Source organism: Bradyrhizobium sp. 87 (genome assembly GCF_023073015.1).
In the GTDB taxonomy this organism is placed as follows: domain Bacteria; phylum Pseudomonadota; class Alphaproteobacteria; order Rhizobiales; family Xanthobacteraceae; genus Bradyrhizobium; species Bradyrhizobium canariense_D.
The window spans coordinates 1-57,671 of the sequence record NZ_JADPIQ010000003.1 but is presented as its reverse complement, the minus strand read 5'-3'; the positions used below and the strand labels follow the sequence as shown (position 1 = coordinate 57,671).

The 57,671-nt window shown below is 59.3% G+C and carries 41 protein-coding genes and 8 pseudogenes (1 of these 49 running past the window's edge); 22 read left to right on the top strand and 27 right to left on the bottom strand.

All coding sequences use genetic code 11. The features are described 5' to 3' along the window. Positions 1-229, bottom strand: the 5' end (the start) of a protein-coding gene (locus tag IVB50_RS00600) for an aminotransferase class I/II-fold pyridoxal phosphate-dependent enzyme (RefSeq protein ID WP_247293687.1). It extends 1,055 nt beyond the left edge of the window; the window shows 229 of its 1,284 coding nt (coding positions 1-229); it begins with the start codon at positions 227-229; its stop codon lies off the left edge, out of view. Between the two features lie 461 nt (positions 230-690). Between IVB50_RS00600 and IVB50_RS00595 the strand changes: the two genes are divergently transcribed. Continuing rightward, on the top strand, positions 691-1,926 hold the full coding sequence (locus IVB50_RS00595; RefSeq protein WP_247293632.1) for an acyl-CoA dehydrogenase family protein: 1,236 nt from the start codon (positions 691-693) through the stop codon (positions 1,924-1,926). Positions 1,927-2,077: 151 nt separating this feature from the next. Then, positions 2,078-3,136 (top strand): phosphotransferase family protein, encoded by a 1,059-nt coding sequence (locus tag IVB50_RS00590; RefSeq protein ID WP_247293799.1) that lies wholly within the window; start codon positions 2,078-2,080, stop codon positions 3,134-3,136. A gap of 142 nt (positions 3,137-3,278) precedes the next feature. Here the strand turns inward: IVB50_RS00590 and IVB50_RS00585 are convergent, their stop codons facing one another. After that, positions 3,279-4,013 carry a formyltransferase family protein gene (locus IVB50_RS00585; RefSeq protein WP_247293630.1) on the bottom strand — a complete coding sequence of 245 codons (735 nt, stop codon included), beginning with the start codon at positions 4,011-4,013 and terminating at the stop codon, positions 3,279-3,281. A 444-nt stretch (positions 4,014-4,457) separates the two neighbouring features. Here IVB50_RS00585 and IVB50_RS00580 point away from each other — a divergent pair, with 444 nt between their 5' ends. The 5 genes and pseudogenes from IVB50_RS00580 to IVB50_RS00560 form a co-directional block, all read left to right on the top strand. Further along, complete coding sequence (locus tag IVB50_RS00580; protein WP_247293628.1) at positions 4,458-5,588, top strand: ABC transporter ATP-binding protein; 1,131 nt, start codon at positions 4,458-4,460, stop codon at positions 5,586-5,588. A 2-nt stretch (positions 5,589-5,590) separates the two neighbouring features. Next, on the top strand, positions 5,591-6,457 hold the full coding sequence (locus IVB50_RS00575) for an ABC transporter permease (protein ID WP_247293626.1): 867 nt from the start codon (positions 5,591-5,593) through the stop codon (positions 6,455-6,457). Positions 6,458-6,512: 55 nt separating this feature from the next. Then, the gene (locus IVB50_RS00570) at positions 6,513-7,316 is read left to right on the top strand and encodes an ABC transporter permease (protein WP_247293624.1); all 804 of its coding nucleotides are present in this window, start codon (positions 6,513-6,515) and stop codon (positions 7,314-7,316) included. 163 nt (positions 7,317-7,479) lie between these two features. Further along, positions 7,480-7,769, top strand: a pseudogene (locus IVB50_RS00565) (IS701 family transposase); the annotation flags it as partial. 38 nt (positions 7,770-7,807) lie between these two features. Further along, positions 7,808-7,983 (top strand): annotated as a pseudogene (locus tag IVB50_RS00560) (IS701 family transposase); the annotation flags it as partial. Positions 7,984-8,808: 825 nt separating this feature from the next. On the opposite strand, the gene IVB50_RS00555 reads toward IVB50_RS00560, so the two are convergent. The 4 genes from IVB50_RS00555 to IVB50_RS00540 all read right to left on the bottom strand — a co-directional run bounded on the left by IVB50_RS00555 (position 8,809) and on the right by IVB50_RS00540 (position 12,952). Continuing rightward, positions 8,809-9,564, bottom strand: a complete 756-nt coding sequence (locus IVB50_RS00555) for an SDR family oxidoreductase (protein ID WP_247293622.1) — start codon at positions 9,562-9,564, stop codon at positions 8,809-8,811. Beyond that, complete coding sequence (locus tag IVB50_RS00550) at positions 9,561-10,616, bottom strand: ABC transporter substrate-binding protein (protein WP_247293620.1); 1,056 nt, start codon at positions 10,614-10,616, stop codon at positions 9,561-9,563. The genes IVB50_RS00555 and IVB50_RS00550 overlap by 4 nt, the downstream gene beginning before the upstream one ends. After that, positions 10,606-12,015, bottom strand: coding sequence for an MmgE/PrpD family protein (locus tag IVB50_RS00545; RefSeq protein ID WP_247293618.1), 1,410 nt, complete (start codon positions 12,013-12,015; stop codon positions 10,606-10,608). Before IVB50_RS00545 ends, IVB50_RS00550 begins: the two co-directional genes overlap by 11 nt. Positions 12,016-12,226: 211 nt before the next feature. Next, the gene (locus tag IVB50_RS00540; protein ID WP_247293600.1) at positions 12,227-12,952 is read right to left on the bottom strand and encodes a hypothetical protein; all 726 of its coding nucleotides are present in this window, start codon (positions 12,950-12,952) and stop codon (positions 12,227-12,229) included. 861 nt (positions 12,953-13,813) lie between these two features. On the opposite strand from IVB50_RS00540, the gene IVB50_RS00535 reads away from it, so the two are divergent. The 3 genes from IVB50_RS00535 (at position 13,814) to IVB50_RS00525 (ending at position 17,277) form a co-directional block, all read left to right on the top strand. Next, complete coding sequence (locus IVB50_RS00535) at positions 13,814-15,166, top strand: aminotransferase class III-fold pyridoxal phosphate-dependent enzyme (RefSeq protein ID WP_247293598.1); 1,353 nt, start codon at positions 13,814-13,816, stop codon at positions 15,164-15,166. Positions 15,167-15,349: 183 nt separating this feature from the next. Next, complete coding sequence (locus tag IVB50_RS00530) at positions 15,350-16,222, top strand: tripartite tricarboxylate transporter substrate binding protein (RefSeq protein ID WP_247293596.1); 873 nt, start codon at positions 15,350-15,352, stop codon at positions 16,220-16,222. An 8-nt stretch (positions 16,223-16,230) separates the two neighbouring features. Then, a complete protein-coding gene (locus tag IVB50_RS00525) occupies positions 16,231-17,277 on the top strand; it encodes a hypothetical protein (RefSeq protein WP_247293594.1) in 1,047 nt (348 codons plus the stop codon). 603 nt (positions 17,278-17,880) lie between these two features. Here IVB50_RS00525 and IVB50_RS00520 read toward each other — a convergent pair. From IVB50_RS00520 to IVB50_RS00505, 4 genes are all read right to left on the bottom strand, one after another. Beyond that, positions 17,881-19,977, bottom strand: a complete 2,097-nt coding sequence (locus IVB50_RS00520; RefSeq protein ID WP_247293592.1) for a 3-hydroxyacyl-CoA dehydrogenase NAD-binding domain-containing protein — start codon at positions 19,975-19,977, stop codon at positions 17,881-17,883. Between the two features lie 76 nt (positions 19,978-20,053). Next, positions 20,054-20,191 (bottom strand): hypothetical protein, encoded by a 138-nt coding sequence (locus tag IVB50_RS00515; protein WP_247293590.1) that lies wholly within the window; start codon positions 20,189-20,191, stop codon positions 20,054-20,056. Positions 20,192-20,829: 638 nt separating this feature from the next. Beyond that, a complete protein-coding gene (locus tag IVB50_RS00510) occupies positions 20,830-22,059 on the bottom strand; it encodes a CaiB/BaiF CoA-transferase family protein (RefSeq protein ID WP_247293588.1) in 1,230 nt (409 codons plus the stop codon). Positions 22,060-22,222: 163 nt separating this feature from the next. Then, positions 22,223-22,450, bottom strand: a complete 228-nt coding sequence (locus IVB50_RS00505; protein ID WP_247293586.1) for a hypothetical protein — start codon at positions 22,448-22,450, stop codon at positions 22,223-22,225. 1,006 nt (positions 22,451-23,456) lie between these two features. Here IVB50_RS00505 and IVB50_RS00500 point away from each other — a divergent pair. After that, positions 23,457-24,629 (top strand): thiolase family protein, encoded by a 1,173-nt coding sequence (locus IVB50_RS00500; RefSeq protein WP_247293584.1) that lies wholly within the window; start codon positions 23,457-23,459, stop codon positions 24,627-24,629. Positions 24,630-24,906: 277 nt separating this feature from the next. On the opposite strand, the pseudogene IVB50_RS00495 reads toward IVB50_RS00500, so the two are convergent. Next, positions 24,907-26,976 (bottom strand): annotated as a pseudogene (locus tag IVB50_RS00495) (3-hydroxyacyl-CoA dehydrogenase NAD-binding domain-containing protein). Between the two features lie 1,190 nt (positions 26,977-28,166). On the opposite strand from IVB50_RS00495, the gene istA reads away from it, so the two are divergent. The 4 genes from istA (at position 28,167) to IVB50_RS00475 (ending at position 30,891) form a co-directional block, all read left to right on the top strand. Next, positions 28,167-29,069 carry an IS21 family transposase gene (gene istA / locus IVB50_RS00490; protein WP_247293582.1) on the top strand — a complete coding sequence of 301 codons (903 nt, stop codon included), beginning with the start codon at positions 28,167-28,169 and terminating at the stop codon, positions 29,067-29,069. Then, the gene (locus IVB50_RS00485) at positions 28,996-29,667 is read left to right on the top strand and encodes a hypothetical protein (RefSeq protein ID WP_247293580.1); all 672 of its coding nucleotides are present in this window, start codon (positions 28,996-28,998) and stop codon (positions 29,665-29,667) included. The genes istA and IVB50_RS00485 overlap by 74 nt, the downstream gene beginning before the upstream one ends. Then, positions 29,657-30,154 (top strand): ATP-binding protein, encoded by a 498-nt coding sequence (locus tag IVB50_RS00480; protein ID WP_247293578.1) that lies wholly within the window; start codon positions 29,657-29,659, stop codon positions 30,152-30,154. Before IVB50_RS00485 ends, IVB50_RS00480 begins: the two co-directional genes overlap by 11 nt. A gap of 329 nt (positions 30,155-30,483) precedes the next feature. After that, positions 30,484-30,891: a nuclear transport factor 2 family protein gene (locus tag IVB50_RS00475; protein ID WP_247293575.1), complete on the top strand. Its 408-nt coding sequence runs from the start codon at positions 30,484-30,486 to the stop codon at positions 30,889-30,891. 817 nt (positions 30,892-31,708) lie between these two features. Here IVB50_RS00475 and IVB50_RS00470 read toward each other — a convergent pair. The 3 genes from IVB50_RS00470 to IVB50_RS42230 form a co-directional block, all read right to left on the bottom strand. Then, the gene (locus IVB50_RS00470; RefSeq protein WP_247293573.1) at positions 31,709-32,968 is read right to left on the bottom strand and encodes a Glu/Leu/Phe/Val dehydrogenase; all 1,260 of its coding nucleotides are present in this window, start codon (positions 32,966-32,968) and stop codon (positions 31,709-31,711) included. Between the two features lie 236 nt (positions 32,969-33,204). Next, on the bottom strand, positions 33,205-33,531 hold the full coding sequence (locus tag IVB50_RS42235) for an enoyl-CoA hydratase-related protein (RefSeq protein WP_253076210.1): 327 nt from the start codon (positions 33,529-33,531) through the stop codon (positions 33,205-33,207). After that, positions 33,510-34,007, bottom strand: a complete 498-nt coding sequence (locus IVB50_RS42230) for an enoyl-CoA hydratase-related protein (protein WP_253076209.1) — start codon at positions 34,005-34,007, stop codon at positions 33,510-33,512. Before IVB50_RS42230 ends, IVB50_RS42235 begins: the two co-directional genes overlap by 22 nt. 612 nt (positions 34,008-34,619) lie before the next feature. On the opposite strand from IVB50_RS42230, the gene IVB50_RS00460 reads away from it, so the two are divergent. Further along, complete coding sequence (locus IVB50_RS00460; protein WP_247293571.1) at positions 34,620-34,790, top strand: hypothetical protein; 171 nt, start codon at positions 34,620-34,622, stop codon at positions 34,788-34,790. Positions 34,791-35,171: 381 nt separating this feature from the next. Here IVB50_RS00460 and IVB50_RS00455 read toward each other — a convergent pair whose 3' ends face one another. After that, positions 35,172-36,704 carry a porin gene (locus IVB50_RS00455; RefSeq protein WP_247293569.1) on the bottom strand — a complete coding sequence of 511 codons (1,533 nt, stop codon included), beginning with the start codon at positions 36,702-36,704 and terminating at the stop codon, positions 35,172-35,174. Between the two features lie 477 nt (positions 36,705-37,181). Here IVB50_RS00455 and IVB50_RS00450 point away from each other — a divergent pair, with 477 nt between their 5' ends. Further along, the gene (locus IVB50_RS00450) at positions 37,182-37,664 is read left to right on the top strand and encodes a MarR family transcriptional regulator (RefSeq protein ID WP_311739364.1); all 483 of its coding nucleotides are present in this window, start codon (positions 37,182-37,184) and stop codon (positions 37,662-37,664) included. 292 nt (positions 37,665-37,956) lie between these two features. On the opposite strand, the gene IVB50_RS00445 is transcribed toward IVB50_RS00450, so the two are convergent. The 6 genes from IVB50_RS00445 to IVB50_RS00420 form a co-directional block, all read right to left on the bottom strand. Continuing rightward, positions 37,957-39,027 (bottom strand): hypothetical protein, encoded by a 1,071-nt coding sequence (locus tag IVB50_RS00445; RefSeq protein ID WP_247293566.1) that lies wholly within the window; start codon positions 39,025-39,027, stop codon positions 37,957-37,959. Between the two features lie 329 nt (positions 39,028-39,356). Then, complete coding sequence (locus tag IVB50_RS00440) at positions 39,357-41,135, bottom strand: ABC transporter permease subunit (RefSeq protein ID WP_247293564.1); 1,779 nt, start codon at positions 41,133-41,135, stop codon at positions 39,357-39,359. Between the two features lie 22 nt (positions 41,136-41,157). After that, positions 41,158-42,303 (bottom strand): ABC transporter ATP-binding protein, encoded by a 1,146-nt coding sequence (locus IVB50_RS00435; protein WP_247293562.1) that lies wholly within the window; start codon positions 42,301-42,303, stop codon positions 41,158-41,160. 79 nt (positions 42,304-42,382) lie between these two features. Next, positions 42,383-43,423, bottom strand: coding sequence for an ABC transporter substrate-binding protein (locus tag IVB50_RS00430; protein WP_346771291.1), 1,041 nt, complete (start codon positions 43,421-43,423; stop codon positions 42,383-42,385). Beyond that, on the bottom strand, positions 43,380-43,868 hold the full coding sequence (locus tag IVB50_RS00425; protein ID WP_247293558.1) for a hypothetical protein: 489 nt from the start codon (positions 43,866-43,868) through the stop codon (positions 43,380-43,382). The genes IVB50_RS00430 and IVB50_RS00425 overlap by 44 nt, the downstream gene beginning before the upstream one ends. Before the next feature lie 2 nt (positions 43,869-43,870). Then, the gene (locus IVB50_RS00420; protein ID WP_247293556.1) at positions 43,871-44,104 is read right to left on the bottom strand and encodes a CoA transferase; all 234 of its coding nucleotides are present in this window, start codon (positions 44,102-44,104) and stop codon (positions 43,871-43,873) included. 871 nt (positions 44,105-44,975) lie between these two features. On the opposite strand from IVB50_RS00420, the gene IVB50_RS42605 reads away from it, so the two are divergent. Continuing rightward, positions 44,976-45,371 (top strand): hypothetical protein, encoded by a 396-nt coding sequence (locus tag IVB50_RS42605; protein ID WP_346771290.1) that lies wholly within the window; start codon positions 44,976-44,978, stop codon positions 45,369-45,371. Between the two features lie 442 nt (positions 45,372-45,813). Here IVB50_RS42605 and IVB50_RS00410 read toward each other — a convergent pair whose 3' ends face one another. Further along, on the bottom strand, positions 45,814-46,944 hold the full coding sequence (locus IVB50_RS00410) for a M20/M25/M40 family metallo-hydrolase (RefSeq protein WP_247293787.1): 1,131 nt from the start codon (positions 46,942-46,944) through the stop codon (positions 45,814-45,816). A gap of 306 nt (positions 46,945-47,250) precedes the next feature. Beyond that, positions 47,251-48,009 (bottom strand): annotated as a pseudogene (locus IVB50_RS00405) (IS5 family transposase). A gap of 488 nt (positions 48,010-48,497) precedes the next feature. Here IVB50_RS00405 and IVB50_RS00400 point away from each other — a divergent pair. After that, positions 48,498-50,411 carry a UbiA family prenyltransferase gene (locus IVB50_RS00400; protein ID WP_247293551.1) on the top strand — a complete coding sequence of 638 codons (1,914 nt, stop codon included), beginning with the start codon at positions 48,498-48,500 and terminating at the stop codon, positions 50,409-50,411. A gap of 136 nt (positions 50,412-50,547) precedes the next feature. Next, a pseudogene (locus tag IVB50_RS00395) lies at positions 50,548-51,188 on the top strand (IS3 family transposase); the annotation flags it as partial. A 23-nt stretch (positions 51,189-51,211) separates the two neighbouring features. Here IVB50_RS00395 and IVB50_RS00390 read toward each other — a convergent pair. Both IVB50_RS00390 and IVB50_RS00385 read right to left on the bottom strand, forming a co-directional pair. Further along, positions 51,212-53,281: a recombinase family protein gene (locus tag IVB50_RS00390; RefSeq protein WP_247293541.1), complete on the bottom strand. Its 2,070-nt coding sequence runs from the start codon at positions 53,279-53,281 to the stop codon at positions 51,212-51,214. Continuing rightward, positions 53,271-53,441 (bottom strand): hypothetical protein, encoded by a 171-nt coding sequence (locus tag IVB50_RS00385; RefSeq protein WP_247293539.1) that lies wholly within the window; start codon positions 53,439-53,441, stop codon positions 53,271-53,273. The genes IVB50_RS00390 and IVB50_RS00385 overlap by 11 nt, the downstream gene beginning before the upstream one ends. A gap of 1,336 nt (positions 53,442-54,777) precedes the next feature. Between IVB50_RS00385 and IVB50_RS00380 the strand changes: the two genes are divergently transcribed. Both IVB50_RS00380 and IVB50_RS00375 read left to right on the top strand, forming a co-directional pair. Then, positions 54,778-55,548: a methyltransferase domain-containing protein gene (locus IVB50_RS00380; RefSeq protein ID WP_247293537.1), complete on the top strand. Its 771-nt coding sequence runs from the start codon at positions 54,778-54,780 to the stop codon at positions 55,546-55,548. A gap of 58 nt (positions 55,549-55,606) precedes the next feature. Further along, positions 55,607-55,804, top strand: a pseudogene (locus IVB50_RS00375) (transposase); the annotation flags it as partial. A 61-nt stretch (positions 55,805-55,865) separates the two neighbouring features. Here the strand turns inward: IVB50_RS00375 and IVB50_RS42600 are convergent. Both IVB50_RS42600 and IVB50_RS00365 read right to left on the bottom strand, forming a co-directional pair. Continuing rightward, positions 55,866-56,404 (bottom strand): annotated as a pseudogene (locus IVB50_RS42600) (plasmid pRiA4b ORF-3 family protein). Between the two features lie 59 nt (positions 56,405-56,463). Continuing rightward, positions 56,464-57,506: pseudogene (locus IVB50_RS00365) on the bottom strand (IS66 family transposase); the annotation flags it as partial. Positions 57,507-57,671: the final 165 nt, after the last annotated feature.

The following is a 57,671-nucleotide window of genomic DNA, read 5'->3' as shown; positions in this document are numbered from 1 at the left end:
TGTCGAGGCCCAAGTAGGAGCACCGCACGAAATCAAGTACCAGTGGTCGGCTATCAAGCGGGCCGCAACCCAAAGCAAAAGCCCGTCCGATCGTTGAGCGTCCATGAATACCCATGAGGCCAGCCGCGTGCGCGGCATCGAAATAGCTCCTGCTCTCCTCGATCACGTAGGCGGTGTTACGAAAGTGTCCGGTCCGCCCACCACTAGAGAGCACATTTTGTTGCTGCATTGCATTCACCATTCCATCTGCGAACCAGTCGCTCTCGATAAGCGCGGCGCAATGTGAGGTCTAACGAAATCGGCCGAACTTAAGATCCACCGCGAGGCATTGCGGACAGCTCTCTCGTCTGCTCCGGCTACCAAACACTACCGACGTCGCTCGTGCAGCTACTAATTCAGATGGGTTGGCCAAATCGAAGCGCCTCGCGATGTATAGATGATCAGAAACGATCGCGCACCGGCCAGAGGTCGGTGTAGCAGATGTCTTCGCCACGGTATCCAAGTGACGGGCTGTAGTGCCCTTACTCTGCTCCTTGAACGACGAAAGCGATTTGGTATCTCAGCCTGGGTCGTGGGCGCCTCTTAGTGTATGTCCAGTTTTCTGCAACTTTTGGTGAGTATAGATTTGTCAGCTAGGAAAGAATGGAGAACAACACTGCAGGCCACATTCTCAAAGTTCAGGAGGCTCTCATGGATTTCACTATCTCGCCCAAGCAGAAGGAATGGCTCGACCGCGTGCGGTCTTTCATGACCAAGCACGTTCGCCCGGCGGTGCCGGTGTACGACCAGCAGGACAAGAGCGGCGACCGCTGGAAGGTGATTGCGATCCTGGAAGACCTCAAGAAGAAGGCCAGGGCGGAAGGCCTGTGGAACATGTTCATGCCGCCGTCCGAGCACGAGGACGACGAATTCCGCGGCGCGGGGCTGACCAATCTCGAATACGCGCTGCTGTCGGAAGAGATGGGCCACATCACCTGGGCCTCGGAGGTGTTCAACTGCTCGGCGCCGGACACCGGCAACATGGAGGTGTTCATCCGCTACGGCACCAAGGAGCAGAAGCGCAAATGGCTGCGCCCGCTGATGGACGGCGAGATCCGCTCCGCCTTCCTGATGACGGAACCGGCGGTGGCCTCGTCGGACGCCACCAATATCGAGACCCGCATCGAGAGGGACGGTGATCACTACGTCATCAACGGCCGCAAATGGTGGTCGTCCGGCGTGGGCGATCCCCGCTGCAAGATCGCGATCCTGATGGGCAAGACCGATTTCAAAGCGGCCAAGCACCAGCAGCAGTCGCAGATCCTGGTTCCGCTCGACACGCCCGGCATCAAGGTCGAGAAGATGCTGCCCGTGTTCGGCTTCGACGATGCGCCGCACGGCCATGCTCAGGTGCTGCTCGAGAACGTGCGGGTGCCGAAGGAGAACATCCTGTTAGGGGAAGGCCGCGGTTTCGAGATCGCGCAGGGCCGGCTCGGCCCTGGCCGCATCCACCACTGCATGCGCACCATCGGCAAGGCCGAGGAGGCGCTGGAGAAGATGGTGAAGCGGCTCGCCTCGCGCACCGCCTTCGGCAAGAAGATCGTCGAGCACTCGGTGTGGGAGCAGCGCATTGGCGAGGCCCGCACCAATATCGAGATGACGCGTCTTCTGTGCCTCAAGGCGGCCGACATGATGGACAAGGTCGGCAACAAGACTGCGCAGGCTGAGATCGCCATGATCAAGGTCGCAGCCCCCAATATGGCGCTGAAGATCATCGACGAGGCGATCCAGGCCTTTGGCGGCGCGGGCGTGTCGGACGAGGCCGGTCTTGCCAAGGACTACGCCCACATTCGCACGCTGAGGCTCGCCGATGGTCCGGACGAGGTGCACAATCGCGCCATTGCCAGACTTGAACTTCGGAAGTATGCAAACTCTCCAAGTCACTAAAATGAAGCGGGAGAGCCGGACGGCGCTCCCGACTTGAAGAAACGACAGGGCATGATCCGCGTCGGATGACCGCTTGACGCAAGTGCGTCAGTGGTTACCGATTAGGATCATGCTCGACCTGAAATGGTCAGGACTAAGAGGGAGCGTCATCGTGGCTGACGGCGTCAGGAAAGACGAGGAGTTCTCGGGCACCAAGCCGGTCGAGGAGCGGCATCGTTTCGACGAGCTACGGCTCGAGGCCTGGATGCGCGACAACGTCGAAGGCTATGAGGGCCCGCTGGTCGTGCTCCAATTCAAGGGCGGCCAGTCCAACCCGACCTACCGGCTCGACACGCCGAACCGTTCCTATGTGATGCGCCGAAAGCCATTCGGCAAATTGCTGCCTTCGGCGCACGCCGTCGATCGCGAATACCGCGTGATCGCAGCGCTTGGAAAGCAAGGCTTTCCGGTGGCACGCGCCTATGCGCTGTGCCAGGACGATAGCGTCATTGGCGCTGCCTTCTACATCATGTCGATGGAAGAGGGCCGCGTGTTCTGGGATCCAACGCTGCCGAGCCAGAATGCCGATGTGCGCCGAAAGATCTTCACCAGCAAGATCGAGACGCTGGCGAAGCTCCACATGTTCGATCCGGTTGCGATCGGCCTCGGCGACTTCGGTAAGCCCGGCAATTATTTCGCGCGCCAGATCGACCGCTGGACCAAGCAGTACCGTGCCTCCGAAACCCAGCACATTCCGGAGTTCGAGAAGGTCGCCGAATGGCTGCCCAAGACCTTGCCGGAGCAGGCGCGCGTCTCCATCGTCCACGGCGACTATCGCCTCGACAACATGATTTTCCACGCGACGGAACCGCGGGTGCAGGCGGTACTGGACTGGGAGCTGTCGACGCTCGGCGATCCCATGGCCGACTTCACCTACCTGTTGATGCAGTGGATCATGCCGGGCCTCGAGGGTGCCGACCTCAAGGCGCTCAACATTCCGAGCCTTGAAGAGGCCGCGCAGATCTATTGCAACGTCACAAAGATGACGGTGCCTGATCTCAACTGGTATTTCGCCTACAACCTGTTTCGTCTCGCCGGCATCACCCAGGGCATTGCCGGCCGCGTCCGCGACGGGACCGCCGCCAATGCCAGGGCGCCAGAGTCAGCCAAGCGCGCCGTGCCGCTGTCAAAGGCCTCATGGGAATACGCGCAGAAGGCCGGCGCGGTATAGAGAACGCTGCCTAACAATCCCACTGTCGCTTGTCCGCAAAGCGCAAGCTATGCACAATTGAGGCGAGATCGTCCTATGTTGGCGAAGCGTCGTGGTAAGAGGGCGGGCCCAGAACCACGAGAGCTTCTCGTCGCGTTCGAACCTAAGCCTCGGAATCGCTACCGGAATGAATGCCTAACCCTCCATTTGCCTGAACCCGTTCAACGAGCCACTTGGGTGGCGAGATGCGTGGAGGAAGAAACAGGGCACGGTAAAGCTGGTTGAGTTGTTCAGGGCTGCGAGGAATGTCCGCCGAATCCAAGAGCTCGGACATCATGCACTTGGAATAGAAGCGCGGCTCGCGCTTACCCTCAGCTATCAACGCGGCCTGAGATTGACTTGTAACGGATCCATCTAGTAGGCGCAGCCACACCTCACAGAAAAGCGCGTATGCATAGTGTTGGGCTCTGGTTTCGAGAGAGAGAGCAGTCTCTAACGGCAACACGGGGAACTGTAACTCACCGATAATATCGCCCCTATCAGCCAGCTCGGAAAGGTAATGAACGGTCACTCCGAAGCTCTTGTCGTTATTGAGTATGGCATGCGTCCGCGTAAAACTGCCGCGATACTGGGGCAATGGAGCCGGATGGAGATTAATTCCTCCTTGATCAAAGCGCGCAAGAGTATGAGCGGAGAAGATCTTGGGCCAAATCACGCTAACAAGAAGGCTTCCGTGGCAGGAAATGTCGTCGATTGACTCGAAATAGGGTATTCCATATCGGTCTGCGACTTCCCAAAGCTCTTCGGCGGTTTCGTCGCTCCACCACGTTTTCTCGTTTCGGTTTGCACCGAGAATTGCCGAGACTGCACCTTTTCCGCAGGTTTCGATGATAAACAAGATGCAACGGCTCGCGAGTCCCCTGGTACCAACAAATACCACCCCCTTATCTATAATGGACATTCCGGACCTCATCTCCTGCTGAACAGCGATGATCGGGCAACCCGCTAGTCAGCACGCCGCCCGACGTCGTAAGATGCATCACAAACTTCCTCCTCTTCGGGAAGCTTGCAAACCGTACGATCAACTTAGTTCGCATCATCCGACGAGACCAGAAACTACCATTTCTAGCCGCTTGAAAAGCCTCAATGGCAGGGCAACGTTGCACCACACCCGTTCGCTCATTGTCCCAGCGAGCGCGGTTGCGGTCCGTGCGGTTGCTGGCGAGCGTGAAATCCCATTATGAATGATACACCAAAAGACAAAAAACGCAGACGTAGCCTTCTGGACTCAGTCTGTCACGATTCCAAGTGCTGTCCTGCATCACTCAAGATCGTCAGTTAGATGTTGAACAGCGTGTACTCCCGGGTCTCCAGCCAAGTGCCCATCAACAGCGGGACGATCACGTTTCGCGGCATCACCAAGCGATTCGGCTCGGTCGCTGCCGTTGATGGGATCAACTTGGAGGTTCGGGCCGGCGAGTTCCTCTCGCTTCTAGGCCCATCAGGTTCGGGCAAGACCACATTGTTGATGATGATGGCCGGATTCGAGACGCCAACGTCTGGTTCTATCGCCGTGGGCGGGCGAGACATCACGCACGTCGCGCCTAATCAGCGCGCAATCGGTATGGTGTTCCAGCGCTACGCCCTTTTTCCGCACATGACCGTCGCCCAGAATGTTGCCTTTCCACTCAGAATGCGCGGCGTGCTCAAAAAGGAGATCGGCCCCCGCGTCGAGCGCGCGCTCGCGCTCGTACGCTTGCAACACTATGATGCCCGGATGCCACGCCAGCTCTCCGGCGGTCAGCAGCAGCGCGTCGCGGTGGCGCGCGCGCTGGTAGTTGAGCCACCGGTGTTGCTGATGGACGAACCGCTCAGCGCGCTCGACAAGAAGCTGCGCGAGGAAGTGCAGATCGAGATCAAGAAGCTACATGAGAGGCTCGGGATCACGATCATCTACGTGACCCATGACCAGGAAGAGGCGCTGACGATGTCCGATCGCATTGCCGTGATGGACAAAGGTAACATCCAACAGGTCGGTAGCCCAACAGCGCTCTACCATGCCCCCAACAGCGGCTTCGTCGCCGACTTCATAGGCAAGATGAACTTCCTCAACGGCTACGTGCAGGCAATCGACGGAGATCGACTGTATATCCTTGTCGCTGGCGGCATCGTCGGAATCCCGCGATCGCAGCTCGCGCCCGGAACAGCGCTTGTTACGGGGCAGCCAATTCGGATCGCCGCGCGTCCCGAAAGCATCGCTGTTACCGAGATCTCTGCCGGCTCGATTTGCGGCGAAATCGAGACGTCCGTCTTCCTCGGCTCGCGCCGCAAGCTGATTGTGCGAACCGATGACGGAACGCAGCTTCAAATTCTGACACCGTCTGACTCTCGCGCCTACAATGAGCCGAGGCACGGCCTGGTTTATTTCACAATCGATGCGGCAGCCGTCCGCCTGTTTCCGCGCGAGGTCTGAGCATGGAGTTCTCAGCCAATACCTCGTCGGACAAATCGCACGCCTGGCAGCTTTCGCGTGGCCTGTCGCTCGGTTTCGCTTTGCCGCTTGTTTTGCTGCTCGGTTTCGCTTTCCTCCTGCCCATCGGCAAACTGCTTCTGGGCAGCGTCTTCGCGCCGAGGGGCACGGCCGAACACTATCTTAGGATCGCGCAGGAGCCGATCTTTTTACGCATCCTTCTGCGTACGGTCCGGACTGCGGCGGTCGTCACGATCTCTGCCGTCATGCTCGGCTATCCGGTTGCAATCGTGATGGCGCGTCTGCAGGGACTCGCCGCCATGCTGGTCGGGGCCTGCGTTCTGGTGCCGCTCTGGACGAGCGTGCTGGTGCGTTCTTATGCCTGGATCGTGCTACTGCAGCGCGACGGGATCGTCAACAGTGCGCTCAAGAGTTGGGGGCTGATCGACCAGCCCCTCCGGCTGATCTACACTGAGGGCGCTGTCATCATAGCGATGACGCATGTGCTCCTACCCTACATGATCCTACCGACCTTCTCTTCAATTAAGTCCATCCCGCCGGAGCTCGATCGCGCTGCGCGCAATCTCGGTGCCAGTTCTTGGAGGAGCTTTGTTTCCGTCACACTCCCCCTCAGCTTGCCCGGACTCTATGCGGGCGCGATCATGGTATTCATTCTATCGCTCGGCCTCTACATCACTCCGGCCTTGGTGGGCGGTCCGCAAAACCTGACCATCGCCACACTGATTGGCCAGCAGACGACCGATATGCTGAACTGGCCCTTCGCCGGAGCTCTTACCGGCCTGTTGCTGGCGGTGACGCTCGCGCTCGTCGGGGCGTTCAAGCGATTCCTGCGTTTCGGAAAGGGCTCCTGATATGCCGTTCACAGCCTCTACCTTCTCCATGTACAGTGGCTCCGCCCGCAGGAGGATGGAACGGATACGGTCCTTGCCGTTCGGACGGTGTCTTCTCAATTTTTTCGTTGCTCTCGTCTTGGCTTTCCTGCTGCTGCCCACTCTGCTCGTCGTACCGATGTCACTCGGCGAAGCTTCCTACATCCAATTCCCGCCAAAAGGCCTGACGCTAAAATGGTACCAGGTCTATTTTGGCGACAGGGACTGGATGAACGCAACATGGTTCAGCCTGCGCATTGCACTGGCTACGACAGCGGCGGCAACCATCGTCGGGATGCTGGCGTCAATTGCCATCGTGCGTGGCAAGCTGCCGGGCGCACAGGCGATCCATGTGCTGACACTCGCCCCGCTCATCGTCCCGCATATCGCGCTCGCGGTCGCACTGTATCTCGTGTTCGCGCCCCTCGGCCTCACCGGCAATTTCGTTGGGTTTGCCATTGCCCATACGATGCTGTCGGTGCCCTATATCCTGCTGACCGCGACGGCGGCGCTCCAGCGCATCGATCCCGCCCTCGAACTCGCGGCGCTCAACTGCGGCGCTTCGCGAGCCCAGAGCTTTGCCCATGTCGTAATGCCCAATATTGCTCCGGGCGTTGCTGCTGGCGCGGTCTTCGCCTTCCTCGCCTCGTTTGACGAAGCGACCGTCGCCTTCTTCATCTCCGGCATCGAAGGCAAGACGCTCACGCGCAAGCTTTTCGAGGACATCGACTATAACCTGACACCGGTCATTGCAGCCGCATCGACAGTCATGGTCCTCCTGTCGCTGGTTTTGATGGGCGGCGTCGAGTGGCTGCGCGCACGCAGTACGACCTCGACGTAGAGTGCAACAAGCCCGACCGGACCTCCACGGCGAATTGTACATCGCGAGAGGAGGCACCGCGTGACCGGCAGGATGCGATTTCAGGCGCGTTGACTGATCTAGCATTACAGTTTGCTTTTCATTGAAAATTCTGAATCCATGGGTGACCATGGTTCGGGATCTGATGATTGGTGCCGCGTCGGCTGGAGGGGCGCTGACGCTGTGGGCTTCGTCGTTGCGAGAAGCCAAGCAACGCATCCGTCTGGTGTTTACGCAGGAGCGGTCGCGGCCTCGGCGGGGCAATTTCTCGGCGGACTGTTTGGCAACAAACAGCGAAGACGGGTTGGATGCGGGCGGAAGTGACCGACGATACAGGGCCGCGGCGCCAGCAGGTGATCCTGGATCGGGCGCAGTGAGATGCCGACGCGTTACGCGACATTGTGCGTGAGTTACGCGCTGGAAACGCTCGGCGATGAGCGCGATTCTGGTCATTGATGATCGGCTTCTTGAAACGAATCGGAGTGTTCGCTCCATGTGCGCGGCATGGCCACGCCCTCGCGCGCTGTGTCTGCCAAAGGGTGGATGGAGGAACCCGCTCACCTCAAAAGCCGCGCACGTACCAAGCGATGTGGACTTTGCGACGAAGCCCAAGATCAGGCGTCGCATGATTGCTCGCGCGATTGCCGCCCTTTGCCGGCCTCCGCAGCAGGGTTTCAATCTCGCCCGGCCATACAGGCTGTCCGCCGCCACGAAGGAGAACGGCATCTTGCGGAGGGACATGCGGCGCGCCAGGCGTTCTTGGGAAGGCTCTGTGCGATCGCGGAGGCGCTGCCGGCGACAGGCTGCTGCTCGTCCCAGGAACGAAACATGTGATTGGAAGCAATGCCCAGAACATAGCCGTCGAGAACGGCCAAGTTAAGATAGCCTCAGTCGTGTCAGCGTGGGTCCATGGCTGAACGACCTTTATCCCAGCTTTGCGCAAAATCGGCGCGGCGTTTCGAACCATATGGCCGCCGATCGAACGCCTGCACTAACAACGGCACGAAGGTGTGCCGCGAAGGAGCACGATGTTCGCGAGGGCTAAGGACCATTGAGAGCCTTTCGCGCTAACTTGAGAGATTTCTCGACATTCCCATGCTGCCACCCTGCACGCCTCCTTCAGAGCTGGCACTGGTAATTTAAAGGCCTTGACATAGTGCCAGCGCCTGATGACGCGTTTGGCGGCGCCGGTCTCCGGCTTCGTAATACCATGCGCCTATTGCTGCTTCTATCCCCAGGGAGGACCGCGCGACGCCGCCTTTGCGGAGAAACCGACGATAAAATCGCTGGCTTATCCTGCGTTCGAACTCTCCCCTGCGAACTCCACTACATTGTAGAGTCAACGCCTTTATGGCCCGGGCCACAGAAGCGACGCCATGGCCGTTCCAAACAGGTGTGCCCTGTTCATCCGCTCTTCCTACTCCGATCGCCAAAGGGGCGCTCCTTCATTGGTACCCGAATGCCGACCGGTTCTTTAGCCCGGCTTGCCTCCGCCGACGCGCAGATAGGCGCCGGAGACGTAACTAGCCTGATCGGATAGAAGCCATGCGATCGCCTCTCCGATCTCCTCGGGCTCAGCGACGCGGCCGATTGGAATCTCGGCTGCGGCAGCTTCGAGCACGGCGGCACCGGGCATCTCAGTGCGGGTCGCGCCGGGACTCACCGTGTTGACGCGGATGCCTTCGCCCGCGAGCTCCTGGGATAGACCGAGGGTGAGGCAGTTCAGCGCGGCCTTCGAGACCGCATAGTGGATCTCGACATTGGGAGCGCCGCTTGTGGACAGCCCAGACGAGACGTTGACGATGGCGCCGCCCTGTCCGCCGCTCTGCAACGACATGCGCGGGATTGCTTCGCGGATGCAGGCCATCGCGCCGAAGAGGTTGACGTCGAAGACCCGCCGGACGACGGCATCGGGAACGTCGACGTAACGTCCGCGCATGCCTACGAGGCCCGCGCAGTTCACTAGTCCGCACAGCCTCCCCAGCTCGGCGTCGCAGCGAGCGAACAGTTCCACGACGGCGCCTACATCGGTGACGTCTGCTTTGATAGCGGTCGCCCGTCCGCCTGACGCAACGATCCCTGCAACGAGGGCATGGGCCGCGTCGTCGGCAGCGACATAGTTCACCGCGACCGCCCAGCCGCGCTGCGCAAGCAAACGAGAGGCGGCCGCGCCGATCCCCCTGCTGCCTCCGGTCACGATAGCAACCGCGCGGCCTGCGTCCCCTTTCATTTGCTGAGCAGATCCATCACGCGGCGGGAGATCATCTCCTGATTATCGGCGATCCACTTCGCGTCCAATTCGATGGTTTTGCTCCAATTCTCCGGGTTGGTTGGCATCGAGCCCCACTCCGCCTCGCTAAGATATTCACGGACTGCCGCGCTGGGAGTTGCAACTCCGACGTCCTCAGTGAATGCCGCATGTTCCTTGGGGTTGTGCAGAAAGAACTCGAGAAAGCGATAGGCGGCCTCGCGGTTCGGCGTATCGCGCACGATGCCCCAGTAGGTAATATTCTGAATCGACTGTTCATATGAGAGCCGCAGCGGGACGCCTTGCGCGATAGATGGCACGACGCGGCTGACCCAAAGCAAGCCCATCACTGCGTCACCATCGCGCAACGCAGCCTGGCTCTGCTCGCCCGTGCTCCACCAAACAGAGACATGTGGTTTAATCTCTTCCAGCTTGCGGAGGGCACGCCCGACGTCGAGTGGGAACAACTGTTTCTGTGGAACACCGTCGGCGAGCAGGGCGACGATCAGCAACCAGGGATGGGCTGAGGGTGTGCTCGGCAGGGTTCTCGGACCTGGAAAGGTCTTTAGATCCCAGAAATCGAACCAATTCTTTGGCTCCTTCCCCTTGAAATGCGTCGTGTTCCAGGTCAGCACCCCCGCTCCGATGCTTCGCAACACGCCATGTGGAGTGCAGGTGTTGGGCAGTTGGGTCTCCTTTGCGATGGGTATCCGGGCGCAATCGATCGGCTCGAGCAGTTCCTGATAGCGACTAATCAAATCCTCGGGAAAGGCGGTCACCACATCCCATTCGATGCTTCGGGCCTGCCGCATGGCCGCGAGGCGGGCCCACTGCGACCCCAGGCTTGCGCCGACTGGCGCGATGCGGATTGCGGTTCGGATCGTGAAAGGCTGATAGAAGTGTCGCGCCAGAGCTCGCTCAAAGGTCCCGCCGCTAGTGACAACGACCAAAGGCCGCTGCTGCTCTTGGCAGCCGGCGCCAAACACCATCAAAGGCGCCGCGACGATTGCCGCAAGCCTCAGCCTACCGTTCATCGGACCGCCCCTCTTTAGCGCGGATGCTCTCGCGCCGGCTAGGCTGTGCCAGCGCGGCAATCTCACGCGCGCTTGTTGTCTCGATATCCAACACAGCATCGAGGAGCCGCTCCGACTGAGGGCTGCCAAGAGTTGGTTCCACCAACACATGGAACTTGCGCGCGATCTCATCAGGCCCGAAAGGCGGCCCTCCCGGCGCTCCCCCCGGAATCTCTGCATAGCCTTCGCGAATGGATCCATCGGTCAGCATAACCTTCAACCTGAACGGCAGCAGCGACCGCCCGAAGAAAGCGTCGTCCGCACCGGACAGGAGCGAAAGAGAAACCTTCGCCGCAAGTTCCCGCGCTTGCGGCTCTTCAAGCGCGCTTTCGACCAGACCGTTGGCAGAGGACCGCCCCAACAGCTCGAGCGCGATCAGCAGGGGAAGATGAAACTGCGCTTCGATGATTGTATCCGGCCACTTCCCGGCGAAGTCGCGCACGATTTCCCCAAAGGTTGCGACCTCGATGCGAGTAACTTTTGCCGGTTCAATCGGCTGTTCGGCCGCCAGTGTGCGAAGGACATCCAGCGCCGGATGCACCCAGCGACAGCAGCCGTAGGGCTTGCACCCGACCTGCATCAGTCGGAACTCGGAGCCCAGCGCTCGAGTCATTTCAGCGCTATCATACTGGTCCGATCCCGCCATGCGCCAGAAGCCGGTCTCGCCATCGAAGATGTCGCGGCTTCCGGCAAAGCCGCGCGCGGCGAGCGACCCAGCCGTGACCGCGCCCATCGTTGCCCAACCGTAATTGTTCTTCAGCCACGGCATCGGGCGGCCGTGAAACTTCCGCAGGAAGGGCACCGGCGCGTGCTGCGCCGTAAGGCCGAAGACATCGCGCGTTGCTGCGGGCGACAGACGATGAAGGCGCGCGACCGCGCTGGCCGCACCATAGATCTGCCAAGTGGCGAGGCCGAGAACAGTGGCGGCGCGCTCCGGCGAGGGTCGGATTGCAGTCCCCAATCGCAGGGACACCTCGTAACCTGCGATGATCGCCACCAGCAATTCGCTGCCAGGCCTATCGAGCTCTTCGGCTACCGCGATCGCACCAGGGATCACCGACGTTCCCGGATGGCCCAATCTGACCAAGGAATCGTCGAAGCTCAGCAGTGTCGCCGCGTAGGCGTTGACGTCGGCCGCCTGCGGAGCAGGCAGACGCGTCGATCGGCCGAGCACCGCCGCCGTAGGCCTGCCCCCATGGCTTTCTTGATACTCGAGGAAGCTGGCCGCTATGCCCGTCTGGCCACCGGCGATGGCGCAGGCGACATTGTCCGCAACAAGCCATTTCGCCCACACTATGACGTCTGGGGGCAGGTCCTCGTACCTGATCCTTGATACATAGTCTGCGACCTGTGCCGTCACACAGCTTCCCGTTACAGGCTTCGCCCCGGGATGGGACGCGTCATCCAGGAGACCAATCGCCCTCACCCGTCCAGAAGTCGGGATTTCGGTCGATAGATGATGCTGCTGTATCAAGGACAGTCTCCATGCTGATCCAAGGTTGCTTCGTTGGCGGGGATAGCATCGGCACGCTCGCAGCCCCTCAACGCTGCTCCTCTGGGGCTGGACCAGGTTAGCTAACATCCTGGGCGCGAAGCGGCGGCGATATGTTTGATGCCCATCTGTCGTAACCATCGACTAAGATTCTCATCTCCTCACCGGTGGTCCAGAAAAGCCAATCGTCGTCCACAATATCCTCCGCCACAAGCCGCAGTACTGACCCACTAGGCTCAGCATGCGGTACATCGTAGACGCGTTTATCTATCGACCAGCGCCCGGCAAGTCCGCACCGAAAGTCAGGAGCCCACATGGCGAGGGACACTCCTCGCATTATTCCCGCCATAATTTTCGTTATGCCTTGCCCCCTGAAATCTGATCGCACCCAAATGTCTCCGTGATAAACTACCTTTCCAGTGATCCGCCATGCGCTTGGTGCCTTGCAGATGCAGCGATCCTGAGGATGTGCATGTTTGGCTGGGTCTGCATAAAAGAACTTCAGGGATTGGAGATGTTCGGCAAGGTTGCTCTGCGAGAGGTCATATAGCCGGGCCGCCTCAACAAGAACGACCTCATTATTCTTATCTACCCCCACCAGCCAGTATCCCTCGCCTGCCTCGATCGGCGAGCGGTCCGGGCGAAAAATTGGGTATGTCTTTCCTTTCGTTGGAGTAGCCTCTGTTATCGAGACATACTCATGAAAGTCGAATCCTACCGAAAGATTGATGCCCTTTTGAATGGCTGCCTCGTCGTACGAATGAATGAACCGTGAGACGTGCAAGGGGTTGACCAAGGCTTTCATCGCTATAGCTGTCTCCTGTCCGCGTGTGCCGTCCGGTAGGTCACAATAGCTGATTGGAGGGCGTCGGGAGACTACCTACTCTGGGAGGACGAAGTTGTGATCGGCCTGCTAGCCTCTCGAACATCGGCCGCAGCATCTCTGCGAGCCGCCGCGCAGTGCGTAAAAATCGGTTCGGCGGATGCAGCCCCCCCACTCCCAACATCAGATCTGCCAGAACACACCCTGGCACCATCTCACACTCTGCCATCGGGCTGTTGACAGGGTCTTTCGCACTGCTCACTGCTAGATGCGTATCCGTTAGAAGATGTTCTAAGACTGCATGCTGAAGAACAGCAGCGCCGCTCTCCACGAAATGAGCGAGCATCCTTCGGCCGGCAGGATCGATTTGCATAGTGTGCACGTGCTATTTCCAGAAACGACTGACGAAGCGCAGCTGCTCCAATGGAGGATCCACCTCGATCGGTTCCGCTAGTTCAGTCTCTGGAATTACTGACACTCGAGCGCCATACCCGGCACTACTGCCGCACCGGAGCCGCAGCCCGTTCGATAGGCAGTACCAACATAGATGTGGCTCATTTCGAGAATTTCGGTGCTTCAGCAGACCCGCCCTTTGACACTCCAACCGCCCCCGGCATTTTCGAGAGGAAATTGGCAAGGAGAGGCAAGGACCGGTTTCCCTCTCCACAAGAGAGTTGGCGAGCCATAAAACAACAGATCATTGTCCTTCCCTGAGTGCATGAAAGCATCGCACTGAAGCGATCAGCTGCATAATTTCGGCCCTGTAGAACCTACATCAGAAGAATTCGGCTTTGTGGGCCGAATAGAATTGTAAAGCTCCTGACGACAGGAAAAGGAACAGCGATGAATGTTGTCGAGACCCTGAGTGCCAATTCGCCCCTCGATGAGGCGCTTCGCGGTGCCATCGGCGCTTATGTGGCGCGCAATCCCAACAGCGCGAAGCAGCATGCGTCCGCGTGCGAGGCCATGCCCGGCGGTAACACCCGCACTGTATTGTTCCATGAGCCGTTCCCCTTGACGATTCGTTGCGGGAAGGGCTGCGAAGTTTCCGACGTCGACGGCCATCGCTATTTCGATTTTATGGGCGAGTACACGGCGGGCCTTGCCGGGCATTCCAATGCGATAATCGGCGAGGCAATCAAGCAGTCGGTTGACAACGGACTGAGCCTATCGGGCCACACGCGCGTGGAGGCGGAGTTTGCCGCGACCATTGCAAAACGGTTTCCGGCGATGGAGTTGCTGCGTTTCACCAATTCCGGCACTGAGGCAACGCTGCTAGCGTTGACGCTCGCGCGCATCGCGACCGGCAAGAACAAAGTGATGGCTTTTGATGGCGCTTATCATGGCTCCGTGTTCACTTTTAAAGCAGCGGTCAATCAAGTCAACGTACCCTTCGATTGGCTGCTTGCGCCCTACAACGACGCTGCCGCCGCGGCAAAGCTGATCGCGCAGCATGCCGACGGCATTGCCGCTGTGATCGTTGAACCGATGCAGGGCTCTGGCGGCTGCATTCCCGCCGAGCGAGATTTCCTCTTGACCCTACGCAAGGAGACCGAGAAAGTCGGTGCGCTTCTTGTGTTCGATGAGGTGATGACCTCGCGTCTTGCGCCGGGCGGTCTGCAGACCCGCTACAACATTCGTCCAGACCTGATGACGCTTGGCAAGTATGTGGCAGGCGGTCTGTCATTCGGCGCCTTCGGCGGCCGCGCCGATTTGATGCAGCGTTTCGATCCGCGTAAGGTGGATGCGCTTGCCCATGCCGGCACCTTCAACAACAACGTACTTACCATGGCCGCCGGCGTTGCAATGATGACGAAAGTCGCTACGCAGCAGGCATTGGATCGCGTCAATGCGCGCGGCGAAGCGCTGCGTACCCGGCTCGAGTCGCTATGCCGGGAATATCATGCCCCCCTGTGTGTCACCGGGATCGGTTCGCTGTTCACCATCCATAGTGTCGCGGGACCGGTGAGATCGATTGCCGATACCATCGCGCAAGATCAGCGCATCAAGGAACTGCTGTTCTTCGATCTTCTCGAGCAGGGAATCTATCTTGCCAGGCGCGGCATGGCGGCGCTTTCGTTCGAGACTGATGATGCCGCCTGCGAAAGATTTACCGCCGCCTTCGACCAATTTCTCAGGCGGCGGAAACTGCTATTTGCGGCAGACACGACCAGCCTACGTCCCGCTCGCAGCTGATCCGCGTCTCGACGGAGCGTGGCAATTTCTGGAAGTACAATGCGCTCGGAACGCACATTCAGGGGTATATCCAATCCAAGCCGCCGCGCCGTACTCGCCGCTAGCGCTACAGCGCTGTCGTTGCGGTTCATTGGCCGGGCGTCCGGTCAAGCACAATGGCCAACGCGGCTAGTCAAGGTGGTCGTGCCGTTCGCAGCGGGCGGTACAACCGATATCCTCGGCCGTCTGATGGCGCAAAGGTTATCTGAGGAATACGGCCAGCAGTTCATCGTCGAGAACAAGACAGGAGCCGGGGGCAATCTTGGCGCCGATTACGTCGCGAAGGCTGATCCGGATGGCTACACTCTCGTGATCGGCACGCCCGGTCCGCACGTCATCAACCAGTATATCTACAAGAACCAGCCGTTCGACGGTGCAAAGGACCTTGCGCCCGTCGTGGTGATTGCGCGCGTGCCTAACCTGATCTCGGTCAATCTCGATGTGAAGGCGAATACGCTGCAGGAGCTTATCGCGCTCGCGAAGGCGGACCCGGGCAAGCTTTCTTACGCGTCGCCGGGCACCGGCGGCACTGGCCACGTGGCGACCGAGCTTTTGAAGTCGATGGCCGGCATCGATTTGCTACACGTGCCTTATCGCGGCAGCGCACCGGCGCTGACTGACGTGATCGGAGGCCGGGTCGAGATGTCGCTCGACAATCTTCCTGCGGCTCTGCCGTATGTGGAGGCTGGTAAGCTCCGCGCACTTGCCGTAACCACCGCAAAGCGCTGGCCGGAATTGCCAAACGTGCCGACTGTCGCCGAAGCCGCGGTTCCGGGTTATGAGGCCTCCTCCTGGTTCACGATCGCAGCTCCTGTTAAGACGCGTGCAGACATCGTCGCCAAGCTAAACAGGAGCGCGAATACCTATTTGACCGACAAGGACATGGCACAGAAAATGCGAAGGCTCGGCGCCGATCCGGTCGGCGGCTCGCCAGAAGAGATGGCGACGTTGATCGCCGATGAGAACGTTAAATGGAAGAAGGCGATCGAGTTCGCTGGACTCAAGCCGGAGCAGTGAGGCTACCAATGTCGAAGCTCGACAGACTTGCCCTAAAAGGACAGGCGCAAACGGTGCTGGGGATCGTCGACCCTGCCGCCCTTGGACCCACTTTGATGCACGAGCACGTCATCTGCGATATCACGCCGCCGAAATTTGTCGCGGCCGGCATCGAAGACGTCGAGATCGATCTCTGCAATTGTTGGCAAATCAACTACGGGCAAAAGCGATCCGGCCTCAAAACCAAGCTCAATCAGCAAGATATTGCAGCAAACGAAATCCGCGAGATGGTTGCGGCAGGCGGACGGACAATTGTCGAGCTCACCTCGGGCGGTTTGAAACCGGATCCGCGCGGACTGGCGGATATCTCCCGGGCCAGCGGAGCTCACATTGTGATGGGTTGCGGTCATTATGTTCACGACTTCCAGGACCAGCGGAATCACGCGCGAGGGGTTGAGGATTTCGCGTCTGAGATGATCTCGCAGGTTCTGGAAGGAGCGTGGGGAACTGACGTGCGCGCCGGAATCATCGGCGAGATCGGTTGTCAATTGCCGTGGACGAACCTTGAGCGGCGCGTGATGCAGGGCGCGATCCTTGCGCAGCGGGAAACCGGTGCTACGATCAATGTGCACCCTGGTCGTCATGAAGACCAGCCACAAGAGGTCGCGGAATTCTTCTTGAAGCAGGGCGCTCCCATGGATCGCATGGTGATGAGCCACATTGACCGGACGATCTTCGACGAGGATCGATTGCTGCGCCTTGCCGATACGGGCTGCGTCATCGAGTTCGACCTATTTGGCATGGAGCAGTCCTACTACAGTCACGCGGATATCGACATGCCGAACGATGCTGTACGTCTGCGCCTGATGCGGGCACTGATCAAGCGCGGGCATCTCGAACAGATCGTTATCAGTCACGACATCTGCCACCGCACGCGTCTAACGCGTTTCGGCGGGCACGGCTATCAACACATTTTCGCCAATGTGATCCCGATGATGCGTCGCCGCGGCTACAGCGAGGCGGAGATCGACACGATCATCGTCCGGACACCGAAGCGGCTTTTGACCTTCGTCTGATCTATTCTCGGGCCTCGGGCCTCGTCTCCGCAGTTCCGGAATGAGCGGTAGCATCCGAGCGCGTTCGCTGGCGCAATCGGTCGATGTAGACTAGAGCGGCCTGCGGGATCTGCAGGGGCTTCCCCTCCGGGCAAATTGTGCCGAGCGCCGGTCATAGAGACCAACCTCGTTAACTAACTCCCTTCCCCGGACCGTTGCCCTTTCATTGTTGGGCCCGTGAAAGATGAGAGCACGGGGTGTCGCAGCGGTCCGGCGTGGCGCCTCAACAGCGGTCGAAATGATCAATGAGTGGCGAAGTCCGCCATGCGCCTGCGAACCGGGAACGTAGAACGACAGCCTACGTCGGCGCGCTCAGGGCGACTGGCATGACTTGCGCCGATGGCTACCGCGTTTACGTCGTACTCCATATTCCGACTGACTAGCGACTGGGGCCCGAAGGTGACCGAAAATGATGAAATCGGTCTCGATGGGACCGCTGTGCTGTCGGTGATCGCGCGATCAGCAATCGGGGCCGGTTTCTGCCTTGGGGATGTTATTAGAGCCTCAATATTCTCGCTTCGCCTCCCTGACGTGTCCCGCTAGACATTGATGGAAAATGCATCATCACGCTGCTTTCGACTCGCCAGCCAGCGAGGCGAACGTCTTGTCCTCCGCCGCGAGCTTCTCAAGCAGCAGTGCCGGCTCGAGATTTGGGTCGTTGGTCTCCTTGGCGTAGACGGCGAGGCGATCAGCGATGTGCTTGAGGCCGACGGTATCGGCCCAGTACATTGGCCCGCCGCGGTAGATCGGCCAGCCATAACCGTAGAGCCAGACCACGTCGATGTCGGACGGGCGGGCCGCGATGCCCTCTTCGAGGATCTTCGCGCCCTCGTTGATCATGGGGTACATCATGCGCTCGAGGATCTCGTCATCCCTGACGATTCGCTTCTTGCGGCCGAGACGCAGCAACGTCTCCTCGATCAGCTTCTCGACTTCAGGATCAGGCAGCGGCGCGCGCGAGCCGGCTTCATATTTGTAGTAGCCCTTGCCGGTCTTCTGGCCGAAGCGGCCGGCTTCGCACAGCGCGTCCGCGATCTCCGACCTGACGCCTCGATCCTTACGCGAGCGCCAGCTGACGTCGAGGCCGGCGAGGTCGCTCATCGCGAAAGGCCCCATGGGCATGCCAAATTGTGTCACAACAGCGTCGATCTGCTGCGGCAGGGCGCCTTCGAACAGGAGTTTCTCGGCCTGCTTGCTGCGCTGGGCCAGCATGCGGTTACCCACAAAACCGTGGCAGACGCCGACCACAGCCGGCACCTTCGAGATCTTGCGCGCGATGGACACGGCCGTGACGAGTGCGTCCGGCGCGGTCTTGTCCGCGCGCACGATCTCGCACAGCTTCATCACGTTCGCTGGTGAGAAGAAGTGCATGCCGAGCACGTCCTGCGGACGCTTGGTCGACTTCGCGATCTCATCGATGTTCAGAAGGGAAGTGTTGGAAGCGAGCACCGCGCCAAGCTTGGCATATTGATCGAGCTTGCCGAAAACCTCCTTCTTCACCGCCATGGTCTCGAACACGGCCTCGATGACGAGGTCGGCATCGCCGACATTCTCGATGCCAACGACACCGTTGATCAGCGCCATGCGCTTGGCGGGCGCATCCATCGGAATGCCGCCGCGAGCGGCAGTCGCCTCCCAGTTCTTCTGCATGACGCCGAGGCCGCGCTTGAGCTGCTCCTCGCCGGTCTCGATCAGGGTGACGGGAATGCCGGCGTTCGCAAAAGACATCGCTATGCCGCCGCCCATGGTGCCGGCACCGAGAATGGCGACACGGTTCACGGGCCGCGGCTTGGTGCCTTCAGGCACGCCCGCGATCTTGTTAGCCTCGCGCTCGGCGAAAAAGGCGTAGCGCTGCGCCTTGGACTGGTCGCTGGCGACGAGCTCGAGGAAGCCCTCGCGCTCCTTCTTCAGACCTTGGTCGAACGGGAGGTCGATGGCATAGCCTACGGCGTCAGCGGCGGCGAACGGCGCTTCCAGGCCGAGCGCCTTCTTGGTCATGGCAGCAACCGCATTGGTGAAGATCGAGCGGTCGGCCTTGGCCGCCGCGATCTTGGAATCGTCGTCGCGCAGGCGGCGCAGCGGGCGCTTCTCGGCCAGCAATTTGCGGACGAAGGCTTCACCGCCGGAGGCCGGGCCTTCGACGATCTCGTCGATCAAGCCGGCCTTGAGCGCTTCAGCCGCGCCGATGGGATCCCCACCGACGATCATCTTGACCGCGAGCTCGGCACCGACTGCGCGCGGCAGACGCTGGGTGCCGCCAGCGCCCGGCAGCAGGCCGAGCTTCACCTCGGGCAGGCCAAGCTTGGCTTCCTTGACCGCGACGCGGAAATGACAGGCGAGCGCGACCTCGAGGCCGCCTCCGAGCGCGGTGCCGTGGATCGCGGCGACGACGGGCTTAGGTGAATTCTCGATATCGGCGAGCACGTCGTTGACAGCGGGCGGCTTCCGCGGCTTGCCGAATTCGGTGATGTCGGCGCCGGCGATGAAGGTGCGGCCGGCGCAGGTCAGCACGATGCCCTTGATCGCGGGATCGGCGATCGCGGCCTTGACGCACTCCAGGATACCGCCGCGGACCGCGGCACTCAGCGCATTGACCGGAGGGCTATTGACCGTGACGATCCCGACTTCGTCATGACGCTCCAGCTTGACCACTTCACTCACGCTGCACTCCTGGGTTAAGCATCAGAAATTTACTGGGTAGCGAACCAGTCTGTTAGCTAATTTGCTGAGTCGCCCTTCACAGCATCACCGATCGAAGCAACTTCGTCTCCCAGATCCAGCAGAATAGCGGGGTAGCGATATCGATTAATGCAATGGTTCGCAGGATCACGCATAAATGCTGCGCAATCGGCTTTACGAAGCTGACTTTGATCATCAGACCATCCGTGCTGGTCGCCCCGCTCAATGCCGCCTGCGTCCGTTCTAACAAGAGCCCCCCCTCTCTCTCAAGGCGGACGCGACAGCCTATCCAATTCTGGAATACTCGCCCATTATCTAACCCTCGTTGCAGGATAGTCATACTGGCACGTAGACATTCACCAGCGCTGAGCGCCAGCGATAAGGATCGCTCGGGCGAATCCGTGATTACGGATCACGCTGTTGATCACTGGAGCTAAAGGATACCCAATGGCGATAGCAGATTCTCAGCTCTTGCAAGATCGAGATACTTTTGCTTCGTTAGCATGGTAAAGGCGTCGCGCAGAACAACAATCATTCCGCAGCGCAGCTGCGGCCGCGTCCAATCGCATTGCCTGCTCCCACTGGGCGAGTAAGCTTGCCCAACTCGCGCTACTGTCGACATGGGCGCGAGTCGGCATTGTATCGTCGTGATGCGGCGAATGCTGCCGAAGACAACCCCGCCAACCGCGCGAAGCCGATAGACGCAGTCGTCACTTTCCCGAGCGCGGTGTGCCTTGTTTAGCTCCGGACGCACCACAGACAGCTCGACTGCAAGCTGATCCGCTCGAATCGCAGCGACTTCAATATTCCTCACGATCACGAGATCATTTCAGGCTAAATTGCCCCGATCTGCTTCAGCTGTGCGATTTTTTTCTCATCATAGGCAAGCTTGTTGGCCAATACCTCTTGCGTATGCTCGCCGAGCAGTGGCGGGGCACGGTACTCGGTGATCGGTGTTTCCGAGAAGGTCAATGCGTTGCGGATCAAGGACAACTCAGGTGCGAACTTGTGCTTGACGGTCACCCGCATGCCCCGCTCGGCTACGTGCGGATCGGCGAACACCTGGTCAAAATCATTGACCGGCCCGCAGGGCACGCCGGCCTTCTCAAACTTGTCCAACCAATGCGCGACGGTGTTGTTTAGTAGAAGATCGGCAAAGATCGCCATGATTTCGTTGCCGTTGGCGACTCGATCGTTGTTCTTGACGAATTTCGGGTTGGTAGCGAGTTCGGGTGCCTCAAGAGCGGCGCAGGCGCGGGCGAACTGACCGTCGTTGCCGACCACCAGCATCAGCTCACCGTCTGCGCAGCGAAACACGCCCAGAGGCAGGCTACCATTTCCCCAGGTGCCGCGCCGGGGCGGGCTCTTCCCGTTAACGAGGTAGATCTGAAGATAGTGGCTGAGTGAGGCGATCACGGTGTCGAGCAGGCAGACGTCGATGTGCTGCCCTGCTCCGTTATTGACCTTGCGGTGATAGAGGGCCGAAAGGATACCGATCGAGGTATTCATGCCGGTCATATAGTCGACGATGGACGGACCGACCTTCATAGGCCCCGCGCCTGGTTCACCATCCATATGGCCGGTGACGCTCATCAAGCCACCCATAGCCTGGAAAATCGCGTCATACCCCGCCCGCGGCGCGTAGGGACCGGTCTGGCCGAAGCCGGTCACCGAGCAGTAGACGATGCCTGGATTGATCGTCTTGATCGACTCGTAATCGAGGCCGTAGCGCTTGAGGTCTCCCACCTTGTAGTTTTCCATGAAGACGTCGACGTCCTTGGCAAGCTGACGGATGATCTCCTGCCCTTCGGGTATTGCGATGTTGACCGTAACCGATTTTTTGTTGCGGTTCGCGCAGAGGTAGAAGGAATTGTTGCCGTTCTCCCTTCCCTCAGGATCAGTCAGATAAGGCGGCCCGAAGGCGCGCGCCTCGTCGCCGGCACCGGGCCGTTCAATCTTGATCACCTCGGCACCGAGATCGCCCAGCATCTGGCCCGACAAAGGCCCGGCCAGCACGCGCGTAAGATCAAGGATCTTGATGCCAGAAAGCGGCATGATCGACATTGAGTTTTCTCCTATTGACTATTCTCAAGGGTGAACACGCCCGCGTACTTGGCGCTCGCGACAGCAAACGTTTTCGAGTTCGATAGCCGCATCGCTCTGACTGCGCGGTTCGCGGAGGGGCTCTTCCGTGAAGGTTGGTTATACATGAGCATATTGCAGTGGGTTAGGCGCTCTTGCTCGCAAGATTGCGCAATACCACGGGTGCATCCACTGCGACACCATGTTCGGCAGTGAGTAGAAATGGATTGACGTCGGTCGAGCCGATACGGCCACGAGCATCGGCGATCACATTGGAGAGTCCAGCCAGCACCTTGATCACCGATCGTTCGGTCGGGCGCCCGGACTGCCTGTAGGCTTGCGCCTGCGTGGACACTGGATTCACGTGAAGCATTATTCAGTCCTAGCTCTGACTAAAGAACAGAAGACACACCAAGCTCAGCAGCAAGAAGCTGGCAATCATTCTCACGAGAAACAGATCTTGCCTGTCACCAGCCGCCATTAGAGCAAGAGCTGCATCAACAACCCAACTTCAACAACTCGAGCGGCCGCCAGAGTGATCGGCGGCAATCTGGGCTACTCGACCTGCTGCCTCTAAGCGGCACGAGAGTCCAGCTGCATTGCGCTCTTGCATCCTCGTATACTTAGCCACCTCGTTGAGCCGAAGTTCTTCAATGTAGAGGATTGAATAGCCGGAATTCTTCACACGGTCGAACGACCGTGAAGGTTTTTTCCGTGAGTGGAGACTACCGGGCTAGCGGCGCTGCCTGAAACGTCGATGGCGCGCTTACCACCGGTTCTCGCCGCCAGTGAATGGGCCGCAGCATCGGACTATCTCGCGCGCTGGCCAAACAACTTTCGTTGCGGGTTTCAACGAAGCCAGAAGAGCAGTGGACTCGCGGTCTGACTCTCGTTCGAGCGGCATTGGCCCGCAACGACCGCATGGATGGACCGCAGCCCGCAGCGGACGATCGTGCACCGCTCGCCGTCGTGAATTCTGCGAAGCATCTTCGCAAACTACTTTATATTCCTTCGATCAACGCATTATTTCTCAAACGGACACCGTTTTTTTGGAGAAATTCTGCCCGAACCGGCGCTAAGCTGCCTCTATGAAATCGCAAGCTGAACCATCTCTCGACATCCTGCTCCTCAAACGAGGGGTGCAGCCTTTACGTCCCAATCCGACGCCGCTCGCCGACTCCCTGACGAATCCGGCTACGTTCAAATTGCCCGTCATCTCCGAGATGGCCTGGGTTGAATGTCGTACGGGGCTACGCGTCTCTTGAGAGGCGTGTGTGTGGCATCGAAGACGGCAAATTCTGACATGACGAGCTAAAGCATCCTGCGCCCGCGGTTGACATTGCCGCGATCGAGAGCGTCCGAAAGAAAGAAGAAGACAAATGCGTGAAGCCGTAATCGTATCCTACGCGCGCACCGGGTTGGCGAAGTCAGGTCGTGGCGGGTTCAATATCACCGCGCCGGTGAGCCTTGCGGCCCACGCGATCAAGCATGCCGTCGAGCGCGCCGGTGTCGAGAAGGATTATGTCGAGGACTGTTATCTCGGCAATTCCGCCCACGGTGCGCGGAACATCGGCCGCCAGGCCGCCCTGCTCGCGGGCCTGCCAAAGACGACCGGCGGCGTATCCGTGAACCGCTTCTGCTCCTCCGGCTTGCAGGCCATCGCGATGGCCGCCAACTCGATCCGTTCGGACGGTGCCGATTGCATCGTTGCCGGGGGGGTCGAGAGCATTTCTATTCCCGGCGGTCCTCTGCCCCAGGAAGTAGTCGATCCAGAGCTCCTGAAGGTCGCCCCCGACATATTCATGGCGATGATCGACACCGCTGATATCGTCGCCGAGCGCTACAAGCTCAGCCGCGAATATCAGGACGAATACTCGCTGGAATCGCAGCGCCGCATGGCCGCTGCGCAGCAGGCCGGCAAGTTCAAGGACGAGATCGTCCCGATGAAGAGCAAGATGAAGGTCGTCGACAAGCAGACCAAGGTCGAGACCATCGTCGACTACATCGTCGATCGCGATGAATGCAATCGCCCCGACACCACTATGGAAGGCCTTGCCAAGCTCGAACCGGTGAAGGGCCCGGGCAAGTTCGTCACCGCCGGCAATGCCAGCCAGCTCTCGGATGGCGCCGCCGCGGTGGTGCTGATGGAGGCCAAGGACGCCGAGAAGCGCGGTCTCAAGCCGCTCGGCCGATTCGTCGCCTGGGCCACCGCGGGTTGCGAGCCGGACGAGATGGGCACCGGCCCGGTGTTTGCGATCCCGAAGCTCTTGAAGCGTACAGGCCTCAAGATCGACGATATCGATCTGTGGGAGCTCAACGAGGCCTTCGCCAGCCAGTGCCTGTATTGTCGCGACAAGCTCGGCATCGACCCCGCCAAGTACAACGTCAACGGCGGCTCGATCGCGATCGGCCATCCCTTCGGCATGACCGGCGCCCGTCTCACCGGCCACCTGCTGCAGGAAGGCGCCCGCCGCAAGGCCAAGTGGGGCGTCGTGACCATGTGCATCGGCGGCGGTCAGGGGGGCGCCGGACTGTTCGAGATCTATAGCTGAGGGGAACCTCCACCATTGTGTGGTTATGGGCGAACGGCCTTCAGCGAGCTCCAGCCTGTTTACGTCGTACTCCACACTCCCCTGAGTAGTGGCTATGGTTCGCAGGTGACCGAAAAGGATGAAATCGGTCTCAGTTGCGATCGGTGTGCTCTCGGGGCTCGTGCAACAAGGCAATTTGGGGCGCGCGAGTTTTGCCTTGGGGATGTAGCCAAAGCATCAATATTCTCGCTTGGCCGCCTTGGTGTGTCCGGCTAAGTCATTGATAACAAATGCTTGATCACGCTTTTGACGCTGCCACGAGCGAGGCGAACGTCTTGCCTTCGTCGGCGAGCTTCTTCAGCAGCTGTGCCGGCTCGAGGTTCGGCTCGTCGGTCTCCTTCGCGTAGAAGGCCAAGCGATCGGCGATACGCTTGAGGCCGACGCTGTCGGCCCAGAACATCGGACCGCCGCGGTAGATCGGCCAGCCGTAGCCGTAGAGCCAGACCACATCGATGTCGGAGGGACGCGCCGCGATGCCCTCTTCGAGGATCTTGGCGCCCTCGTTGATCATCGGATACATCATGCGCTCGAGGATCTCGTCGTCGCTGACAACGCGCTTCTTGCGCCCGAGGCGGAGCAGTGTCTCGTCGATCAGCTTCTCGACCTCGGGATCCGGCAGCGGCGCGCGCGAGCCGGCTTCATACTTGTAGTAGCCCGTGCCCGTCTTCTGGCCGAAGCGGCCCGCCTCGCACAGCGCATCCGCGATCTCCGACCTGACGCCGCGGTCCTTGCGCGAGCGCCAGCTGACGTCGAGGCCGGCGAGGTCGCTCATCGCGAACGGCCCCATCGGCATGCCGAATTTTGTCACGACAGCGTCGATCTGCTGCGGCAGCGCGCCTTCGAACAGGAGCTTCTCGGCCTGCTTGCTGCGCTGGGCCAGCATGCGGTTGCCCACAAAACCGTGGCAGACGCCGACGACAGCCGGCACTTTCGCGATCTTGCGCGCGATGAACACGGCCCTGACCAGAGCGTCCCCTCGGTCTTGCCCGCGCGCACGATCACGCACAGCTTCATCACGTTGGCCGGTGAGAAGAAGTGCATGCCGAGCACGTCCTGCGGCCGCTTGGTCGACTTCGCGATCTCGTCGATGTTCAGAAGGGAGGTGTTGGAAGCGAGCACCGCGCCGGGCTTGGCATATTGATCGAGCTTGCCGAACACCTCCTTCTTTATCGCCATGGTCTCGAAGACGGCCTCGATCACGAGGTCGGCCTCGCCGACATTCTCGATCCCCACGACGCCGTTGATCAGCGCCATGCGCTTGGCCGGTGCATCCGCCGGGATGCCGCCGCGCGCGGCGGTTGCTTCCCAGTTCTTCTGCATGATGCCCATGCCGAGCTTGAGCTGCTCCTCGCCGGTCTCGATCAGGGTGACGGGAACGCCCGCGTTTGCAAACGACATGCAATGCCGCCGCCCATGGTGCCGGCGCCGAGAATGGCAACACGGCTAACCGGGCGCGGCTTGGTGCCTTCGGGGACGCCCGCGATCTTGTTGGCCTCGCGCTCGGCGAAGAAGGCGTAGCGCTGGGCCTTGGACTGGTCGCCGGCGACGAGCTTGAGGAATCCCTCGCGCTCCTTCCGAATGGCAGGCCGATCGCCGCACCGACCGCATCGGCCGCCGCGAATGGCGCTTCCAGGTCGCGCGACTTCCTGGTCATGGCCGCGACCGCATTGGTGAAGATCGAGCGGTCGGCCTTGGCGGCCGCGATCTTGCTGTCGTCATCGCGCAGCCGGCGCAGCGGGCGCTTCTCGGCGCCGAGCTTGCGGGCGAAGGCCTCGCCGCCGGCGGCCGGTCCCTCGACGATCTCCTCGATCAGCCCGGCCTTGAGCGCTTCTGAAGCTCCAATGGGATCGCCGCCGACGATCATCTTGAACCGCGAGCTCCGGCCCCACCGCGCGCGGCAGGCGCTGGGTGCCGCCGCTACCGGGCAGCAAACCAAGCTTAACTTCCGGCAGGCCCAAGCTTGGCGTCCTTGGTCGCGACGCGGAAATGACAGGCCAACGCAACTTTGAGACCACCGCCGAGCGCGGTGCCGTGAATGGCGGCAACGATCGGCTTCGGCGAGTTCTCGATCTCGGAGAGCACGTCGCTGGCTCCGGGTGGCTTCGGCGGCTTGCCGAACTCGGTGATGTCGGCGCCAGCAATGAAGGTGCGGCGGGCGCAGGTCAGAACGATGGCCTTGATCGCGGGATCGGCGACCGCTTCCTTGATGCATTCCAGAATACCGCCGCGCTGAGCGCATTGACCGGAGGACTGTTGACCATGAGCACACCGACTCGTCATGACGCTCGAGCTTAACCACCTCACTCACGCTGCACTCCTTTGTTGAACATCAAAATCAGCCGAGTAGCTGACCAGTCTTTCTGGCAAAGAAACCTCGGTTGCGACGCTCCGGATCCACCGCAATGGTGCTTTTGCTCGATCGTCTTTGACAGCAACACCAATTGAAGCAAATTCAGTTCGGAGATCCAGTAGAATAACAGAATATCAATATCGATTCATGCAATGGCTCCAAGGTTCACGCATAAAATCTACGGCACCCGGCTTTATTGAGCCGACCTAATCATCAGACCGTCAATTCTCCATACTGGTCAACCACTCAACTCGGGCTGCATCCGTCTGACAAAAGCTGCTCGTAGCTCTCTCGCGCACAGCGCACCGCGGGTGTCGTTGACTGTCGAAAACCGCGCAAAAATGACGACAAGGTATGACGGCAGTAGAGCGAAGGCTCCGCACGCGCGCTTTCCAATTGCGCCGTAGCGGGCGGACGCCTTCGCGGCGACGACCAGCGTCTAAGTTGAGGAATAAAGACGCGGGGCACGTCTTCGGGCGCCCTCAGGCTCCTTTCGACGTACCCCGCTTTGCGCCTGCCTTATGGTAGAGCTGCGGGTAATCAGCGCCGCAGAAACAAAGCCGGCGTAAGACCGATCTCAACTGGCAAGTGGGGCTCGATGTCACGCCCCACGGACGGTGCGCAGCCTGCACTATCGCACTGTCAGCGCATTCCGTCGACCTTTTCCACCAACCTCCGGCGGCGCTCCGAAAGGACCGCCGCGGATGCTCACGGGGCGCTTCTTTCTGTGCGGCCGCTGCCGTTCGCAGGTAACGATCTACCGCAACTGCGACAGGGACAACGCTATTGCGGCCATGACTGCGCCCGTGCTGCCCGCCGCGAGAGCCTGCGCGAGGCGGGACGGCGTTATCAGCGCAGCCGCCGCGGACGCCTGGCGCATGCGACCCGGGCCCGACGATACCGGGCGCGGCACAACAACGTGACGCATCACTCTCCACCCGCATGCCATGTCGGTTCACTACTGCGCCGGCCTGCGGACGATGTCGTTGTTGCACCTACTGACGTCGGCGAGCGAGCGACGACATCGATCATGCCCATGCCGAGTTGTCGGTTCTGCCGCTGTCGGTTGTCGCTGTTCCTTCGTACCGGCTTCGTGCGTCGCCGGGGGCCTCGTCATGCTCACCCCTATGGAGGCCGAGACCCGACCGATGACCGTTACCCCTGAATTGGAAGCGCAGATTCTGCGTCTGTATCACGTCGAGAAATGGCGCTGCGGCACCATTGCGAAGCAGTTGCACGTTCATCACACGACCGTGCATCGCGTCCTGACCCAGGCCGGACTGCCCAGGAATAGGCCGATATTGCGCCCCACGAAGATCGAGCCCTATCTGCCGATCGTCCTGAAGACGCTGGAGCAGTTCCCCGCACTCACGGCCAGCCGCCTGTATGCGATGATGCGTGAGCGCGGCTACCGCGGGTCGCCCAGCTACTTCCGGCACCTGATCGCTCTGCACCGTCCACGCAAGCCAGCCGAGGCGTTCCTGCGGCTCCGCACGTTGCCGTCTGAACAAGGGCAGGTGGATTGGGGGCACTTCGGTCACATCGAGATCGGTCGCGCCCGCCGTCCGCTGATGGCGTTCGTCATGGTGCTGTCGTACTCGCGCGACATCTACTTGCGCTTCTTCCTCGATGCGCGCGTGGAAAACTTCCTGCGCGGCCACATCGGCGCGTTCAACACATGGTGTGGGCTGCCCAGGGTCCTGCTCTACGACAATCTTAAGAGCGCGGTGCTCGAGCGCCAGGGCGATGCGATCCGATTCCATCCCACGCTGCTTGCCTTCGCCGGCCATTATCGGTTCGAGCCGCGTCCTGTCGCGGTTGCCCGGGGCAACGAAAAAGGCCGTGTCGAGCGCGCTACATATCCGGGAGGCATTCTTCATCGCCCGCAAGTTCACCGATCTCGACGACCTGAATGCCCAGGCCGAACAATGGTGCCGATCCGAAGCGGCGGACCGACCATGTCCGGAGGATCGCGAGATGACAGTACGCCAGGCGTTCGCAAAGGAGCAACCACTGCTTCTGCCGCTGCCCGCCAACCCGTATCCCGTTGAGGAGCAGGTCGCCGTGAAGGTCGGCAAAACGCCCTATGTGCGGTTCGACCTGAACGACTACACGGTTCCCCATCCCCATGTTCGGCGCATGCTGAGCGTGCGGGCCGATCTCAGCCAGGTCCGGATCTTCGACGGCGCGCAGATGATCGCCAGTCACCGTCGCAGCTATGATCGTGGCCAAGAGATCGAAGACCGACGACACCTGAAGGATCTCGTTGAGATCGAGCGTGAGGCGCGCCAGCATCGCGGCCTCAACAGCCTCACCCGGGCCGTGCCGATCTGTCAGACCCTGATGATCAGGGCCGCCGAACGTGGCGCCAACATCGGTGCGCTCACGACCGCGCTGCTGCGGCTGCTTGATCGCTACGGCGCAACGGAATTGCAGGCTGCGGTCGAGGACGCTTTGCGTGCGGGCTCCGTCAATGCGGCGACGGTCCGCGCCGCACTCGAACGTCGGCGCCTGGAGCGTGGTGAACCGCCCCCTGTCGAAACCAGCCTGCCCAAACATGTGCGGCGCAAGGATACAACGGTCCGGCCGCACCGCCTCGACAGCTACGACCAACTGGCTCCTTCTGGAGATAACGACGATGAGCACTGATGATGCCCTGCTGAACCGTGCCAAGGCGCTGCGCCTCAACGGCCTGGTCGAACATTGGGACGAAATCGCCGGCGCCCCATGGCTGGCCCCCATGCTGCAATGGGAGGAGGAGGAACGTGCCCGGCGCTCGCTGCAGCGACGCCTGCGCGACGCCAGGATCGGCCACTTCAAACCGATGGCCGATTACGACTGGCTCTGGCCCAGGCGCCTCGACCGCGCCGCAGTGGAGCAATTGATGTCGCTGTCCTTCATGAACGACGCAACCAACATCGTCTTCGTCGGACCAAACGGCGTCGGAAAGTCGACCCTCGCGCAGAATATCGCCTACCAGGCGCTCATCGCCGGTCACTCGGTCTTGTTCCGATCGGCCAGCGAAATGCTCGGCGAGCTTGCCGCCCTCGACAGCGATACTGCTTTGCGCCCGTCCGGCGTCATTCGACGATCGGATACCTCAGCCCGGTTGAGTTCGAGCGCAAGGTCGGATTAGCTTAACCGGGTGTCCATCAAACCGGCAGCAGCTCAGTGCCCAAAGGCGCTGGTGAAGGAGGTCCGCGAACGATCGACCACTTACGCGTGCCAACCGGGTAAGGACGTCTGTGTTTGGGGTCTTGTGAGACGAGTATTCTTCTGATTGACGCTCCGCGAACGCGAAATTAAATGTGTGTTCGCGACAAGAGTATCGAATAGAATGAAAGCGAGGCTTTCTTCATACAAGCGCTCTTCGTTTAGCGAAGGTTTTTAGTTTAAGTCCAAAGAGCTCGCGAAAAGCCGAGATTCTTGGAAGAAACGTTATCGTGAAAGTGAAGGGACGATAGGATGATAGAACGTAGCCATTCTGATGAAAGCGCCGCCACGATAAGAGAGCTTCGTAGCCTATCAAATGTGGCGATCGCATCGCGTGAAATACAAGATATTCTCGCAATTATGCATGAAGACATTAAGGTCATCACGAGTTATGGAAAAGTTCATGATGGGGTAGGAGATGCAGGTCAAGCTTTCGCGAAGGCTTTCGCTGATCCAGATTTTGTGACTTACGTGAGGCAGCCTCTTTCTATAGACGTGCAAGGCTTGGAAGCTGCTGAAGTAGGCAATTGGAGCGGGGAGTGGAAGAAAGAAAAGATTGGGGGCACTTATCTGGCGCGTTGGAGTCGCGGAGCTAAAGGATGGCTTGTTGTCGCGGAACTTTTTATACCATCGGCTCGCACAAGCTTAGGTTTATCCTGACTAAGAACAACTAGTTGTCCTGAGTCACAAGTTCGCAATCATAGATTCGCATTAGAGTCGCGTCGCCGTGCCAAGAATGGAGGCAAACAGCGACGGGGTCTGCAGTGACGGTCTATCGCAACCTGCTACCTTGATTCTGAGCGGTGAGAGCGTGCCGAACTGACCCGGCTGACGATGCGGCGGAAGACGGCGCAGGCGCTGGCTCTGAGAGCCCAGATCCTGCTGGCCTGCGGAAAAGGCGGTCAGAACAAAGAAGTGATGCCCTCCAGCATGTAGCCAAGCTGAGCAGCTGAGCTGGGGTGATTGTCACTACGCCATCAGCGGACGAGGGCCACAGGAATCGGCCGCGCTTCCAGCCGCTCGCATAAAGCGACCTACCCAGTCCATCATGCAAAAGGATCTTGATCAGCAAACTCGATCTCGATTGACCCGCCACTGCTGGCGCTGGACAGGGCGATCGGCCCAGATTCCGTGACCACCATCAATGAGGGTGAAACGCCATACCGCCACGCTGTAGCCGCGACTTGGGCGCGGCGCCTGTAAGCTTTCCAGGGCGATCTTGAGCTTCTCATCCTCGGACCAGCGCCGCCGCCGGCCCACGTCCACCACTTCACGCCGTTCGACTCGGGCACTGCGCCTATAACCTTTCCATAGTCAAATAGTCAACCATGTATTGCGAAATGGGCCTGCGGCGTCAGCTGCTCGATAGGCCGGCCATTCTTATCCACTCTCTTTATGACTTTGACAGCCTTCAGGTCGGACTATTAGTTGAAGCTAAGCCATCTAAGGAGATGCTTTGGACTGGCAAGGGATGATGCTACGGAAACAGCCCTCGTGTCTCCTTTGCACCACGTACGCGCTCCACACCTATCGCCAAGGCCGCGGTGCGGTTGAACACCTTGTCTTGCTTGCTTCTCGCCAGGACGCGCTCGAAGGCACGATCCAGGACTTGATACTCCCGCCGCATGACTTCGTCCTCTTCCCAGAACAATCGCTGGAGATCCTGCACCCATTCGAAGTAGCTCACCACCACTCCTCCCGAGTTGCACAAGATGTCGGGAATGAGGAAGAGCTCGCCTTGACGTTGTTCCAAGACCAGATCGGCTTCGGGAGTGGTGGGGCCATTGGCTCCCTCGGCGAGTATCCGGCACCGCAGATCAGCGGCAAGTTTCGCATCGATGACTCGTTCTACTGCAGCTGGAACGAGTACATCACAAGGGATGGTCAGCATCTCTGCAGGGTCAAATCCGAGTTCGTTGGAATACCCCGCTAAGCTTGCTTGTAGGGAGGCGTGTCTGACCAGCTGTGGAATGTCGAGCCCTGAAGATCGATAGAGTGCGCCTGTGTGGTCGCTGACTGCAATCACTTTGACACCCATATTGTGCAACTCGAGTGCAGCAATCGAACCGACGTTGCCAAACCCTTGCACGACAGCCGTCGCGCCACCCAGATGTACCTTGATCTCGTCTGCGGCTTTGCGGACCAAATGGGCGACGCCCCTTCCGGTGGCCTCCCGACGCCCTAACGTTCCGCCGGCGCTGACGGGTTTTCCGGTCACGATCTCGGTGACCGTCTGCCCCTGATACATCGAGTATGTGTCCATGAACCACGCCATGATCTGCTCGTTTGTACCCATGTCCGGCGCCATGACGTCAGTGTGAGGGCCGACAAAGGGGATCATTTCCTGCATGTAACGACGCGACAGCGCTTCAAGTTCGCGCCTCGACAAGGTCGAGGGATCGACACTAATGCCGCCTTTGGCGCCGCCGTAAGGAAGTCCCACCAAGGCACATTTCCAGCTCATCCACACGGCGAGCGCCGCCACCTCGCCGAGGTCAACGCTCGGCGCGAACCTGGTCCCGCCTTTTGTCGGGCCGAGTGTGAGATGGTGCTGCACACGATAGCCCTCGAAAACGGCGGTGGTGCCATCATCACGATGGATCGGACAGGAGACAGTGACCGCGCGTTTCGGCATTAGCAGCCGCGCCCTAGCGTCTTCGGGTATGGACAGATATTCCGCGATCACCTCGAATTGCTTGGCGGCCATTTCGAAGACAGGTCCACTGTAGGCGGTCACGATAGCTCCTTACTTGGTTGTGAATCAGCAGGTGTTTGGCGCCACACCTTGATTGAGTGCGGGCTCGACGGGGTTTCCAGACGGTCCTTCATGAAGCAACATTAAGGATGCGTTCCGTTGCTTGTCGCAAACCACAATGCCGAGAAGCGTGCTGTTGCACCGAGGGATCTTCCGAATACCCGGTTCACTGTCGCTGCAGACGCCAGCGCTTTGTGCCTCAAGCTCCGGCATGGTCACTATTTGCGTGATGCATCCTTGCCGCGGGAGATTCCAGAGGCGATGCCTTGATCTCGCATCCGGCTGTACTCATCCGTAACATGAGACAGTTGATGAGTGTCGAAATGGCTCTGAAGTGAGGTTCGGAAGCCTTGAATGTCCGCAACTCGCTTCAACGAACGCTTAAGTAGCCTGGCCGCGAAAGGGTATGCGGCGATAGCTTTCTCGGCGAGCTCGGTTGTCTCCGCCTCTAGCCGCTCTCGATCGACGAGACGGTTGATCATGCCAATGCGATAAGCCTCTTCGGCAGACAGGCGCCGCCCCGTTAACAAGAACTTACGCGCCATGCGCAACCCCATGACCCAGGGGTGGACCAGGACTTCGACCGCCGCCGTGGCGAGACTCTGAACACCGGATCGGCGAAAAAGGCGTCGTTAGAAGCCACAACCATGTCGCACATGTTGGCGACCATGAAGCCGCCAGCAACACAAGCCCCTTGAACCGAGGCGATTGTTGGTTTGGGACAATCCCAAATCCGAAGCGCATAGTCGAAGTAACGCCTTTCCTCATAGGCGTAGCGTTGCTCAACCGTGAAAGCTGCGCGCGTTGCCTGCGCCTCCTTCAGATCATGACCGGCGGAAAAGTGATCACCTTTGCCCGCGAAGACGATCGCCCTGATCGCATCGTCCCGGACCGCGTCCGTCAGCGCCGAATCCATCTCATCGAGGAGCTGCCAGCTCTCCGCATTCCGAACCTGCGGCCGGTTGTGAAAAATCCAAGAAATATTGCCACGCCGTTCAACTGCAACGGTCTCGAAGTTCATACTAGTTCACCCGTGTCGGTTCACGAAAACGATTCACTTAAGCTCGGACGGACGAGCGCGCCTCCACCGCCCCCTGCGAGGCGCACGCATCGAGCGTAGGGTCAGCTTGGTTGCGTCAAGATCTGAGATTCTCGATGAGTTCACCGACAGAACTCAAGAAATGCTCAAAGACTGATGAGATGAAATCAATGTCCGCTCGATGGTGACGCGTGTAGTGCCGTCGGGGAAGACGCGCAGGGCGCGGGCGAAAGCCTCCCGTGAACGGAGACCGATGGAGTTGTGGCCTTCAGAAGCTGCGCGTTGCGGCATGATTTCTCCAGCGTTCAAGTCGGTTGTGTATCGCTCGGCATGCCTTGGTGTACCGCAGTCGGCGTATCCGCCGATATCTGATGGCTTCCGAGAAGCGCATGTCGTCAATCGACGAACATTCCTTTGGGTCGGATTAGCTCGGCCAGACAAATGCTGGCGTAAGGTCGATGGTCTCAGAGTCCATGCAAGCGCTCCTTGCTCAACAGGTCATGCCCGAGTCGTCGCTGAGTGAACCAGTGGTCGGGAAGTGTTATTGCCGAGTGTAACCGCAATCCGATCTAGAATGATGCAACCAGACGGGGCTTGGCGCTTGAAGTCTGCGAGAAAACCGCATTTCTTAAAGATTTCAGCTATGAAGATCGCTCGCCGTCCGATGCCCTTCCCAATTGGACTCTAGGTGCAGAGGCAAACCCGCAAACCGGCTGCTCAATTGAGCGCTTCGCATTGGAGAGCGCTGGCTTCCTGCTGTGGTGATACTGGGCTGTCATGATCATCGCTCCTTCTCGAGCGACTAGCGGACCGCTTTCCCCTTCGACTTTGCATCGGGGGATCCAGGCGGTAGCAGGGCGATGCAGAGCAAATCCTTTGGGGGCATCGGCCCTTATCGGATGTAGTCGGAGTTTCTATCTAAAAACCAGCACGGGTCATGTCCCGCTGCGGGCCTCCGAGGCACGCCAGTCGGAGTGCTTTGCTCGCCTACGCAAGTTCGCGCAGGAAGCCCGGGGGATTGATTTTCACGTTCCGCAATTACAATTCGCACCAAATCAAAGGCCTCCGGCGGGCATGCCGGAGGCCTTCTTGGAGGTTAACCTAAATTGATAGAGCCACTTCTCCTTTGCTGGTGCGTTAGAAGACTTAGAAATTGCGCTGCGCGCGGAACATCACCTGCAGGCTGCTCTGATCCTTCAGCTCGTAGGTAGCCGCAGGCTTGGCGATGCCAGCCTGCACCGGCAAAGCGACCGTGCTTCCGCCGGCATACTTCTGGTCAAGCATCGTGTAAGCGAGTTCGGTCGTGAAGGTCAGGTTTTTGACGGGATTCCAGCGCGTCGCCACGCCAACAACCGAGTAGTTGAAGTCGGGATTGCAACCAGCAAGGCCGCTCGACAACGCAAGCGTCGCAACGAACGCGCCGCAGATGTAGCCCTTGGCTGTACCGTTGTAGCGCACGGCACCAAAGCCACCGAAGATGGCGCTGTTCCAATACGGGTTCCAGTTGTGGGTGTACGCGCCATTGAAGCCGTATGTCGTCGTCAATTGCTGGCCAGCGCCGGCAACGAACACAGAGTCAACGACGCCAGCGAGACCGAGGCTCTGGTAAGCCCCTCCCAATCCCGTGCCGCCGTAGATCGCATAAGTGAACGGCGTATATGACTGGAAGTTGTAAATGCTCGCGCCGTTCGTGTAGACACCCTGGAGGTTGATGGTGTCGCCAGCGCCGGTCGGAATATTCTTGATTGACAGCGCAAGCTGACCAGCCCAGCCCCACTTGTCGCCCGGATGCCCGGTCGTTTCATCGACCCCATAATAACCAGCGTGATTGTCATGCGCGGCGACCGACGCCTGGAAAAGGCCCCAAGCCTGGTCGACCCGCAGCATGGCTACGAGGTCGGGAGCGCGCGAGCCGCCGGTGTCGTACGCCCCGTAAGTGCCCGTTGCAAGGCCTGCAGCAGTCGCACCGCTCACGTTCCAGATGCCAGTTGTACGTTGAACCTGATCCTCGGCCGAGAATGAAGCCGTGATGCCCTGGCCGAAGTCAGCGGTATAGGCGAATTGGTTGACGGCCTCCCAGCCTCCGCCGCCAGGCATGCCATCGAAAGAGTTACCAGGATAGTTGGTCCAAGGCGAGGAGAACTGCGACTGCGCCCTGCCGAAGGTGAAGCCGGCAAACTGCATGAAGGCGTAGTACACGGAGAGTGAACCACCAGAAATCATGCCGCTGCCACTGCCGGCGGGATTGCTTCCGGAGTAGGCAGTCGCGCCATTGATCGCGGTGCTCCCGGCTCCGCTATAACCGCCCGCCGTCCAGGTGAAGGCCAATTCTGCGTAGGTGCGAAGGACACCATACTCCGTGGCTGTGCGCGTATCGGTGCTAAAGTCGAAACGAGATTGCGCCGTGTAGTAGTTGCTCAGGCGGTTGTGTGCGCCTGCGACACCACTAGCCGCCGCACCCCAGACGCTGTTCGTGCCCAGTTGGGTCGAAGCGCGCACGTAACCACCGAACTTGATGCACGTGTCGGTGCCGGGGATGTAATAGAATCCGGCGCCATACAGCGAGCAGATTTTCACGTACTCAACCGCCTTGGCCTTCACGGGAAGATCGGCGGCCTGTGCCCCGGCGCCAGCAAACATTGCGGCCGAACCGAGGATAAAGCTCTTCATCAATTTCATGTTGAACCTCCAAGTTGGAAACGTCGTTTCCGTCCTTCAAAGATCCGCCCCTGCTCGCCTCACCTACTGGCGGGTGCTTGACGGACGACGTCGAGGCGCCCCCTCTCCGTCAGCCCACGGTCTAATTGGTCGCACCAATTGCTGCAATTAATTAATGAATGAAAGCATTGTTTGGCTGTCAACTGTGGCATTTCAGCGACACAGCTCATTCTGCAGTGCGACATTAGGCAGTTTCGCGAAACAAAGAACCTCCGGGGGGCATCCCGGAGGTTCTCCTTGGAGATTTTACATGATCGCTGAAGAGCCCCTCGAACGATCTAAGCAGAGCACTAGCAAAATTAGTTACATATATCAATTGATTTTTTACATGGCATCCATACCCAATGGAGCCTTTCAGGGGCGCCTGAACCCAGATACGAAGGGGAAATGTCACGCAGCGACTTACCGGGCGTCGCTGGGTTTGGCGGGACAATCAACATGGCTGAAAAACAAACAATCGACAGGGCCGTCAGGGACTTCATCTGGAACGTTGTCGAGATCCATTCCCAAATCGAGGAAATACATAAGAGTTGGGCGGAGCTACTGGGCTTGACCGAGCCACAGTGGCTGATCCTCATGGCTATCGACGAACTCGACCAAGGTCGCGGTGTCTCGGGGATAGCAGTTGCAAGCAAACTCCGAATTCATCCCGCGTTCGTTACCAACCAAACGAAAAAGCTAGAGGTGATGGAGTTTCTGGCGCGCGAGCCGTCGCCAGATGATGCAAGGTTCGTTCAAATGTCCCTGACTGAGAAGGCGCGAGCAGAAATCTCAAAGCTGTCGAGCAAGAGGGAAGCCCTGAACTCCGCGCTGTTGGAGGGGCTGGACCAGGCGTCGCTAGACTACCTCAACAAGCGGCTGACCTCGATCGCGAAGAATAGCCGAATGGCATCCCAAAAACTGAGTATTGGCGCATTGTAGGCCTGAAAGGGTGACAGCCTCATCCAGCCTGGCCGTATCCATCACTTGCTCCCGACCAAGGTGGACAGATTCACTTGCCAACGCTGGCGGCGGGGGTCGAGCGCGCACTTGAGTCCATTTTGGCAGGACCCATCGATTGAACTTCTCCAGGCCGCATCGCCCCCTCGGCACCACTGCACAGGCCCCATCTAAACCCGCAAGACAATCGATTTCGCCTACGATCCGTCGATCAGAGACAACTAGGACTTAATGAGAGCTCCTGCGAAAAGATCGGGAGAGAACCGCATCGCCGCTAGCCTATGATTCGCCCTGAAGTTGATTTTCGTGCGAGCTTCTGCTCCAGCCACCTGAAGATGCAGTCATCTGAGCTAACGAAGTTGTCAACCTCCTCGCCCAGGCCTCCTCGCATGAGTTGCGGCATGACCAAGTCCACGTCGATGCGCGCCGCCATGCAAACAGTTTGCAGTTTGATCGCCTCGGACACGCTGACGACGCCGCGCCCACCGGCTACCACGAGTATTGGACAATTCGGCAGTCGAGCCAACCGTGAGCGATGCCCCGACACCATATCCCTGTCTGCGCCGTCATCGGTCGACGTGATCCAATCGATGGAGCTCAGGGAGCGCGTCCAATTCCAAATGCCACCATCACAAACCGCCGCGACAATGCGGCGATCGTGGGCGGCAAAATCAGTAACTAAAGAGGCCGATAACCCGTCTCCATAAATGCCGATCCGACCACTATCAACGTCAGGCCGAACCGACAAAAGGTCCAAACAATGGGACAATACGATTTCGGATCCACCGCGTGCGTGATTTGCGATGTTCTCGTGGGAGACAACCAAGACGGATATCCCCCGGCCAACCACCACAGGCAAGAGCCTGCCTAGCAATGTCACTCCCTCCTCTTCTTCATTGCTGACGCAAATGGCCGCCGGCGCGCGCGAGTTGGGAGTTCCAGCAGGCAGATAGTAGGCGATAAACTCCCCCAGATCACCACACGCGATCTGTACGCTTTCCACCTCATGACCAAAGGATAGTCCGATCCTCTGAAGGCCAGCTTCGACTTTGGCTGAAACGTCCGCCCGTCGCGGATCATCGTCCGCGACTAGCCTCCTGGCGACCTCGAAGGCAGTGAGCGCGCAAAGCCAAGCCTGCGTGGCTTCATCGTATTTCTTTTTGGTTATGTTGAGGTCAGCAAGACGGCAGTAGGCATCGCCGGTCCCAGCCCAGGTTGCGCCCCAGTTCTGCCGAGCCAATTGGGCGCGATCATCCTCTGGCAGTAGACCATCCAGGAACGCCGAAGCGTTTTGTCGTACGGACTCAAGATCGCCCCTGACGTGAGACCAAGCACCAAACTCCATCGATTTGCCCCTCGGTGAAGATCTTTACCCCTGCACAGCCCGCACCCGTCATTCAGCTGATCCTATGGAGATCGACTTTTTGTTTAGAGAATTGCTTCTCAGAGGCGTGTTGTCTTCATCTCCTTGTAATAAATTTACCAAGAACTGGGCGCCGAAATCTCCCCATGGAGAGGCGTTCAACTTAGAAATTCCGTGTCCGAACGGGGCTGTACGAGCTTTTTCTGCGCGTCGGCCCATTCGGCTTGGAGAAGCACGAAATGCGATAGGAGGAACTGGCGCAACCCAAGGGACCAGCAGGTGTTTAAAGAGCGATCTGGGAGGTTAGCCGTTTAAGCAGCGGTTTCTAGAACGGAGCCAGCAACTTTCGGCCTTGACCTCCACCAAGTAACGTACAAAACGATTAGCCAAACCACAGGCAGAAGCACGAGCATCGATGCTATCGCGGCAATCGTCGGGTCGATCTCATGCCGCATGTTTTCCCACATTTTCAAAGGCAGCGTGCGGATCGAGAATCCGCTAACCAATGACGTTTTGACGACTTCGTCGAAAGAGTGAAGAAAAGCAAACAGGGCACCGCCGATAATGCCGGGCCGCACCAACGGCAGCGTCACTCTCGTAAACGTTCGAAATGGATTGGCCCGCATACTCTTTGCCGCCAGCTCCAAACGTCGGTCGAAATTTGCTAGAGTCGCGGAGACGATCACGACTACATAGGCGGTAGCACCGATGCTGTGCGTCAGGATGATTCCGGTCTTCGTACCTATGAGTCCAAACTTGAGCAGTCCTAGATAGGCTCCAATACCAACAACGATGCTTGGAATGGTGATCGGGGTGAGGATCGCCATTGTGATAATACTGCGTAGTCGAGGAAAGGTACGGCTGAGGCCATAGGCCGCGAGCGTGCCGACGATTGTTGACAGGAAGGCGACCGCCACAGCGATCTGAATGCTGGTCCAGGCAGCTTCAGTCCAGGAGGACGTGTTGAAGAAAGAGCGGTACCACTGGAGTGAAAGAGCTGATGGCGGAAATTGCAGCGAGGGTCCGGCGCTAAACGACATGACAATGACCACAACGCTCGGAAACAGCAGGTAAAACATGACAAGCGCAACAAAGGCCGCGCCGACCGTTCTCCACGAGCCACTGTTATCGGCTGCTTGGTACAGCGTCGCGGCCCACCGCTTCGCCCGATAACGACCGGCAAACTCATTGAGATGCTGCCCAGGAGAGCCGAGTGAGCGCCACCAGTTCTGTGGAGACTTCCATACTGGTTTCGGCGCCCGACCTTGAGCGCCGGCCAGATCCAGTCCGAAAATCGCAAGCATAACTCCGGCCAGTCCCAGCAGAATGAACGCTGAGGCAGCAATACGCGCGAGATCAAAAGAGTTATCGACTTGAGCCGCAATGAAAGTTGACAACATGGCGTCGCCTAACCCGCCTAGCGCGGCTGGCGTTACGTAGAAGCCAAGGCAGAGGACGAAGACCAGCAACGAGCCACTGCGAACGCCGGGCAAGCTAAGCGGGAAAAAGACCCGCCAGAAGGCGGCGAAGGGGCGTGCACCCATGCTACGGGCTGCTGCTGCGAGTGACTTGTCGATTCCCAGCATGACACTCACTAAGGGGAGCACCATGACCGGGAGCATGATGTGGACCATGCCGATGTAGACGGCCAGGCGATTGTAAATGAGAGGTATGGGGCTAGAGATGAGCCCGAGATCGAGCAGCAGATTATTGATCAGGCCTCGATCGCCAAGGATTACGATCCAGGCGTAAGTGCGCACCAGAAAACTGGTGAGGTAGGGAATTACGACGAGTACCAGAAGCACCATGCGCACGCGCTTCGAGGCAGCCGCGATCAGATATGCCGTGGGATATCCTATAAGGACGCAGATCGCTGTAGCAACGACGCTCACCTCAATCGTCTGCAAGAGCACACGAACATTCGCTGCGCGGCTGAAGAAGGCCTCGTAATTAATGAGCGAGATGGTCGGCGCATTGAGGCTGGTCAGAAATAGCAGAACGGCCGGCACACCAAAAACAGCAAGCAGAATGGCCAAAGCGGGAACGGTAAGCGCAATGGACATCCGGCCAAGCTTATGAAGAACGTTCATGAACCGTCTCCTTTGTGGCGTCCTACGCAGCAACGAATCGCACATCGGAACGCAGCCATTCAAGTCGCACCTCCTCGCCTGGTTGCAAGGCCGGTCGTCCCGACACGACGTGCTCACGCGCGACAAGCATGGTGCTGCCGACACGCACGTGATATTTTCGCAGTGGACCCGCATAGATCATGTTTTCCACGATCCCGATGACGGACTGGCGCAGATCCGCGTCGACCCGCTTAGGCGCATCGAGTGCGGCGACGCAGATTCGCTCCGGCCGAATCATGGCAATAGTGTCGGACGGTTGCGTGGCCTCGGATTCGATCATGAAACCAGGGTTCTCAAGAATGTTCGCCTCGCCCAAAAACTTCGCTACGAACTGCGTTGCCGGCCGGTCGTAGATTGCCTCGGGTGTATCAGTCTGTTCGATCGCGCCGGCGCGCATCACAACGATACGATCCGATAGCGTGAGCGCTTCGTCCTGGTCGTGCGTCACGCAGACAGTGGTGATACCAAATTCCTTGTGCAGGCTCTTGATCTCGCTCTGCATCTGTTCGCGCAGGTTGCGATCCAGTGCGCCGAGCGGCTCATCGAGCAGAAGGATCGGCGGGTCAGCTATCAGGGCGCGAGCCAACGCCACACGCTGTTGCTGGCCTCCGCTCAGTTGCGACGGCATGCGGTCCTCGAGACCGCTGAGATGCACGCGCGAGAGAATTCGATCCACACGCGCCGTCCTCTCGGCAGCTTTCATGCCACGCATTTCGAGCGGAAATTCAAGATTGCGGCGTACGTTGAGGTGCGGAAACAGGGCATAGCTTTGAAAGACAATGCCCTGATCGCGGCGGTACGAGGGAACGGCGGCGACGGATTTTCCAGCGATGAAGATGTCGCCTTGACTTGGCGCCTGGAAGCCGGCCAGCAGCATCAGAGTGGTCGTCTTACCCGAACCACTTGGACCAAGAATGGTCAAGAACTCGCCGCGGGAAACGCTCAACGAGAGGTCCTTGACTGCAGCAACCGATCCGTAATTCTTGGTGACGTTCCGAAACTCGATTTGTGCGAGAGCCACGTCCTTCTCCTTCGCTTCATTGTCGGCAATGGAGGCGGAACTGTTGACAGCCACGCTCGAAAAACCATTAGCAGGTTGCTGATTGATGAAAGCCAAGGCGTTCGACATGGCGGCTCCTTCAACACATGGAACTGCCCGGCGACCGATGCATCCGGTCGCCGTGGCAGTGGTTTCAAGACTTTCAGCCTCAGCTAAGAATCCAATCGTTCCAGCGTTCGCGGAGCCGATCGGAATTGGTCTTTCCATCCGCCCCTTTCTGGCTATACCATTGCCCATTCATGACAATGCCGGTCTTCAAGTAGTCGGGATGGCTCGGGAGTTTACGCGCTAGCTCTTCCGGCAGCAGCTTGAACGCGTTTCGATTGGTCGGGCCTTCCGGCCACAAGCGAGCCAATGCAGCTTGGCGTTCCCCCCGGGTGGCGAATTCAATGAATTTTTGCGCCTTCTCAGCATTCGGGCTACCCTTGGGGATAGCCCAACTATCCCACTGCAGCTTGGACTGCGTCCGGTTCATTTCCATCGGCGCGCCTCTCGAAATCACCACCCCCGTTCGCCCGCTATAGGACTGCATAAGGTCGGCCGCCTTATCGGTCATGATCTGCTGGATCTCGGAGCCGACGGTCCACCATTTACGAATATGCGGTTTGATCTTGTCTAAACTTGCGAAGATCCGATCGATGTCCATTGGATAGATCTTGTCTGGAGCCACGCCATCCGCCAACAGTGCCTCTTCCCAAGGGCCCTCGCCACCGCCCCGGCCAGAGACCATTGACCGGACGCCCGGGAATTTTTTGACGTCCCAGAACTCAGCCCACGTGGTCGGGCGCGGCTTGTCCGCGGGGAATTTTTCGGTATTGTAGACCATGACATAAGAAAAGATCAGCTGCCCCACTCCAAAAGGGTGCTTGACGAATTCGAAGAGACCGTCCAGCTCGTCCTTCTTGAACTTTGAATAGTCAATCGGCTCAAGGAGGCCTCTTTCGCTCCCGATGATAACAGAGCCTTGAGTGATCGGAGCGACGTCAACAGTAACGGTTTTTGAGTTCACCATGAGCTCAAGCTGCGCGAAGGTGATCTGGTCGGTGATCGGGGTGACCTTGATTCCCGTCTCTGCTTCGAACGGCTTTACGAAGGTCTCGATGTATGCCTTCGCGATGTCGCCACCGTAGACGACGACCCGCAGCTCATCCGTATTTGCCGCCAGCGCGCCGCCGGCTGTGGAATTCATGGCACCTGCCAACAGGGCGGAGGAGCCGGCCTGGAGGACTCGCCGGCGGTTCATCAAAAGGCTCATGGTTCACTCCCTTCTGGTTGCGATTGTGTAACATTTCGGCGGTTATTACCTTAGCGAAAACCTTAATGGCGCTTCGAAGCCGATTTTCTCCGATTTGAGGGGTACTTCGGTTAAAATAGTGCGCCGATTTGCACCAATGCGAAGCTTCGAGCTCGCAACTCGAGGGCGCGGAGCGCAAAACAGCAAGCGCAATTTTGTCTTCATCATAGCCAAGCTGGCCGGCCAGCACAGCTTGCGTATTCTCGCCGCGCAGCGGCGGGGTGCGGTATTCAGTGATCGGTGTCTCCGAGAAGGTCAGCGCGTTGCGGATCGAGGCCAGCTCGAATTCAAAGTTGTGCTTCAGAACACCCGCATGCCGCTCGACGACGTGCAGATCCACGACTACCTGGTGAAAGTCTTTACCGGACCACAAGGGACACCGGTCTTCTCCAGCTCGTGGAGCCAATGCGCGACCGTATTTTTTGATAGAAGATCAGCAAAGCTCGCCATGATTTCCTTGCCGTTGGCGACGCGATCGTTGTTCTTGAGGAAATTTTGGATCGGTAGCGAGTTCAGGTGCCTCGATAGCGGCGCATGCCCGGCGAACTGACTGTCATTGCCGACCACGAGCATCATCTCGCCGTCCGCCCAGCGAAACATGCCGACTTACAATGCACCATTGCTCCATGCCCTGAATAACAGCGATGTTCAGCAAGGTTGTCGTTTGTTGTGGTCCAATTTCGAGTGAATGCTGGCGTCCCTGCGACTCGTCTCACGCGGGAATGATTGTCGGTGTTCCTTGCCTCTGACGCTGCGTCGCGCGCGCATTCAAACTCTCTAGGGAGTTGCCCTGCCAACGCGCAAGACGGTGCGATCTTGCCAAGCGACGTGGTGCGAAGTAACTGGTGGTAAGCACGCCGTCAGATTGCTTGCTAACCGGCTTCCCATCGCGCGAGATCGTCGTGGCCTTCCGTTCGCGTGAAGAATTTCGGCCGCCAATCCTCTACATTGAAGATTTCGGCTCACCGGCGGTGGACCTCGCCAGTCGTCTCTCGCGCGAACGGATTGAGCAACAGCTTGGATTGCGCCGCATCTCTGCGTGCTTGCTTCAGATTGGCTCGATCTGCGCAGAATTTCTCAAGCCGGCGACGCGTATTTGGAGGATTTCTTCCCCAAATTGCGCTAACCTGCCCCTATGACATCGCAAACTCAACCCTCTCTGGGCGTACTGCTGCTCGAACGCGGGGCGCAGCCCGTGCGCCCCAATCCGACGCCACTAGCCGGCTCACTGACAAATCCGGCCACGTTCAACTTTCCTGTCATCTCCGAAACGGTCGAGGGTGCGTGGGTGGAGAATGTGGTCCGGGGCGATCCGTCCCTTGAGGGACCCTACGTCGCAGCCGCTCGTCGTCTAGTACACCGGGGCGCTGTCGCGATCAGCTCAAACTGCGGCTTCTCAATACGGCATCAGGCGGCTGTAGCTGCTTCAGTGACAGTGCCTGTGGTGATGTCGAGCCTCCTCTTATTACCGGCGTTGTTGCGCCAGCTGCCTGCGCCAGCGAAAATCGTGGTTCTGACGTATGACTCGACGCATTGCAGTGAGGATTTGCTCGGCATCAATGATCCAGTCACTCGCGCGAGAATCGTGATCGGCGGCATCGAAGGCGGTAAGTTCTGGCATGACGAGCTACAGCGTCCGGCACCGCCGGTGGACGTCGCCGCGATTGAAAGAGACGTCGCTGCCTGCGTAGCGCGCCTCCGTGAGGCGCACCCAGAGATCGCAGTCATCTTGTTTGAATGTGCCGGATTTCCGTTGGTCGCAGCCGCAATTCGCCGAATTTCGAGATTGCCCGTCTACGACATCACGAGCCTCTGCCGATTGACGATCGCCTCCGTCGCTTGATGGATTGAGTGAGGTCGAGATCGGCCGTTACGAGCTTTGCTGACCGAAAGCGTCTCCTCAGCGGCTTCCATCGAAGAAGGCCACCTCCCCGCAGCCTAATGCGCCAAGCTCGTAGACCTTGTGGGCCGCACAAGCTTGGATCTGCAGCAGTTGATTTGGACTCATGTCTGACCCACCTCACATTGGGGCTCGACCTTTCAGCGTCTGAATAGTCGAGGGATTGTTCCAGCCCTTGCCTTGGCTCTTATAAACCGCAGCCCCATCAAGCTGGAGCATCGGAGCATCCTCAATCTAAAGAGTTTGGCACGGCCGCGGCCGAACACAAGGCCGACGCGCGTGAGCGAGACTGTGACAGAACTTGTTCAGCTTGTGTCTCGCGCTGACGCGGAAAACTGGTGTCTTAGAGTTGTTCTCTGCGGTTGATCAACCCGCGGCTTAGCCGTCACTCCAGCGTCGCCAGTAGCCCCGCCATTAGCCGCCCGCGCTCCGCGAGACTGTCGACCTCGATGTGCTCTTCCAAAGTGTGGGCCTTGGCGCCACGCACGCCTAGGCCATCGAGAGTGGGAATGCCCAGTGCTCCCGTGAAGTTGCCGTCGGAACCGCCGCCGGCGCTGGCATGAGGCAGCTCGGCGCCGAGTGCGTTGGCAATGCCGCGTGCATTCTCGTAGAGTGCCATGGTGCCAGCGTCGGGCTCCCAGACAGGACGGGTGACCCCGCGCGTCACCTTGAAGTCTACATCATTGGTTGTGCCCGACAGCGCCAGCATCTTCTCGACGCCGCTGTCGAGATCGGCCTGGCGCTTGGCCATCGACAGCGCCTCGCCGGTGCAGGTGGTTGCAACGCAATTAACCCATTGTCCACCATGCACGATGCCGACCGAGAAGGTGCAATCCTCTGTGGTCATTGCGTCGATCGCAAGAACCTGCCGCGCCATCTCGCGGATCGCCGAGCGGCCCGCCGATAGCGTTGCGCCGGCGTGGCTCGGCCGGCCCGTCGCTTCGAGGTTGAAGCGCGCGATTGCGTAACGCCCTGTGACGACACCATTGTCGGCCCGGCCGGGTTCGGGCACCAGCACGTATTTGTTACGCTTAGCCTCGGCCTCAATGATATCGCGAGTCGACGGCGTGCCAACTTCTTCGTCAGGTGTGAACAGCACTGTGATCGGCAGCGGCGTTATGAACGACGCGCGGGCCAACTGCCTGATCGCCTCGAGCGAAAGATAATTCCCGCCCTTCATGTCGAAGATGCCCGGGCCGTAGCATTTGTTGCCCTCGCGGCGCCATTTCAGCTTCTCGATGGTGCCGACGGGATGCACGGTGTCCATGTGCCCGGCGATCAGGATGCCCGGCTCGCCTTGCTTGGGGTGCGGAAAGCGTGCGCGCACAACGGCGCCGAAGCCCTGCCGGCCCGCGATGCGCTCGACCGTCGCACCTATGACCGCCATGTCGCGAGCTGCGATGTCTAGCATGCGGTTCACCGCGCACGCGTCCCAGGTCGGGCTCTCACATTCGACCCACTCGCGCAGCCCCTGCAGCATCTTTTCGGAGTTAAAGGGGAGATTGGCTGGATTCATAGCGACCATGATGCATTCCATATTGTGCAGCGCACCGCAATTGGCGTTTCGAAGAGCCCACATCAGAAGTCTTCAAATCCGACCTCGGTCTCGCGCTCGGGTTTCAATACGGAACAGGCGAACCACGGCCGATGACGAGTAACAAGCCCTTTTCTTCGCGCAGGTAAGTTACTGATCTTGCTGGTCCGGCAAGCACCGGTTTTCGCAATGTGCAACATCCATAACAGCAGCAAGTTTGGCGACGAAGAGTTTCGTGCTGATCAACTAGCAAGCGGATTCGCCATCTGCCCTAGGCGGTGTGGACACTTATCGCATCCATAGGATGGCGGCGAGAGTGACGACGGCTCGGTAATTTCGGGCGGTCTTTTCGAAGCGGGTTGCGACGCAATGGAACTGCTTAACCTTGCTGAAGCAGCATTCCACGAGATGGCGCTGGGCATAGAGATGTTTGTCGAGCGGATTTTGAGAGCTCGGGAGGGGTTGTTGGGGATGACGGCGAGCGCGCCCTTGGCTGCGATGGCTTGGCGCAAGTGATCCGCGTCATAGGCCGTATCGGCCATGACGACCTCGGCGGGTAATCCCTCGATCAATGTCGCGGCTTGTGGTGCATCGCCCTTCTGACCTGCGGTGAGCGTGAACCGCACGGGACACCCCAAACGTCGAACGGCCATATGTATCTTGGTCCTCAAGCCACCGCGCGAGCGCCCGATCGCTTGATCTTCAGACCCCCTTTTTCGCCCCGGCGGCGTGCTGATGCGCCCGGACGATGGTGGAATCGACGATCAGATATTCGAAGTCCGGATCATCCGACATCGCCTCGAAGATCCGCCACCAGACACCCTTGATGCTCCATCGACTGAAGCGCCGGAACACGCTGTTCCAATCCCCAAACGCCTCCGGAAGATCACGCCAGGGAGAGCCCGTACGAACGATCCAAAGCACCCCTTCCACGAACATCCGCTTGTCGCGTCCGGTCGAACCTTTCTGGTCAGGCCGGCCTATGATGAGCGGCGCCGTGCGCTCCCAGGCCGCGTCGCTCAACATCAAACGATCCATCACACCCAAGGACCCCTCCCAAAAAGAAGCCTTGAACCTGATTTGGCCTCAAAAGGGAATCCTTAGAGTCCACACGACCTAGAGTGCCCAGCGAGTGAGTTCATCGCCGTCGACGGCGAACACGCGTCGCTCGATCGGCATCGTCGCGCTCATCTAATCCTACCTCGCCGGAAGACGGATTAGAAAGTCCCGTTCGGGGCTCATAACGCCAAACTCTGTCTTCTAACTGCGCGAAGCAGCAATTCGTGTCCGATCTCTGACAGCGGCACAAGAGCGCTTCAAGTTCGAGACATCACGACTTGGGGCCGTAGAAGGTCCCCCAGCTCAACTAGGTGCTTAATGCGCGACAACGTGGTTGGCACGGCGGTTGCTATTCAGATTCAGCAACACTGAGAACGGCTGAGTGCACGCAGACGCGCACGGTATCCCGTTTCGGAGAGCGAAGCGAGCTCTCGCAGAAAGTCGTGCAGCGTTTGCGTATAGCTTTGGAGAGCAACATGGCGCTGCGCATCAAGTCCCCAGCTCCTCCGATCAACGTGGGGAGCTGGCTTCGCGGCCGGCCCCTCACGAGCTTCCAGCCCGGTAAAGTGTATATCGTCGAATTTTGGACAACTTGGCGCCGACCTTGTGTAGCGGCGATTCCCCGGTTGATGCAGCTACAAGAGAAATATGGAGATAGAGAACTCGAGGTCATCGGGATAGCCGTTTGTGAACGAACTCAAACGCCAGATGAGACGCGGACCAACCTGGACGGATGGTTATCCAAGGAATTCCCAAATCTAAACTATCGGATCGCGTGCGACGATACAGGTAATATGATCAAGCTTTGGATGGAGCCCAGTGTTTCTCGCGACATCCCCACGTCGTTCGTCGTTGACCGCAACGGCTACATTGCATTTATCGGTTCTCCGACGCTCCTCGACGATGTTTTGCCGAAAGTTCTTGACGGCATCTGGCATGCCAGCGGCGATGCTGACGCCCACGATGCAGAGTTTCCCCGCGGCAAACCGTTAATAGTGGATCTAGATGGATCTCTGCTGCTAACGGACTCGCTGTATGAGTCCTTCCTAAATGTGTTGCCTCTTGGGTTCCAAGCGAATTTTGCTGCGGTCCGGGCTCTGGCCAGCGGCAAAGCGGCCTTAAAGCATCATCTTGCCCAGTCGTCCGAGCTGGATTACGCTACTCTCCCGTACAACACTCGCGTTTTGGATCAAATCCAGGCCGCCAAAGCACAGGGGAGAAAGGTTTACCTCGCTACGGCAGCCGACGCGAAGCACGCGAAGGCTATCGCAGATCACTTGGGCATCTTCGATGGTTGGTGGGCTTCTGACGCAAAAACGAATTTGTCGGGATCTTTGAAGGCCGACATACTGGCAACTGCGTTCGGCAAGTACGGATTTGACTACATTGGCAACGGTCCCTCGGATTTCCCGGTGTGGGAGATTGCCGATAAAGCCCATGGCGTCGGCCTTTCCAAATCGATACGGAGTCGGCTCGTTACGCTTAAGGGTAGCTATCTCGCGTTAGATGGCGGGAAGGCGGATAGGCGGGCGTGGCTCAAGGCCCTTCGGGTGCACCAATACACCAAGAACCTCCTTATTTTTGTGCCACCCCTGACCGCCCATCAATTTACGTTGGCTAACACCATCGCGGATGTGATCGCCTTTCTGGCTTTTTGCTCTTGCGCGTCAGCCGTCTACATAATCAACGATCTACTAGATCTTAAATCTGATCGCGCGCACCCTACTAAGCGTGCACGACCTTTTGCAAGTGGGCTTCTCCAACTTCGGACCGGCTTTCTCATGGTCCCGGTGCTACTTTTATTTTCTCTAATGCTGGCAATTGCAATCTCACTCGAGTTTGTTGACGTGTTGGTTGGCTATTTTGTACTAACCAGCGCATATTCTGTCTATTTCAAGCGTCGGATGCTCTTGGACGTGATTGTGCTGGCAATGCTCTACACGACACGTATTGTCGCAGGTGGCGTGGCAGCCGAAGTGCCAATTTCACAGTGGCTTCTCATCTTCTCTATCTTTATTTTCACATCGCTCGCCCTAATCAAACGCTATGTTGAACTGGCCACTAGGCTCGATTGTGGTCTCCCCGATCGTTCAGATCGAGACTACAGAATCGGCGACCTCGATGTCGTTGCCGCTCTCGTTGCCGCGGCTGGCTTGAACGCTGTGACGATCTTTGCACTCTATGTTGCATCACCCGATGTGCAAGCGCTCTATCGACATCCGGAGGCACTATGGCTTATCTGTCCAATTCTTTTGTATTGGATCGCAAGAAATCTCATGATGGCGCACCGGCGTCTAATGGACGACGACCCGGTTGTATTCGTGTTCAGGGATCATATCAGTGCAATTGCCATCGCCTCGATCGTCGCTGTAGTTCTCATCGCCATCTGACGCATTCTAGAGGTTCCAGCGAGATGTGCATGGGTGAAGGGGCTGCGCCGCGGCGGAACTCAGAATCCTGAGTTGGCGCGCCCGGATCTCTGATCGTGAGGTGCAATCAGCTACAAGGGAATATCAATCTCGTTAAGACCTCGCGCTGATGCAGCGGCTTGACCGGCTGCATCTGGAGTTTCCTTTCGTCGGTCCGCGTATGTTGCGAGGCCTGCTGGCCGCCGAGGGGTGCAAGATCGGCCGTCGGCACGTCAAAACGCTGATGCGGCGGATGGGGATAGAGGCGCTGTACCGCCGTCCGCGCACCACCCAACCCGAGCCGGGCACAAGATCTATCCATATCTGCTGCGCGGCATGGAAATCTCGCGTCCGAACCAGGTCTGGGCGATGGACATCACCTACATCGCGATGGCACGAGGCTTCGTCTAAATGGCCGTGGTGCTGGACTGGGCGACCCGCCGGGTGCCGTCGTGGCGGCTGTCGATCACCATGGAGGCTGCATTCTGCGTCGCGACACTGGAAGATGCCCTGGCCCGTCACGGCAAGCCGGAGATCTTCAACACCGACCAGGGCTCGCAGTTCACCGGCGCGGCGTTCACCGGAGTGCTCGCCGACAATGGCATCACCATCAGCATGGACGGCCGGGGCGCCTGGCGGGACGACGTGTTCGTCGAGCGGCTGTGGCGCAGCGTCAAATACGAGGAGGTGTATCTGCGGGCCTACGACAGCGTCAGCGAAGCTCGCGCATCGATCGGCCGTTATTTGGACTTCTACAACCGCGCATCAGAACACCCATCTGTCTATGTTGTTGAAGAGAAAAGACTTTGCTGATTGGGATTCGATCCCGTGGGGTATCTTGGGTTCTGTCGCGCTCGTTCGGCGATAGATCGAGCAGCAGTTGTTATCAGCGAGCTGCGGGCGAAGATCCAAGGACCATCCGACAGAGGATGGATGGCTTCGATTTCACCGGCTTCAGCGGCCAGCCGGAGCGTCTTGGGCGCGATCTTCAGGAGCTTGGCGGCGTTGCTGAGGTTTAGCCAGTGCTCGATGCCGTCCTCGGCGGGCTTGAACACCGGGATGCGATAGTTCGAGCGCAGCGAGGTAACACGCTCGCGCGTCCAGCGATTGCCGTTACCGGTCTCGAGGCCGTTGCGGTTGAGGAGGCCGGCGATCAGATCGTCGCTGGCGATCAGCACCAGTCGGCGCACAGCCTCGATGATGTTGGCGGAGGTGCTGTTACGCTGCCCGCGCCGGCGCTTGGGCAGGCGTATCTCGCTGTGAACGCCGCCGACCCAGTGGACGATGAGGACGATCTCGGAGGCCGCATCGTCGATATCGGCCACGACCTCATGGATGAGGGTGCGCACAACGCGCTTCTTGAGGCGAGCATCCGTCGTCGGCGCATCCCAGACCGCTTTGAGGTTCGAGGCTAGAACGCCGAGCGAAGCTGGATCGGCAATGGGGGCGGGCGTCGCCGCCTCATGCATTGCGATCTTGCCCTCGACCTCCGCCGCGTGAGCGAGCGCCCTGTTCCAGCGCGCTTCAAGCTCGCCCGCCACCAGCCGGTTCGCGGGGTCAGCGGCATCGTACTGCCGGAAGGCCCGGTCGGCGGCATAGCGCGCCGCTTCGAGGTCGCGACTGAGAGCATCGCGCACCTGATCCCGCCGTTCCCTGGCTTCCTTGGCGGCCGCGGTTGCAGCGGCGATAGCGCCCGGACCGACGACGCCAAGCAGCGCTTCCTCGACTGCATCATCGACGCGCAGTCCGCCGAAGCCGATGCAGTGAGGGCCACCATTGTCCATCCAGGCGCGGCTGCAGCTGTAGCGCGGGATATGGTGCTTCATGCCGGAGTATCGGAGTGTGAGCTTGCGGCCGCAGCGCTTGCACCGGATCAGGCCGGCCAGCAGCCCGTCACCATGCTTGGGCGCGCCGTGATGCCGGCCGGTGGGAATGTTGCTGCTGACCATAGTGCGGATCGCCTCGAACCTCTCCCAGCTCACATACCCTTCGTGGGTGTTGGGCTTCAGCGCCAGCCATTCGTTCCGCGCCTTGCGGCGGATCTTCACGCTCACGCCTGCGGCGCTGTATCCCGCCGCCACAGCCGTCTTACCATAGGCATAGGCGCCGCCGTAGACCGGGTTCTCAATGATCCGGTGGATGGCGGAGTAGCTTGGTCGCCGCCAGGCCGTGTCGCCGCTGGTCTGCTTCACCGGCAGATCGAGATTGTACTCGTGGAGCCAGCAGAGCGCCTGTCGCGCGCTGCCCAGTTCCTCGACCTTGTCGAACACCAGCTTGATCGCTTCCTGGACACGCCCATCCGGATCTTTCTCATAATGGTCGCCGGCCTTCACGAAGCCGACGGGCGCCGCCACAACCAACTCGCCCCGGCGCGCCTTCTCGTAGCGGGCCGAGAGCGAGCGCTGGCGCAACAGATCCAGCTCGTACTCGTTGAGGCTGCCCTTGAGCCCGAGCAGCAGGCGGTCGTTACCGTGCCTCGGTGCATAGATCGTCTCCTGATCGACCAGGACGGTATCGACCACACGACACATCTCGATGAGTTGCTGCCAATCCCGGCTGTTGCGAGCGAAGCGCGAGACCTCGCGGGCGCAAACCGCGCCAACCTTACCGAGGCAAACCTCCGCTACCATCCGCTCGAAACCGGCGCGTTGTACCCCGCCGGCGGCTGAACGACCGAGATCATCATCGATCACTTCAATCTCTGACCACCCGAGCGCCGTCAGGCGGTCCCGCATGGCGTACTGCAACGCACTGCTCTCGCGATTGTGCAACACCTGATGCGCTGAGGATTGACGCACGTAAAGAAGCGCCTTGCGCTCGAGATGATGAGGCCTGACCTTGTCAGAAATCATGACCGACCTCCTTCGCGCGCGGCGTCGCCGTCGTCGCAGCATGGTCGAGGATCAACTGCGTCATCAGACTCATAAGGGCCGCCTGCGCTTCCGCCGGCAGCTCCGACCATGCCGGCGCGCCGATGGCGCCGTTCGACAGGCCGCTCCCGAACAGATCCATCTGCTGCTGCGGCCGCGGTCGTTGATTGTGTCGGTATCCGCTCCCTGGCATTGCCGTCTGGCTTGACATGAGTCGCTCCCCGATTCTGGCCGTGAGAGCCTCTGGATGCGCCAGAAAGCGGGGCAGCTGATGGCGTTCGATCCTTCAACGCTACATCGAGAAGCGCAGAAAGCGCCGCAAGTGCATCGATCCTAACAAGCGGCTGAGCTGTCAGAAACCCGGCGTCATGGCATGCCGTCCGGTCGAACATCCATGCGGGAACTTCCAGCCAACGGTCTGCTTGCGATCCGTCCAGGGTGCAGCGAAAAACGACATCGTCGGCCTTGTCGATGGCCCCATGAACGCAAACTCGGCGCCCAAACCAAGGATGATGCCGATAAAGAACCTCGCGAAGAACGGTCCTGTGGGCGTTCTCAAACGTCGTTGTACAATTGCCGCCGTCCACATTCGAGCCTTGACGGCAGCACACCGGATCAAGCCTACTTCACCTCGCTGCCGCTCCGCACGGCAGCCTAAACCCGGCAGAGGCTCCACTTATCGATGCGGAGTTTCTGTTCAGACAACCGGGAGCAGCTCACAGAAACTAGACTAGAGATTCGATATCCGCTGGGATGAACCTTTCCGCCCAGATTGCGTCAACGCTGCGATGGCCAATTCGATCGGGGTCCCACAGTTCTCTTCACTTCGGCCAGCAGCCGTCTTGCCGGCGCAGCACGATGGGTTCGCAACACACAGCGCATAACGCATCAATGCCAAGCGCGGACATCCGCAGGGCCCGCCATGTTCAAGTGGACGTCGAAGCCAGTACAAAAAGGCTCACACTATCTTGCCCCATCTTCCTTGCCATCCACGTCCGATTGAAGACCCTGGATGTCAGAAAACCAACAAAAAGCGACACGGCCTTTGGGAGAAACGGACCGTGCGTTTTCTTTCGTGGATGCGCCCATCAGATAACGCGAATGGAACGCCGATTGCTAGTGTGAGAAGGAGCCATCGCAAAAGTCGTAGGTTCGATGCACGAGCTCGCACGATTGTACATAGCGAATGCACTAACAAGTTTAGTGCTCAGCACAGCAGATTCGACGAACATCAACGCGGGTGCCGCGAACTTCGGTCACCAAGCGAAAAAGGTTGCTACAGCATTCCAAACGAAGGAATTGAGCTTCGCGATTTTCCGGCCAACTGAAGTATCCGCGCTCCGACACGATCTCCTTGGCAACGGACACGCTCCTCAATCATTCGTCGACGCTGTTAGGCGTACCATCGATGAGCGTCTTGGTAACGACTTTGCGGTCTCCCGATACTCTCTTGATCAGGTCAAACGAAGGGCCGAGTGATGAGTGAACTACATCCCTATTCAGAGGCGTTTTTTGAGTACATCGATCGCCGTGCAATTGCGTCCGCAAAGGAATTCGCAAAGATGATTGTACCGCTATTACAACCTTCATCTGTCCTCGACGTAGGTTGCGGGCGCGGCGCCTGGATTCGCGAGTGGAAAGCGGCCGGCGTCAAGACTGCTAAGGGCATTGACGGGCCCTATGTTCGGGTGGAATCCCTTCACATTCCACGTGAAGATTTCTCTCCTGTGAATCTGTCGAATCCATTTTGTCTCGGCGACAAGTTCGACTTGGTGACGAGTTTCGAGGTAGCCGAGCATCTCGATCCAACATGTTCCGAGACCTTCATATCTAGCCTTGCTGCGCATGCCGACCGAGTTGCGTTTTCGGCAGCAACACCTGGGCAGGGTGGAGAGAACCATATCAACGAACGGCCCCTTGCGTTCTGGCAAGAACGGTTCGCCTCTCTTGGCTACGAGGCCTATGATGTGATTCGCCTTGCCATGAAAAACAACAGAGCGGTAGAGCCATGGTATCGGTTCAATACGATTCTATACGTCAAGGGGGACGTCGCTGATCGGTTGCTAGCCGTAGTTCAGAACACCCGGATCGCGCCCAACGAGATAGAAGAGGTCGGCGATTTGGGGTGGCGCTTACGAAAATTAGTTCTACGCCCTCTACCGGTCTCGGCGGTGACCATGCTTGCGAAGTTGAACTACCTCCGACTGAATCGAGCGCATCGAAGGAAATTGTCGAAGGCGTCCCGATAGGGCTGCTCCACCGCGCGGCGCTGCTCGATCTATAGGAGGAGAAGAAGTTGTCCCGCCGTTTTTAAAAGCGATCGAGCCTCAAGTTCCTTGAGGCCCCGATGTCCACATCGTCATGGACAACTACGCCACGCACAAGGCACCCAAGATCAAGGCCTGGCTCGCCGGTCGACCGCACTATCATGTCCACTTCACGCCGACTTGCGCGTCATGGATCAATCAGGTCGAGCGCTGGTGCGGCGAACACACCAGAAAACAGAATCCAGCGAGATGTTCACAGTAAGCGTAGCCCTGCGGCCCTTTTGATTGGCGCTTGACGTCTATTTTGATCGCAGCTTGCGCGGGCGTGGCTTGCAAATTCCGGACAATGCGTTGACGGCGGCCTCGATCGCCTTCTGGTCGATGACGTTGGCATCGAACTGTTCGGGCCCCCAGAGGCGCATGTGTTCATGCTCCGGATGGGCGGGATCGCGGATGGCATCGAGGTAGTCGGCGTATCCGCGCGCACCGCCGACGTCCTCCGGGGGGCAACGACCGACGGCTTCGAGCAAGAGGGGAAGCCCCTCTATCGTCGTGTTGTCGAACCATTTTTCGAGCTTGATCACATGGTCCCAGCTGTTCCGAAGTCATAGAGATAGTGGATCGTCTTGGCGCCTGTCCCTTGAACGATATCGGAGAGCCGCGCCTTGCGGGCATCGATCGGCTGGAGGCCAAAATCGCCATCGGGATCAGGGATACCCCAACGCCCTTCGCCAGCCAGGAACTCGAAGAGGTGGCTGTTCGTCCAGCCAAACGCCGCCTGAAGCGTCAGATGCAGCCGATCAAGGCGCAGGGTGACGGGTACGACCAGGCAACGCATCACCTCCGGCTTCACGTCCTTGAGGGTTATCCTGATCCGGACGGCGGTCGTGTTCAGGCTCATGCTGCCAGCCTCGGATCGTGCGCATGCATCGTGTAGGTCGACGCCCAGGGAAGCAGTTCGTCCAGTCGCGCCGCAGGCCAGCCATTGAGTTTTGCGAGGACGTCGGAGAGCCAGTGCTCGGCGCTAACGCCCTTGAGCTTGCACGTTTCAATGAGCGACGCCAGCAATGCCCAATTCTCGGCACCCTCGTCGCACCCCGCGAACAGGGCATTCTTGGCATTGAGTTTGATTGGCCGCATCGCACGCTCGACCGCATTCGTGTCCATGGATGCGCCCGTCATTAAGGTAGAGCGTCAGGCCGTCCCAATGGCGCAGCGCATAGCGCAGAGCCTTCGCCGTGTCGCTCTTCCCCGCAAGGTGATCAAGCGTTGCCTCAAACCACTGCTTCAAGGCTGCAGCCAGAGGCCGGACATGAGCTTGTCGACCCGCGCAGCGCTCGGCAGCAGAGTGGCCCCGGAGTGCCTTCTCGACCGCGTAGAGCTGGGCGATGCGCTTAAGGGCCTCGCGGGCAACTGGAGCTGGCGCCGGAACAGCCTCGCGCTCGATCTTCACAAACTGGCGCCGTAGATGCGACCAGTAGAAGGCGAGCGTCCCGGACAGGGCGTCCGCACGGGTCTCTCGGGTCATTGTCTTGTAGGCCTGATAGCCATCTCAATGGATGATGCCGCGATAGCCTTGGAGCAGCCTCAAGCCGTGGACGGCCCCACGGCCCGGTGCATAGGCATAGACCACCCCGGGCGGATCAGGCCCGGCCCAAGGCCTGTCATCGCGCGAGAGCGCCCAGAAGTAGCCGGTTTTGGTCCTGCCGCGCCCCGGATCCAGCACCGGCGCCGGGGTCTCATCGACACAGAATTTCCGGAAGGCGAGGAGCACAGGAAGCGCCACAAGGCTTCAGCTCCTGGGCGGCGTAACCGACCCAGAAGGCGAGCGTGGAACGGTCAATGGCGATACCGTGCGTCGCCAGCATCTGCGCCTGGCGGTAGAGCGGCAAATGCCAATGATACTTGGCGTCAATTACATGCGCGGCGAGCCGCTCGGTGGTAAGCGCTGTTCAGCGGCCACCTACCGGATGACGGTGTGATCTGCGAGTCTGCGGTTCGGTTTCGACCGTTAGGCTTAGAATGGACACAGTGCATACTGCTATCACGGAGCCGGTGCGGCGGCTCGAGGTCTTCACCGGAGCCGGTCGTCGGCGGAAGTGGAG

Coding starts and splice junctions, on each gene's coding strand:
- IVB50_RS00410 (WP_247293787.1), bottom strand. CDS start 46,944: ATGAATCCAGCCAATCTCCCCTTTAACTCCGAAAAGATGCTGCAGGGG.
- IVB50_RS00555 (WP_247293622.1), bottom strand. CDS start 9,564: ATGAAAGGGGACGCAGGCCGCGCGGTTGCTATCGTGACCGGAGGCAGC.
- IVB50_RS00420 (WP_247293556.1), bottom strand. CDS start 44,104: ATGATGCTCGTGGTCGGCAATGACAGTCAGTTCGCCGGGCATGCGCCG.
- IVB50_RS00570 (WP_247293624.1), top strand. CDS start 6,513: ATGGAACGGATACGGTCCTTGCCGTTCGGACGGTGTCTTCTCAATTTT.
- IVB50_RS00380 (WP_247293537.1), top strand. CDS start 54,778: ATGAGTGAACTACATCCCTATTCAGAGGCGTTTTTTGAGTACATCGAT.
- IVB50_RS00385 (WP_247293539.1), bottom strand. CDS start 53,441: ATGGATCTGTTCGGGAGCGGCCTGTCGAACGGCGCCATCGGCGCGCCG.
- IVB50_RS00390 (WP_247293541.1), bottom strand. CDS start 53,281: ATGATTTCTGACAAGGTCAGGCCTCATCATCTCGAGCGCAAGGCGCTT.
- IVB50_RS00445 (WP_247293566.1), bottom strand. CDS start 39,027: ATGGAGTTTGGTGCTTGGTCTCACGTCAGGGGCGATCTTGAGTCCGTA.
- IVB50_RS00575 (WP_247293626.1), top strand. CDS start 5,591: ATGGAGTTCTCAGCCAATACCTCGTCGGACAAATCGCACGCCTGGCAG.
- IVB50_RS00550 (WP_247293620.1), bottom strand. CDS start 10,616: ATGAACGGTAGGCTGAGGCTTGCGGCAATCGTCGCGGCGCCTTTGATG.
- IVB50_RS00450 (WP_311739364.1), top strand. CDS start 37,182: ATGGCTGAAAAACAAACAATCGACAGGGCCGTCAGGGACTTCATCTGG.
- IVB50_RS00455 (WP_247293569.1), bottom strand. CDS start 36,704: ATGAAATTGATGAAGAGCTTTATCCTCGGTTCGGCCGCAATGTTTGCT.
- IVB50_RS00485 (WP_247293580.1), top strand. CDS start 28,996: ATGACAGTACGCCAGGCGTTCGCAAAGGAGCAACCACTGCTTCTGCCG.
- IVB50_RS00540 (WP_247293600.1), bottom strand. CDS start 12,952: ATGAAAGCCTTGGTCAACCCCTTGCACGTCTCACGGTTCATTCATTCG.
- IVB50_RS00435 (WP_247293562.1), bottom strand. CDS start 42,303: ATGTCGAACGCCTTGGCTTTCATCAATCAGCAACCTGCTAATGGTTTT.
- IVB50_RS42235 (WP_253076210.1), bottom strand. CDS start 33,531: ATGGCGCGTAAGTTCTTGTTAACGGGGCGGCGCCTGTCTGCCGAAGAG.
- IVB50_RS42605 (WP_346771290.1), top strand. CDS start 44,976: ATGTCGAGCCTCCTCTTATTACCGGCGTTGTTGCGCCAGCTGCCTGCG.
- istA (WP_247293582.1), top strand. CDS start 28,167: ATGACCGTTACCCCTGAATTGGAAGCGCAGATTCTGCGTCTGTATCAC.
- IVB50_RS00580 (WP_247293628.1), top strand. CDS start 4,458: ATGTTGAACAGCGTGTACTCCCGGGTCTCCAGCCAAGTGCCCATCAAC.
- IVB50_RS00595 (WP_247293632.1), top strand. CDS start 691: ATGGATTTCACTATCTCGCCCAAGCAGAAGGAATGGCTCGACCGCGTG.
- IVB50_RS00480 (WP_247293578.1), top strand. CDS start 29,657: ATGAGCACTGATGATGCCCTGCTGAACCGTGCCAAGGCGCTGCGCCTC.
- IVB50_RS00515 (WP_247293590.1), bottom strand. CDS start 20,191: ATGATCAAAGTCAGCTTCGTAAAGCCGATTGCGCAGCATTTATGCGTG.
- IVB50_RS00475 (WP_247293575.1), top strand. CDS start 30,484: ATGATAGAACGTAGCCATTCTGATGAAAGCGCCGCCACGATAAGAGAG.
- IVB50_RS00525 (WP_247293594.1), top strand. CDS start 16,231: ATGTCGAAGCTCGACAGACTTGCCCTAAAAGGACAGGCGCAAACGGTG.
- IVB50_RS00510 (WP_247293588.1), bottom strand. CDS start 22,059: ATGTCGATCATGCCGCTTTCTGGCATCAAGATCCTTGATCTTACGCGC.
- IVB50_RS00400 (WP_247293551.1), top strand. CDS start 48,498: ATGGCGCTGCGCATCAAGTCCCCAGCTCCTCCGATCAACGTGGGGAGC.
- IVB50_RS00430 (WP_346771291.1), bottom strand. CDS start 43,423: ATGAATTCCACAGCCGGCGGCGCGCTGGCGGCAAATACGGATGAGCTG.
- IVB50_RS42230 (WP_253076209.1), bottom strand. CDS start 34,007: ATGAACTTCGAGACCGTTGCAGTTGAACGGCGTGGCAATATTTCTTGG.
- IVB50_RS00440 (WP_247293564.1), bottom strand. CDS start 41,135: ATGAACGTTCTTCATAAGCTTGGCCGGATGTCCATTGCGCTTACCGTT.
- IVB50_RS00500 (WP_247293584.1), top strand. CDS start 23,457: ATGCGTGAAGCCGTAATCGTATCCTACGCGCGCACCGGGTTGGCGAAG.
- IVB50_RS00505 (WP_247293586.1), bottom strand. CDS start 22,450: ATGCTTCACGTGAATCCAGTGTCCACGCAGGCGCAAGCCTACAGGCAG.
- IVB50_RS00535 (WP_247293598.1), top strand. CDS start 13,814: ATGAATGTTGTCGAGACCCTGAGTGCCAATTCGCCCCTCGATGAGGCG.